The organism is Actinomyces respiraculi, assembly GCF_014595995.2.
In the GTDB taxonomy this organism is placed as follows: Bacteria; Actinomycetota; Actinomycetes; order Actinomycetales; family Actinomycetaceae; genus Actinomyces; species Actinomyces respiraculi.
Genome location: NZ_CP063989.1, coordinates 2,761,909 through 2,817,681, shown reverse-complemented (window position 1 = coordinate 2,817,681; position 55,773 = coordinate 2,761,909). Strand labels below are relative to the sequence as shown.

General features: G+C 70.8%; 56 protein-coding genes, 2 tRNA genes, 1 other RNA gene and 1 riboswitch (2 of these 60 cut by a window edge). Of the genes, 27 read left to right on the top strand and 32 right to left on the bottom strand.

What is annotated here, in order from left to right:
* Both ID810_RS11820 and ID810_RS11815 read right to left on the bottom strand, forming a co-directional pair.
* Positions 1-683 carry the 5' portion of a methionine ABC transporter permease gene (locus tag ID810_RS11820; RefSeq protein WP_166858163.1) on the bottom strand. The gene continues 73 nt to the left of window position 1, outside the view, so the window shows 683 of its 756 coding nt (coding positions 1-683); its start codon is at positions 681-683; the stop codon falls past the left edge of the window.
* Entirely contained in the window at positions 680-1,669 is a 990-nt protein-coding gene (locus ID810_RS11815; protein WP_166858238.1) for a methionine ABC transporter ATP-binding protein, read from the bottom strand. Before ID810_RS11815 ends, ID810_RS11820 begins: the two co-directional genes overlap by 4 nt.
* A gap of 55 nt (positions 1,670-1,724) precedes the next feature.
* A riboswitch (SAM riboswitch) is annotated at positions 1,725-1,816 on the bottom strand.
* 92 nt (positions 1,817-1,908) lie between these two features.
* On the opposite strand from ID810_RS11815, the gene ID810_RS11810 reads away from it, so the two are divergent.
* Positions 1,909-2,994 carry an alpha/beta hydrolase gene (locus ID810_RS11810; RefSeq protein WP_413227874.1) on the top strand — a complete coding sequence of 362 codons (1,086 nt, stop codon included), beginning with the start codon at positions 1,909-1,911 and terminating at the stop codon, positions 2,992-2,994.
* Here the strand turns inward: ID810_RS11810 and ID810_RS11805 are convergent.
* Positions 2,963-3,511 carry a low molecular weight protein-tyrosine-phosphatase gene (locus tag ID810_RS11805; protein WP_166858241.1) on the bottom strand — a complete coding sequence of 183 codons (549 nt, stop codon included), beginning with the start codon at positions 3,509-3,511 and terminating at the stop codon, positions 2,963-2,965. The two genes, ID810_RS11810 and ID810_RS11805, sit on opposite strands and share 32 nt — an antisense overlap.
* A 283-nt stretch (positions 3,512-3,794) precedes the next feature.
* On the opposite strand from ID810_RS11805, the gene ID810_RS11800 reads away from it, so the two are divergent.
* Together ID810_RS11800 and ID810_RS11795 are read left to right on the top strand one after the other, a co-directional pair.
* Complete coding sequence (locus ID810_RS11800; protein ID WP_166858165.1) at positions 3,795-4,037, top strand: transcriptional regulator; 243 nt, start codon at positions 3,795-3,797, stop codon at positions 4,035-4,037.
* A 46-nt stretch (positions 4,038-4,083) separates the two neighbouring features.
* Positions 4,084-5,817, top strand: a complete 1,734-nt coding sequence (locus ID810_RS11795) for a DUF885 domain-containing protein (RefSeq protein ID WP_166858167.1) — start codon at positions 4,084-4,086, stop codon at positions 5,815-5,817.
* A gap of 154 nt (positions 5,818-5,971) precedes the next feature.
* On the opposite strand, the gene ID810_RS11790 is transcribed toward ID810_RS11795, so the two are convergent.
* On the bottom strand, positions 5,972-6,349 hold the full coding sequence (locus ID810_RS11790; protein WP_166858169.1) for a hypothetical protein: 378 nt from the start codon (positions 6,347-6,349) through the stop codon (positions 5,972-5,974).
* 310 nt (positions 6,350-6,659) lie between these two features.
* On the opposite strand from ID810_RS11790, the gene ID810_RS11785 reads away from it, so the two are divergent.
* The gene (locus tag ID810_RS11785; protein WP_166858171.1) at positions 6,660-7,469 is read left to right on the top strand and encodes a purine-nucleoside phosphorylase; all 810 of its coding nucleotides are present in this window, start codon (positions 6,660-6,662) and stop codon (positions 7,467-7,469) included.
* A gap of 82 nt (positions 7,470-7,551) precedes the next feature.
* On the opposite strand, the gene ID810_RS11780 is transcribed toward ID810_RS11785, so the two are convergent.
* Positions 7,552-8,292 (bottom strand): glutamine amidotransferase-related protein, encoded by a 741-nt coding sequence (locus tag ID810_RS11780; protein WP_166858173.1) that lies wholly within the window; start codon positions 8,290-8,292, stop codon positions 7,552-7,554.
* Between the two features lie 51 nt (positions 8,293-8,343).
* Complete coding sequence (locus tag ID810_RS11775) at positions 8,344-8,721, bottom strand: DUF4190 domain-containing protein (RefSeq protein WP_188232629.1); 378 nt, start codon at positions 8,719-8,721, stop codon at positions 8,344-8,346.
* Between the two features lie 181 nt (positions 8,722-8,902).
* Between ID810_RS11775 and ID810_RS11770 the strand changes: the two genes are divergently transcribed.
* The gene (locus ID810_RS11770) at positions 8,903-10,297 is read left to right on the top strand and encodes a uracil-xanthine permease family protein (protein WP_166858175.1); all 1,395 of its coding nucleotides are present in this window, start codon (positions 8,903-8,905) and stop codon (positions 10,295-10,297) included.
* A gap of 136 nt (positions 10,298-10,433) precedes the next feature.
* Here the strand turns inward: ID810_RS11770 and ID810_RS11765 are convergent, their stop codons facing one another.
* The 4 genes from ID810_RS11765 to ID810_RS11750 all read right to left on the bottom strand — a co-directional run bounded on the left by ID810_RS11765 (position 10,434) and on the right by ID810_RS11750 (position 12,626).
* On the bottom strand, positions 10,434-11,063 hold the full coding sequence (locus ID810_RS11765; RefSeq protein ID WP_235931527.1) for a LytR C-terminal domain-containing protein: 630 nt from the start codon (positions 11,061-11,063) through the stop codon (positions 10,434-10,436).
* Between the two features lie 42 nt (positions 11,064-11,105).
* Positions 11,106-11,444 carry a type II toxin-antitoxin system VapB family antitoxin gene (locus ID810_RS11760; RefSeq protein ID WP_166858177.1) on the bottom strand — a complete coding sequence of 113 codons (339 nt, stop codon included), beginning with the start codon at positions 11,442-11,444 and terminating at the stop codon, positions 11,106-11,108.
* A gap of 180 nt (positions 11,445-11,624) precedes the next feature.
* Positions 11,625-12,131: a septum formation family protein gene (locus ID810_RS11755; protein ID WP_166858179.1), complete on the bottom strand. Its 507-nt coding sequence runs from the start codon at positions 12,129-12,131 to the stop codon at positions 11,625-11,627.
* A 407-nt stretch (positions 12,132-12,538) separates the two neighbouring features.
* Positions 12,539-12,626, bottom strand: a tRNA-Ser gene (locus tag ID810_RS11750).
* A gap of 167 nt (positions 12,627-12,793) precedes the next feature.
* Between ID810_RS11750 and ffs the strand changes: the two genes are divergently transcribed.
* From ffs to ID810_RS11710, 8 genes are all read left to right on the top strand, one after another.
* Positions 12,794-12,889: signal recognition particle sRNA small type (ffs, locus tag ID810_RS11745), an RNA gene on the top strand.
* Positions 12,890-13,002: 113 nt separating this feature from the next.
* Positions 13,003-15,807 carry a DNA polymerase III subunit gamma and tau gene (locus ID810_RS11740; RefSeq protein ID WP_166858181.1) on the top strand — a complete coding sequence of 935 codons (2,805 nt, stop codon included), beginning with the start codon at positions 13,003-13,005 and terminating at the stop codon, positions 15,805-15,807.
* A gap of 3 nt (positions 15,808-15,810) precedes the next feature.
* Positions 15,811-16,416, top strand: coding sequence for a recombination mediator RecR (gene recR / locus ID810_RS11735; RefSeq protein ID WP_166858183.1), 606 nt, complete (start codon positions 15,811-15,813; stop codon positions 16,414-16,416).
* A gap of 279 nt (positions 16,417-16,695) precedes the next feature.
* Positions 16,696-17,388 carry an NAD(P)H-binding protein gene (locus ID810_RS11730; protein ID WP_166858185.1) on the top strand — a complete coding sequence of 231 codons (693 nt, stop codon included), beginning with the start codon at positions 16,696-16,698 and terminating at the stop codon, positions 17,386-17,388.
* A 212-nt stretch (positions 17,389-17,600) separates the two neighbouring features.
* Positions 17,601-19,127 (top strand): aspartate kinase, encoded by a 1,527-nt coding sequence (locus ID810_RS11725; protein WP_166858187.1) that lies wholly within the window; start codon positions 17,601-17,603, stop codon positions 19,125-19,127.
* A gap of 45 nt (positions 19,128-19,172) precedes the next feature.
* Positions 19,173-20,255, top strand: a complete 1,083-nt coding sequence (locus ID810_RS11720) for an aspartate-semialdehyde dehydrogenase (protein ID WP_166858190.1) — start codon at positions 19,173-19,175, stop codon at positions 20,253-20,255.
* Between the two features lie 113 nt (positions 20,256-20,368).
* Positions 20,369-20,740, top strand: a complete 372-nt coding sequence (gene trxA, locus ID810_RS11715; RefSeq protein ID WP_166858192.1) for a thioredoxin — start codon at positions 20,369-20,371, stop codon at positions 20,738-20,740.
* A gap of 58 nt (positions 20,741-20,798) precedes the next feature.
* Positions 20,799-21,284: a Dps family protein gene (locus ID810_RS11710; RefSeq protein ID WP_413227873.1), complete on the top strand. Its 486-nt coding sequence runs from the start codon at positions 20,799-20,801 to the stop codon at positions 21,282-21,284.
* A 98-nt stretch (positions 21,285-21,382) separates the two neighbouring features.
* On the opposite strand, the gene ID810_RS11705 is transcribed toward ID810_RS11710, so the two are convergent.
* The 7 genes from ID810_RS11705 to ID810_RS11675 all read right to left on the bottom strand — a co-directional run bounded on the left by ID810_RS11705 (position 21,383) and on the right by ID810_RS11675 (position 30,126).
* Positions 21,383-21,913, bottom strand: coding sequence for a hypothetical protein (locus ID810_RS11705; protein WP_166858194.1), 531 nt, complete (start codon positions 21,911-21,913; stop codon positions 21,383-21,385).
* A gap of 61 nt (positions 21,914-21,974) precedes the next feature.
* Positions 21,975-26,024: a type VII secretion protein EccCa gene (gene eccCa, locus ID810_RS11700; protein WP_166858196.1), complete on the bottom strand. Its 4,050-nt coding sequence runs from the start codon at positions 26,022-26,024 to the stop codon at positions 21,975-21,977.
* Positions 26,021-26,884, bottom strand: coding sequence for a hypothetical protein (locus tag ID810_RS11695; RefSeq protein WP_166858198.1), 864 nt, complete (start codon positions 26,882-26,884; stop codon positions 26,021-26,023). The genes eccCa and ID810_RS11695 overlap by 4 nt, the downstream gene beginning before the upstream one ends.
* The gene (locus ID810_RS11690) at positions 26,881-28,194 is read right to left on the bottom strand and encodes an EsaB/YukD family protein (RefSeq protein WP_166858199.1); all 1,314 of its coding nucleotides are present in this window, start codon (positions 28,192-28,194) and stop codon (positions 26,881-26,883) included. The genes ID810_RS11695 and ID810_RS11690 overlap by 4 nt, the downstream gene beginning before the upstream one ends.
* Complete coding sequence (locus ID810_RS11685; protein ID WP_166858201.1) at positions 28,191-28,466, bottom strand: hypothetical protein; 276 nt, start codon at positions 28,464-28,466, stop codon at positions 28,191-28,193. Before ID810_RS11685 ends, ID810_RS11690 begins: the two co-directional genes overlap by 4 nt.
* Positions 28,467-28,468: 2 nt before the next feature.
* Positions 28,469-29,533, bottom strand: coding sequence for a DUF6177 family protein (locus ID810_RS11680; protein WP_166858203.1), 1,065 nt, complete (start codon positions 29,531-29,533; stop codon positions 28,469-28,471).
* A 26-nt stretch (positions 29,534-29,559) separates the two neighbouring features.
* Positions 29,560-30,126 carry a hypothetical protein gene (locus ID810_RS11675; protein ID WP_166858205.1) on the bottom strand — a complete coding sequence of 189 codons (567 nt, stop codon included), beginning with the start codon at positions 30,124-30,126 and terminating at the stop codon, positions 29,560-29,562.
* A 282-nt stretch (positions 30,127-30,408) separates the two neighbouring features.
* On the opposite strand from ID810_RS11675, the gene ID810_RS11670 reads away from it, so the two are divergent.
* The 9 genes from ID810_RS11670 (at position 30,409) to ID810_RS11630 (ending at position 38,879) form a co-directional block, all read left to right on the top strand.
* A complete protein-coding gene (locus ID810_RS11670) occupies positions 30,409-30,744 on the top strand; it encodes a hypothetical protein (protein ID WP_166858207.1) in 336 nt (111 codons plus the stop codon).
* Between the two features lie 38 nt (positions 30,745-30,782).
* Positions 30,783-31,094, top strand: a complete 312-nt coding sequence (locus ID810_RS11665; protein ID WP_166858209.1) for a pore-forming ESAT-6 family protein — start codon at positions 30,783-30,785, stop codon at positions 31,092-31,094.
* Positions 31,095-31,096: 2 nt separating this feature from the next.
* Positions 31,097-31,408, top strand: coding sequence for a DUF6507 family protein (locus ID810_RS11660; protein WP_268916224.1), 312 nt, complete (start codon positions 31,097-31,099; stop codon positions 31,406-31,408).
* Positions 31,409-31,437: 29 nt separating this feature from the next.
* Positions 31,438-33,810: a DNA/RNA non-specific endonuclease gene (locus tag ID810_RS11655; RefSeq protein WP_166858213.1), complete on the top strand. Its 2,373-nt coding sequence runs from the start codon at positions 31,438-31,440 to the stop codon at positions 33,808-33,810.
* Positions 33,810-34,808 carry a hypothetical protein gene (locus ID810_RS11650; RefSeq protein WP_166858215.1) on the top strand — a complete coding sequence of 333 codons (999 nt, stop codon included), beginning with the start codon at positions 33,810-33,812 and terminating at the stop codon, positions 34,806-34,808. Before ID810_RS11655 ends, ID810_RS11650 begins: the two co-directional genes overlap by 1 nt.
* 24 nt (positions 34,809-34,832) lie before the next feature.
* On the top strand, positions 34,833-35,240 hold the full coding sequence (locus ID810_RS11645) for a hypothetical protein (RefSeq protein WP_166858218.1): 408 nt from the start codon (positions 34,833-34,835) through the stop codon (positions 35,238-35,240).
* A 95-nt stretch (positions 35,241-35,335) separates the two neighbouring features.
* Positions 35,336-36,862, top strand: coding sequence for a DUF805 domain-containing protein (locus ID810_RS11640; RefSeq protein ID WP_195858789.1), 1,527 nt, complete (start codon positions 35,336-35,338; stop codon positions 36,860-36,862).
* A gap of 80 nt (positions 36,863-36,942) precedes the next feature.
* Positions 36,943-37,206, top strand: a complete 264-nt coding sequence (locus ID810_RS11635; RefSeq protein ID WP_166858249.1) for a DUF805 domain-containing protein — start codon at positions 36,943-36,945, stop codon at positions 37,204-37,206.
* Positions 37,203-38,879, top strand: a complete 1,677-nt coding sequence (locus tag ID810_RS11630; RefSeq protein WP_166858251.1) for a DUF805 domain-containing protein — start codon at positions 37,203-37,205, stop codon at positions 38,877-38,879. Before ID810_RS11635 ends, ID810_RS11630 begins: the two co-directional genes overlap by 4 nt.
* A gap of 161 nt (positions 38,880-39,040) precedes the next feature.
* Here the strand turns inward: ID810_RS11630 and ID810_RS11625 are convergent, their stop codons facing one another.
* A complete protein-coding gene (locus tag ID810_RS11625; protein WP_166858253.1) occupies positions 39,041-39,277 on the bottom strand; it encodes a PspC domain-containing protein in 237 nt (78 codons plus the stop codon).
* 163 nt (positions 39,278-39,440) lie between these two features.
* Between ID810_RS11625 and ID810_RS11620 the strand changes: the two genes are divergently transcribed.
* Positions 39,441-39,995: a chlorite dismutase family protein gene (locus ID810_RS11620; protein WP_196781507.1), complete on the top strand. Its 555-nt coding sequence runs from the start codon at positions 39,441-39,443 to the stop codon at positions 39,993-39,995.
* 30 nt (positions 39,996-40,025) lie between these two features.
* On the opposite strand, the gene ID810_RS11610 is transcribed toward ID810_RS11620, so the two are convergent.
* The 7 genes from ID810_RS11610 to ID810_RS11580 form a co-directional block, all read right to left on the bottom strand.
* A complete protein-coding gene (locus tag ID810_RS11610; protein WP_166858257.1) occupies positions 40,026-40,520 on the bottom strand; it encodes an NUDIX hydrolase in 495 nt (164 codons plus the stop codon).
* A gap of 24 nt (positions 40,521-40,544) precedes the next feature.
* Positions 40,545-41,309, bottom strand: a complete 765-nt coding sequence (locus ID810_RS11605; protein ID WP_166858259.1) for a type 1 glutamine amidotransferase — start codon at positions 41,307-41,309, stop codon at positions 40,545-40,547.
* The gene (locus tag ID810_RS11600; RefSeq protein WP_166858261.1) at positions 41,306-42,667 is read right to left on the bottom strand and encodes a Mur ligase family protein; all 1,362 of its coding nucleotides are present in this window, start codon (positions 42,665-42,667) and stop codon (positions 41,306-41,308) included. Before ID810_RS11600 ends, ID810_RS11605 begins: the two co-directional genes overlap by 4 nt.
* 91 nt (positions 42,668-42,758) lie before the next feature.
* A complete protein-coding gene (locus ID810_RS11595; RefSeq protein WP_166858263.1) occupies positions 42,759-44,348 on the bottom strand; it encodes a bifunctional phosphatase PAP2/diacylglycerol kinase family protein in 1,590 nt (529 codons plus the stop codon).
* Between the two features lie 68 nt (positions 44,349-44,416).
* Positions 44,417-44,490 (bottom strand) — tRNA-Pro (locus ID810_RS11590).
* 98 nt (positions 44,491-44,588) lie between these two features.
* Positions 44,589-45,596: a metallophosphoesterase gene (locus ID810_RS11585; protein ID WP_425321770.1), complete on the bottom strand. Its 1,008-nt coding sequence runs from the start codon at positions 45,594-45,596 to the stop codon at positions 44,589-44,591.
* A 12-nt stretch (positions 45,597-45,608) separates the two neighbouring features.
* Complete coding sequence (locus ID810_RS11580) at positions 45,609-47,840, bottom strand: transglycosylase domain-containing protein (protein ID WP_235931703.1); 2,232 nt, start codon at positions 47,838-47,840, stop codon at positions 45,609-45,611.
* Between the two features lie 244 nt (positions 47,841-48,084).
* Between ID810_RS11580 and ID810_RS11575 the strand changes: the two genes are divergently transcribed.
* Together ID810_RS11575 and sp36 are read left to right on the top strand one after the other, a co-directional pair.
* Positions 48,085-48,408 (top strand): WhiB family transcriptional regulator, encoded by a 324-nt coding sequence (locus tag ID810_RS11575; protein ID WP_166858265.1) that lies wholly within the window; start codon positions 48,085-48,087, stop codon positions 48,406-48,408.
* A gap of 55 nt (positions 48,409-48,463) precedes the next feature.
* Positions 48,464-48,625 carry a Sp36 family protein gene (gene sp36 / locus ID810_RS11570; protein WP_166858267.1) on the top strand — a complete coding sequence of 54 codons (162 nt, stop codon included), beginning with the start codon at positions 48,464-48,466 and terminating at the stop codon, positions 48,623-48,625.
* Positions 48,626-48,714: 89 nt separating this feature from the next.
* Here the strand turns inward: sp36 and ID810_RS11565 are convergent, their stop codons facing one another.
* On the bottom strand, positions 48,715-49,392 hold the full coding sequence (locus ID810_RS11565) for a Crp/Fnr family transcriptional regulator (protein WP_166858269.1): 678 nt from the start codon (positions 49,390-49,392) through the stop codon (positions 48,715-48,717).
* Positions 49,393-49,609: 217 nt separating this feature from the next.
* Here ID810_RS11565 and nth point away from each other — a divergent pair, with 217 nt between their 5' ends.
* Positions 49,610-50,275: an endonuclease III gene (gene nth, locus ID810_RS11560; RefSeq protein ID WP_166858271.1), complete on the top strand. Its 666-nt coding sequence runs from the start codon at positions 49,610-49,612 to the stop codon at positions 50,273-50,275.
* Positions 50,276-50,324: 49 nt separating this feature from the next.
* On the opposite strand, the gene ID810_RS11555 is transcribed toward nth, so the two are convergent.
* The 5 genes from ID810_RS11555 to ID810_RS11535 form a co-directional block, all read right to left on the bottom strand.
* On the bottom strand, positions 50,325-51,227 hold the full coding sequence (locus tag ID810_RS11555) for an alpha/beta fold hydrolase (protein ID WP_166858273.1): 903 nt from the start codon (positions 51,225-51,227) through the stop codon (positions 50,325-50,327).
* 49 nt (positions 51,228-51,276) lie between these two features.
* Complete coding sequence (locus ID810_RS11550) at positions 51,277-51,597, bottom strand: branched-chain amino acid transporter permease (protein ID WP_166858275.1); 321 nt, start codon at positions 51,595-51,597, stop codon at positions 51,277-51,279.
* On the bottom strand, positions 51,597-52,346 hold the full coding sequence (locus ID810_RS11545; protein WP_235931701.1) for an AzlC family ABC transporter permease: 750 nt from the start codon (positions 52,344-52,346) through the stop codon (positions 51,597-51,599). The genes ID810_RS11550 and ID810_RS11545 overlap by 1 nt, the downstream gene beginning before the upstream one ends.
* Before the next feature lie 91 nt (positions 52,347-52,437).
* Complete coding sequence (locus ID810_RS11540; protein WP_166858279.1) at positions 52,438-53,418, bottom strand: hypothetical protein; 981 nt, start codon at positions 53,416-53,418, stop codon at positions 52,438-52,440.
* A 97-nt stretch (positions 53,419-53,515) separates the two neighbouring features.
* Positions 53,516-54,484, bottom strand: coding sequence for a hypothetical protein (locus ID810_RS11535; protein WP_166858281.1), 969 nt, complete (start codon positions 54,482-54,484; stop codon positions 53,516-53,518).
* 104 nt (positions 54,485-54,588) lie between these two features.
* Between ID810_RS11535 and ID810_RS11530 the strand changes: the two genes are divergently transcribed.
* Positions 54,589-55,488 carry a Fic family protein gene (locus ID810_RS11530; RefSeq protein ID WP_166858283.1) on the top strand — a complete coding sequence of 300 codons (900 nt, stop codon included), beginning with the start codon at positions 54,589-54,591 and terminating at the stop codon, positions 55,486-55,488.
* Here ID810_RS11530 and ID810_RS11525 read toward each other — a convergent pair.
* Positions 55,457-55,773, bottom strand: the final stretch of a protein-coding gene (locus ID810_RS11525) for an HAD family hydrolase (protein WP_235931699.1). 517 nt of this gene lie beyond the right edge of the window; the window shows 317 of its 834 coding nt (coding positions 518-834); its start codon lies beyond the right edge, outside the window; the stop codon is at positions 55,457-55,459. The two genes, ID810_RS11530 and ID810_RS11525, sit on opposite strands and share 32 nt — an antisense overlap.

Genomic DNA, 55,773 nt, shown 5'->3' with positions numbered 1-55,773 from the left:
ATGATGACGACGGTGAGGATGATGACGTCCGTCCAGTTGCGGTTGTGCCCGTACTGGATGGCCAGGTCGCCCAACCCGCCGCCGCCGACGGTGCCGGCCATCGCGGAGTAGCCGAGGAGGGTGATGAAGGTGACCGTCCCGGCGCTGATGAGTCCGGGCAGGGCCTCACGCACAAGTACGCCCCAGGTGATCTGGGTGGGGGTCGCGCCCATCATGAGGGCCGCCTCGACCTTGCCCTCGTCAACCTCCGCGATCGCGTTCTCCACCAGGCGCGCGTAGAAGGGGATCGCGCCGACCGTCAGCGGCACGCAGGCCGCCTCCCAGCCGATGGAGGTGCCCACGATGAGGCGCGTGAAGGCGATGATGGCGACGAGCAGGATGATGAAGGGCATCGAGCGGCCGAAGTTGACGAGCTGCGACAGGGTCTCGTAGAGCAGGCGGTTGCGGTGCTGTCCGCGCGCGCCCGTGGTGACCAGTGCGAGACCGAGCAGCAGACCGAAGGTGATGGCGAGCGCGCCGGAGATGAAGGTCATCCCCAGGGTCTCGAGGATCGCGGTGACGAGTTTCTGCTTGATGACGTTGCGCTCGAACCAGGTGCCGTCGCCCGCGGCGGCAGCCGTCAGGGCGCTGAGAGCCGGGTGGGCGGGGTGGGCCGACAGGGCCGGAGTGGGCAGGGTGCTCATGCGCGGACCTCCGCGTGGACGCCGGCGTCGCGCAGGACGGCCAGGGCCGCCTCGGTGCGCTCGGCCGGAAGGGTGAGGGCAAGGCGTCCCACCTGCGCCTGACCGAGGGTCTCGAAGATACCGCCGGCGACATCGGCGCCCTGGGCGGCCACGAGGGCCAGGATCTGGGCGGCGGCGGGCTGTCCGGGGTGGGCGGTCAGGGCGACGTCGATGACGGCCTCACCCGGGTGGACGGCGTCGTCGGGCACCGCCGGCACGGGCACCAGCTCGCGCGACAGGCGGGAGGTGACTGTGGAGACGACGTCCTCGATGGGGCCGGACTCAACGATCCGGCCCGCCTCAAGGAGGCTGACGGAGTCGCACACCGAGCGCACGACGCTCATCTCGTGGGTGATGATGATGACGGTGACACCGAGGCGGTCGCGCACGTCCCGGATGAGCTCGAGGATCGAGCGGGTGGTCTCCGGGTCCAGGGCGCTGGTGGGCTCGTCACACAGGAGCACCGCCGGCTGGTCCGCGAGCGCGCGGGCGATGCCCACGCGCTGCTGCTGGCCACCGGAGAGCTGGGCCGGGTAGGAGGAGCCGCGGTCCGCCAGGTCAACGAGCTCAAGCATGCGGGCCACGGTCTCGTGACGCTCGCCCTTGCGCACGCCCGCCAGGTAGAGCGGGTAGGCGACGTTCTGGGCGGTGGTGCGCTGCTCGAGGAGGTTGGCGTGCTGGAAGACCATGCCGATCTGGCGGCGGGCCTCGCGCAGCTCACGGGAGGACAACTGGGAGATGTCCCGGCCGGAGACGAGCACCTGTCCGCTGGTGACGGGCTCGAGCCCGGTGAGACAGCGGATGAGGGTGGACTTGCCGGCACCGGAGGTCCCGACGACGCCGTGGATGGAGCCGGGGGCGACGTCGAGGCTCAGGCCGTCGAGGGCACGGACCTCGGTGCCGTCGCGCAGCGTGTAGACCTTGTGGACGTCGCGCAGCGAGATCATGGGGTCCGTCCCGGCCGCGCCGGAAACGGTAGGGGTGTGCAGATCGCTCACGTATCCTCCATCGGTCCTGGCGGAAGCACCCTCACCGCGAAGCGGGGGTTGCTGCAACGTCGTCGAGCCAGGTCTCTCGGTTGCTCTGGATGGTTGTGTACACGATAGGTGCCCGGCGCGGGAGCGTGTCAAGCCGAGCCCACTGTGAGGGATGAAGGTCACTCGCCGCTCGGTCGCAGTGCCAGGATGTGGCTATGACTACCGAGCCCTTCCTCGAGACGGACCTCCTGGGCGAGCCGTGGGTCGCCCGACGCCTGCCCGTGACGGTGAGCGAGGACGCCCCCGGCGCCGACCACGCCGTCCTGGTCCACCAGCGCCAGGCCATGCCCGCGCCGGGCCAGGGGCCGCGCCACACGCGCGCCGTCCTGTACCTGCACGGCCGCAACGACTACTTCTTCCAGACCTGGCTCGCTGACGCGCTTGCGGGCGCCGGCTACGAGTTCTACGCCCTGGACCTGCGCGCCTGCGGGCGCTCCGGCGTCGGCTACCGCTCCCCGCACGACGTGCGCGACCTGCGTGTGTACGACGAGGAGATCACCGAGGCGGCGAGGATCATCCGCGAGGAGCACGGCCACACGGTCCTCGTCCTCAATGGCCACTCCACGGGCGGCCTCCAGGCAGCCCTGTGGGCGGGCGACCACCCGGGGGCCGTGGAGGCGGTGACGCTCAACTCCCCGTGGCTGGATCTTCAGGCGGGGGGCCTCATGCGCTCCTACGGTTCAGCCTTCGTCGACCTGCTCTCTCGCCGGGACCCGGACCGCATCGTCGTCAGCGATCCACTGGCGCAGGGGGTGCCCGGGTGGGCGGGCGACGGCGACGAGCCCGCCGACTGGGCTTTTGGCGCCACGCTGGGGGATGTCTCCGACGACCTGTACGGGCGCACTCTGCACCGTCGGTGGGGCGGCGAGTGGGACTGGGACCTGTCGCTCAAGCCCACGCCGTCCTTCCCCGTGAGGGCGGGCTTCATGGCGGCCGTGCGGCGGGCGCACCGTGATGTCCACCACGGTCTGGGTATCGAGGTGCCGGTGCTCCTGTGCTGCTCGACCGCCTCGGCGACGGGTGCCGCCGGGGAGGGGCTGACGCCGCAGGAGGCGCTGCGCCAGGACCTTGTGCTCGATGTGAGCCAGATGGTGGCGCGCGCCCCCTTCCTGGGCTCTGACGTCACGGTCCGTCAGATCCCCGGGGGCGTGCACGACCTGGTGCTCTCGCCCGAGCCGGCGCGCAGCGACTACCTGTCAGCGCTTACCGGCTGGCTGGCGACGCGGGTCGGTTGAGCCTGAGCTGGGCGAGGACCGGCACCAGGGCGTCGCAGACCCGCTCGACCACGTCGAGGGTGTCGACGAAGTCCGCCATCGTGCCGTACCACGGGTCCGGCACGTCCAGCTCCCGGCCGTCGGCCCCCGCCGGGGCCTCGGGGTCCCAGGCGCGGAACATGCGCACGCGCCCGTCGTCGGCACCGGTAAGTTGCGCGCGGCGCACGAGCTCGCGCCGGTGGGCGTCGGTCATGGCGAGCAGGAGATCGTGGTCGACGATCTCTGCGTCGGTGATGCGATGCGCCCGGTGGCCGGACATGACCCTGTCGGCCGCGCGGGCCGCGTCGTCGTCGCCCTGGCCGTAGCCGCGCTCGCGCAGCAGTCGCAGGGCCCGCGGGTCGATGGGCCTGCCGTGCTCCTCGTCGCTGATCCCGGAGGAGGTGACGATGACGTCGGAGCCCAGTTCTGCGGCGGCCAGCCGGTCGGCCAGGACCACCTGCGCCATGGCGGAGCGGCAGATGTTGCCGGTGCACACCATGGCGACGCGGTAGGGCCCGGTGGTGTTGAGCGGTGCTGGGAGGGCGGTCACCGGGACAGGTTCTCCCGTTGCTCGCCTGCAGGCAACCCGGTGTGGACCACTTGCGTCGCTTTGGACCACTTGCGTCGTTTTGGACCACCTGGCTACGCCACATAGGTGGTCCAAACGGCACGAGCGTGGTCCAAACCGGGCGAGGTGGTCCAAACGGCACGAGCGTGGTCCAAACCGGGAGAGGTGGACCGGCATCCTGCTGGCCGTCTTCATCCACCGCACCCGCGCGACGATGCACGGCTTCAGCAGGCGCCTGACGCAGACGATGGTCGCCTGGGGTCTGCTGTGGGCGGCGGCCGTTGCTGGCGGCACCACCGTGTGGGCGGGGGAGGCCTGGTTCGCCGTCGTGAGCGTCATCGCCCTCACCAAGGGCTACGTGGGCAAGCGTCCGCGCACCCGGATGTTGCTGACGCCGGAGGGCCGCCAGCAGTGGGGCGCGCACCTGGAGGCCCTGCGCACCATCGCCGGTGACTGACGGCCGGGGTGAGGCGGCGCGCCTCGCCCCGGCCTACGCTCGGCCCATGACCGAACCTCTCGACGTCGCACCCCAGCCCGCCACCACCGCCCCCAAACGCACCCCCACCGCCGTCGACGCGGTTGCCGAGCACTACGTCGCCCGCCTGGCGGAGCTGTCGCCCCAGTTCGCCGTGAACGTCGGCCTGCCGGGCCGGCGCGGCGCCCTCGATGACGTCTCCCCCGACGGGTACGAGGCCCTCGCCGACCTGCGGACCGCCACCCTGTGCGAGCTCGACGGTGTCGAGCCGGGCGACGACGTCGACCGCGTCACCGTCGCGGCGATGCGAGAGCGCCTGGGGATCGAGCAGGAGCTCGCCGACGCCGGCGAGGACCTGCGCGTGCTCAACAACATCGACTCGCCCGTGCAGTGGGTGCGCGACCTGTTCGACATCATGCCGACCGCCACCGTCGGCGACTGGGAGGACGTCGCCTCGGCGCTGCGCGACGTCCCGCGCGCCCTGGACGGCTACCTCGTCTCGCTCGGTCTGGCCCGTGACCGCGGCCTGCTGCCCGCGGCCAGGCAGGTGCGCGCCGTCATCGGCCAGTGTCGGGACCAGGCCGAGGCCTCCACCTCCTCCTTCGAGGCGCTCATCGCCGCGGCTGCGACAGCGGACGGGGTGCCCGTGGGGGACCGCCTGGCCGCCGACCTGCGCGACGCCGGCGCCACAGCGCGCGAGGCCTACGCCCACACCGCCACCGCCCTTGAGCGCGACGCCCTGCCGGGAGCCCTGGAGGATGACGCCGTCGGGGCTGAGCGCTACGAGAGGTTCTCACGCCTGTTCCTCGGCGCCCGGGTCGACCTCGATGAGACCTACGAGTGGGGGCGCGCCCTGCTGGCCGACGTCGACGCGCAGCAGCGGCGCACCGCGCAAGAGCTGTACGGGCCCGGCACGAGCGTGCGCGAGGCCCTCGAGCGCCTGAGCGCGGACCCGGCGCGCACCGTCCACGGCACGCGGGCGCTGCAGGAGTGGATGCAGGCGACCTCCGACGAGGCCGTCGCGGCGCTTGACGGCGTGCACTTCGACCTGCCGGCCGAGCTGCGCCGCCTGGAGTGCCGCATCGCGCCCTCCCAGACCGGCGGCATCTACTACACGGGTCCCAGCGACGACTTCAGTCGGCCGGGGCGCATGTGGTGGTCGGTGCCCGCGGGCACCGAGGACTTCGCCACCTGGCAGGAGCGCACGACTGTCTTCCACGAAGGTGTGCCGGGCCACCACCTCCAGATCGGGCTGCAGACGTGGCTGCGCGGCGAGCTCAACTCCTGGCGCCGTCTGGCTTGCTGGGTGAGCGGGCACGGTGAGGGCTGGGCCCTGTACGCCGAGCGTCTCATGGCCGACCTCGGCTTCCAGGACGACCCGGCTGACCGTATGGGCATGCTCGACTCCCAGCGGCTGCGGGCCGCGCGCGTCGTCCTCGACATCGGCGTTCACTTGGGCAAGGAGCGGCCCGTCGAGCTCGCCGACCTGCCCGGGGTCGGACCCGGTCGGTGGGACGCGGCGTCGGCATGGGTCTTCCTGCGCCACCAGGTGGCGATGGAGGAGTCCTTCCTGCGCTTCGAGCTCGACCGCTACCTCGGCTGGCCGGGGCAGGCGCCGTCGTATTCGATCGGCCAGCGCCTGTGGGAGGAGGCCCGTGACGAGGCGCGTGCACGGGGTGAGGGGCTCAAGGACTTCCACATGCGCGCGCTGCGGCTCGGCTCGGTGGGCCTGGACGTCATGCGCGAGGCGCTCGCGGGCTGAGCCTGCCCGTCCCACTCGCCCCCTGCCTGACCGCCTCATCCGCCGCCCACCGCCCGTCGGCTCACAAGGTTGCGCCGGTGCAACCTTGGGAGACCGGTGAAACCTTGTGAGGACGCGGGGTGAGGTGTCGCACGTGCGCCGCGAGCCGGGCGGCTCAGGCGTGGCCGACGGCGATGCCGGCCTCGCGCAGGGCGGTGATGATCCGCTGGGAGTACTCGTCATGCACGCGCATCTCGCGGTCGGCGCCGTAGGGACCGCCGCGGGTGATGACGGCGCTGGAGGTGGGGTAGGTGATGGCGGTGGTGGGTGCGCCCTCGTACTCGCCGGGCTCCAGGGTGAGCGTCTGGTGCAGGTAGAAGTCCTCCCCGGCGGCGGCGCCGAACAGGAGGGTCTTGCCCCGTGAGCCGCGCTCGACGACGAGGGTGTCGACGTCGTCGGTCACGCGCCAGCCGCCCTCGGTGAAGACGCGGGCCAGGAGGGCGCGGACCTGAGGCTCGGGGGCGTGGGCGATGAGGGCGGTGATGGTGGGCACGGGTCGAGGCTACGTGGCTGTGGTCGGTGTGCGGCTGGTGTGCGGTCGTGATGCGGAAGGACCTGATATGGAAAGGACGAAAGGACGCTTGACACGAGAAGGGCACGTATGACCCTTCGCTCCCGCTCTACGACCCTTCGCTCCCGCTCGCCGCCGGTCATCTCGGTGCTCATGACCGTCACCCTCCTCGGCACCAGGGTCTCCTACGACCGCGCGATCTGACACCGGTCGGTGAGTCTCGGGCGCGTTAGGTAGGCTCGGCCCAGTGGGCCTCACAGGGCCGACGACGAGTTGCCAGTGAGGAGGAGCCGTGGCCGCGCAGTCCGCAGACACCTGGGACGAGGACCCCGATGGTGTCTCCATCCTCCTGTCCACCGGCCGGGCCCACCACGACCTTCTCGTCGTCGCCGAGCCGGCCCTCCTGACCGAGATCGACCAGGCCTGGGGTGCGCCCGACGTGCGCGTGCGCCTGTCCTACCTCCCCGGCGTCAGCGCCCCCGGCGGCACCGGGCAGGAGGACGCCCTGGACTCCTATGACCGCGGGGGACTCGGCGTCCTCGTCGCCCGTGGCCGCACCGCCGCCTACGAGGGTGGGCCGGCGCACCGCACGACCGCCCTCGCGAGGATCGCTGCAGGCACCGGGGTACGCGCCGCCCTCCTCGTCACCCGCGCCTGCGCTCTTACCGAGGCAGGTGACCTTCTCGCCGTCGGCGACCACCTCAACCTCACCGGTGCGCCCCTGTTCCCCGCCACCGACCCGCTCGACGCGGCCTGGGACCCGAACCTCTTCGTCCGCCTCACTCAGCTGGACGGCGTGAGTGCTGCGGGCGTCGTCGCCCTCGTTCCCGGACCCATCCGGCCCACCCCGGCCGAGTCCTTCATCATGCGCGGTCTTGGTGTGGATGCCGTCGTCATGGACAGCGTCGCCGAGGCCATGGCCCTGGCCTCGCGCGGGGTGCACGTGGCCTGCCTCGCCTGCGTGGACCACACCGGCGCCGGCGCCGCGCCCGGGTCGACGGGCCGTCGCGCCGTCGGCCGGGTGAGTAGCGCCGAGCCGTCCCGCCCCGCCGCGCAGGTCGTGCACGAGGCCGTTGAGGCCCTCCTGGACGAGATCGGCTGAGGTCGGTTCGGCCCGGTGGCCAGGCGCGGCAGCCCGGTGGCCGGGCGCGGCGGGTTTGACCCGCGGGCGCGTCGGCCCCCGGTCAGTCCTGGGAGAAGTGTTCGACGAAGGAGCGGATGAGGCGTCCCGCCTCGTGACCGGACGTGCTTGTGCGCGCCTGGTTCAGGAGGTCGTCGATGAGGCCCGGGTCCCCGTAGCCGGCGTCCTTGTAGATCGACAGGCGCGACAGGAACAGGTCCACGTCGAGCTCGGGGTTGAACTGCGTGCCGTAGACGCTCGCACCCACCCGAACCATCTGCACCGGGCAGTCCGCGGAGGTCGCCAGCAGGGTCGCCCCCGCAGGAACCTGGCCAACGCCCGCGTGGTGGCCAACGAAGGCCGTGAAGACCTCCGGCATGCCCTGCAGGAGCGGGTCCTGGCGACCATCGGCCGTCAGGTAGATCTCCGCGGATCCCAGCGACTCGGCGAAGCGCGTCGAGGTCTCGGTGCCCAGGTATCGGGCCAGCACCTCCAGGCCGAAGCCGGTCGCAAGCACCGGCACGCCCTCCTTGAGGGCGACCGACAGCAGCTCGCGCACCTGCTCCTCCACGCGCAGCTGGGTGCGCGTCTTGGCGGCCTCGGGGCTCGAGACGTCATAGGGGCTGCCGCCGATGAAGACGCCGGAGACGTCCCCCGCCTGGAAGCCGCTGAGGAAGTCGACCTCCTCCAGGCGCACATGGTGCAGGTCCCCGGTCGCCAGGCCGCCGTCAATGCGGAAGGACTCGTACTCCTGCTCGGCGGCCTCGATCTCGGGGCGCGTCGACACCATGATGAAGGGCTTCACGTCTGGCAGTCTAACGACGACTCGGCTTGAACGAGGGCAGAGGGCAGGTGCTCATCGGCTCTCGAGCGCGTTGTAGAGCCACCACGCCCACAGCCACACCACCGAGGTCGTGCAGCCGACGACGACGGCGAACCAGGCCATGCCCAGGGCGCTCGCCCACCGGCCGCGTTGGCGGCGCAGTGCCCAGGTTCCCGTGGCCGCCGCCAGCAGGCCCACGCCCGGCACCACGGAGAAGACCCCCAGCACGAGGGCGACGACGGCGACCGGGTCCGTGGTCGAGCGCGGCGCCTGGTAACCGGGCCCGGAGAAGACCTCCGCCGCGTTCAGGTGCTCGGTGCCGGGGAAGGGCGGACGCTGCGCGGTCCAGGGCTCCTGGTCCTCCCAGGAGGGCGTCGTCGGGCGTGAGGGCGGGGTCGGCTGGGAGGTCACGGTCCCATGATGGCGGCGTATGTGGTGGACGGCATCCTGCGCCAGGAGGATCCCATCCCGACACACGGGGTGGGGTCTCGTAGACTGGAGTTCCGGCAGGGCTCTGCCGGGCCCTGTCATTCCGGTGCCATGCTGACTCGTTCACGGTGCCGGTCTCCGTTCCCACGCGACAGGAGCCCACGTGCCCTCCTCCACCAGTAGCCGCGGCCTGCGCGGCTGGACCCTCCACGGCGACGGCCGCTCGATCGCCCCCGGTGAGGTCGTCGCTCCCCAGGAGCGCCTCACCTGGCCCCGCACCATCGGCATCGGCGTGCAGCACGTCGTCGCCATGTTCGGGGCGACCTTCCTCGTGCCGCTGCTCACCGGCTTCGATCCCTCGACGACCCTGTTCTTCACCGGCTTCGGCACTCTGCTGTTCCTCGCTGTCACGAGCGGGCGCCTGCCCTCCTACCTGGGCTCGTCCTTCGCCCTCATCGCCCCCATCGGCGCCGTCACCGGCTACGTGGCCGACGGCGGCGGTCCCATCGACCAGGCCAAGGCCTCCCTGGCGCAGGGCGGCATCATCGCTGCGGGTGTGTCCCTGGCCCTCATCGGCGTCATCGTCCACTTCGCCGGCACCGCCTGGATCGACCGGCTCATGCCGCCGATCGTCACCGGTGCCATCGTCTCCCTCATCGGTTTCAACCTCGCCCCGAGCGCCTGGAACAACGTCAAGACGGCGCCCGTGACGGCACTGGTCACCATCGTGTCGATCCTGCTCATCACCGTCCTGTTCAAGGGCATCATCGGCCGCCTGAGCATCCTCATCGGCGTTCTCATCGGCTACGCCACCGCCTGCGTGCGCGGCGAGGTCAACTTCGACGCCATCGCCGGCGCGGACTGGGTGGGCGTGCCCGTCTTCCGGGCCCCCTCCTTCGACCTCAGCCTCCTGGGCCTGTTCGTCCCCGTGGTCCTCGTGCTCGTGGCCGAGAACATCGGCCACGTGAAGTCCGTGGCCGCTATGACCGGGGAGAACCTCGACGGCGTGACTGGCCGCGCCCTCTTCGCCGACGGCGTCTCGACGGCGCTGGCCGGCGCCGGCGGCGGCTCCGGCACCACCACCTATGCCGAAAACATCGGCGTCATGGCGGCTACGCGCGTGTACTCCACTGCCGCCTACGTCGTCGCGGCCCTGACAGCCCTGGGCCTGTCCATGCTGCCGAAGTTCGGCGAGATCATCGCAACGATCCCCCCGGGGGTCCTCGGCGGTGCCGCTACGATCCTCTACGGCATGATCGGCATGCTCGGCGTGCGCATCTGGGTGCAGAACCGTGTCGACTTCGCCGATCCCGTCAACCTCAACACGGCGGCTGTCGCCATGGTCGTGGCCATCGCCGACTACACCTGGCACTGGGGCGACATGACCTTCACCGGTATCGCCCTGGGCTCGATGGCGGCCATCGTCGTCTACCACGTCATGCGCTGGATCTCGAAGGCGCGCGGCACCAACTTGGAGCAGGCCTCCCCGGCCTCTGCCCCGGCCGGGGCGGACCTGGAGGGGCCGGCGTACGCCAGTCGCGCACGTCAGCAGCACTGAGGCTCAGCGCCACTCAGGTCCTAGCGAGCCGGCACGCGCTCTCCCGCACACAGCAGGCGGCCCGCACCCAGCTTGGGTGCGGGCCGTCCGCCTGCTATGCGTGCTCCGCGCGGGCGAGACCTTGTGCTCGAGGCCCTTACGTCGATGGCGTGCTTCCGGCTCCTGCCGAGGCCTCGTCGGGGGCCACGCACCCGTCGGGCGCGGTGATGGGCTGGTCCGCCTGGAGCTGGGCGATCTCCGCAGCGGACAGGACTCCCTGCTGGTATGCGTTGCCCAGGATGACGTTGACGGTGGTGTCGGCCGGGTCCTGAGTCTTATCCAGCGTGATGGACACGTCTCCGGTGAAGGCCCGCGCGAGGGTGTAGGCGTTGGCCAGGCCGGCCTCGGAGGTGGTGAGCAGGACGTTGCCGCTGTAGGAGCCCATGTGCCAGTCCTCCACCGCAGTGACCCCTATGCCGGCCTCCGCCAGGGTGTCCGCGACGCCCTTGGCCAGGCCCGGCGTATCGGTACCGTTGAAGACGTTCGTCGTCAGCGCCCCGACCGTCGTCGTGACGGCATCGGCGGGCGGGCACACCCGGACCAGGGGAGAGATCTCCTCGGAGGGCGAGGAGAAGCCGGGCTCGAAAGGGGCCGGGACCATCCCGGTCCAGATCGCCAGGCACGCCGCCGTCGTGAGGACCATGGTGACGATAAGGCCGCCGATGATGGTGGTCTGCCTGTGCTGCAGGCGACGACGGTACTCGGACAGGGGGCTCGCGGGGCTCACCCGCTCACAGTAATGGACTTGCCGCCGGGCGGATAGGAGAGCTCAGGCGCCGGGAGGTGGCGGAGCGATCTGCGGGCGGCCGGCAGGGTCGAGCGTGAGCACGCGGGCATGGATGAGCGTGCGGCCCTGGAGCGCCGCACGCAGGGCCCGGTGCAGGCCGGTCTCGAGGTACAGCTCGCCGTTCCAGGACACGACGTGCGCGAACAGGTCCCCGAAGAAGGTGGAGTCGTCGTCGAGGAGGTTGCGCAGGTCGAGGGTGGCCCGGGTCGTCGTCAGGAGGTCCAGGCGGACCTGCCGGGGAGCGATCGTTGACCATACGCGCTGCTGCGTCACCCCGTGGTCGGGGTATGGCGCACGGTCGCCAACGGCCTTGAAGATCACCCGCCCATCGTAACGGCAGGTGGCGTGCGACAGGACCCGTGTGTCGTCATCAGGGTGGCGCACCGCCCACCCGCCGCCCGGGCAGATAGTGCCTCGGGCGCACGAACGCCGTCGGCCCACCCCCTGTCGAGGGGGTGGGCCGACGGCGTTCGCGGTATCAGTCGTGGGTTGCTGACGCGGTCACTTCTTGGTGTCGCGGGCGGAACCGACCAGGTCCGAGCCGTCCGCGCTGGCGATCAGGCAGTTGATGGTGCGGTCACCGCGCGACCAGGAGGCTTGGGTCGGCTGGAGGGACTGGACCGCGTAGGAGGACTCGTCGTAGGAGATGCCGACGTACATCTTGAAGGCGTCGTAGCAGGCGTTGTAGATCTCCTCGTCCAGGGCGTCACCGACGGGGAGGGAGGCGGCGGTGATGTCGGAGTTGTTGTAGACCTCGAACTGGTGCGGGTCGTCGCAGGAGATGAAGTCGACCTTGGAGACGGTGCTCTCGGAGTCGTCGTAGTTGAAGCAGTCGCCGACCTGGAGCTTCATGACGGAGTCGGTCTCCGACTCCACCTCGCGGTTCTGCTCGTTAGAGGTGGCGGTCGTGGTGGTGTCGTCCGAGGAAGTGACAGGAACCCGGTCGCCACAGGCGCCGAGGCCGGCAGCGAGAAGGAGGGCGAAGGGAACAGCGAAGATACGGGTCATAGTGCGCATGGTCCAAGAATCTCAAGGGATGGCCAGACGCGCTATGGGTCGCAGTACCCGTCTGCTGTGCGGTGCGCCACGATCAGGGGTGGGCGTGCAGGGCGAGGTCGACGGCGGAGTCCACCTCCGCGTCGTCGGCTCACCCGCCTCGATGCGTACTCCGACGTCGAGCACGAGCGGCTGCGCGCAGAGATCCACGCCGCCCGCACCTGACCGCCCGCCCCCCCGGCTACGAGACAGGCCCCCTCCCACCCCGCACGGGATGGGAGGGGGCCTGCCCTGCGTGTCAGGTCCTACCGGGGCGAGGTTGGTGTGACTGACCTCTCATCTGAGGTGCGTTGTTGACCTGTGTGTTGACATCAGGTCCGGACCGTCTCGCGAATCGTTGCGATTCCGGGGGAAGGTGGTGGCGGAGGATGGGGGATTCGAACCCCCGAGGGCTTGCACCCAACACGCTTTCCAAGCGTGCGCCATAGGCCACTAGGCGAATCCTCCAGGCGCTGACGTGACCGCGAAGGATCCCGTGCAACGGGAATGGACTATATGCGACCCGCGCCTCGTGGTGCCAGCCGGTGGGAAACCGGGGCCGGTGGCATCGGTCACGGACCGGTTGACCCGCTGGACCGGGCGCCGGGGCGGGCGCGACGTCGGGTACACTCGCTTGCGGCCCCTCGTGCGGCGTCATCCAGTGAATCCCCCCAGGACCGGAAGGTAGCAAGGGTAAGCGGGCTCTGGCGGGTGCACGGGGGGTCCTCACGTGACCGGGGTGCTGGGGCGGCGCCGTCGGTTCTGATGCGGGACTGGATCGGGTTCCGACGCGGAATCGGTTCGTTCGTCGCATCGTGTCGGTGCTCGCGTTTAGAGTCGGACTGTGACCACCGCTCTGTACCGCCGCTACCGCCCGGACACCTTTCAGGACGTCATCGGGCAGGAGCACGTGACCGCCCCCCTCATGGCGGCACTGTGCGGTGACCGCGTCACCCACGCCTACCTCTTCTCCGGCCCGCGCGGCTGCGGCAAGACGACGAGCGCCCGCATCCTCGCCCGCTGTCTCAACTGCGAGCAGTTCCCCACGGACACCCCCTGCGGGGTGTGCCCCTCCTGCCGGGACCTGGCCACCGGCGGCCCCGGCAGCCTCGACGTCGTCGAGATCGACGCCGCCAGCCACAACGGAGTGGACGATGCCCGCGACCTGCGCGAGCGCGCCGTCTTCGCCCCCGCCCGTGACCGCTTCAAGATCTTCATCCTCGATGAGGCCCACATGGTCACGCCACAGGGCTTCAACGCCCTGCTCAAGCTCGTCGAGGAGCCCCCGGCGCACGTGAAGTTCATCTTCGCCACCACCGAGCCGGAGAAGGTCATCGGCACGATCCGCTCACGTACCCACCACTACCCCTTCCGCCTTGTCCCACCCGAGACCCTGGAGACGTACCTCGGCCAGCTCTGCCACTCGGAGGGCGTCGCGGTGGGGCCGGGGGTGTTCCCCCTTGTCACCCGGGCCGGTGGTGGGAGCGTGCGGGACACGCTGTCCGTCATGGACCAGCTCATTGGCGGCGCCGTCGACGGCGAGGTCGACTACCAGCGGGCCGTCGCCCTGCTCGGCTACACGGACACGACGATGCTCGACCAGTGCGTGGACTCCATCGCCGCCGCTTCCGGCGCGGGGGTCTTTAGAGTGGTGGATCGTGTCATCGCCTCCGGGCACGACCCTCGGCGCTTCGTTGAGGACCTGCTCCAGCGGTTGCGGGACCTGCTGGTCATCGCGCTCGCGGGGGCGGAGGCCGGGCCCGCTCTCGGCTCCCTGCCCGCGGACGAGCTCGAGCGCATGGAGGTCCAGGCCCGCACCATCGGTTCCGCCACGCTCTCGCGCTACGCGGACCTTACCGCCCAGGCCCTGAGCAACATGGTGGGTGCCACCTCCCCGCGCCTGCAGCTTGAGCTGCTCATGGCGCGCCTGCTGGTGCCCCAGCACTCACAGGTTGGGCCCGTCCCTCAGAGGACCGCCGGCGCTCCGGCGGTGTCGCAGCCCGGGACGGCGCGGCAGCCGGCCGGTATGGCTCAGCAGCAGGCCGCGCCAGCGGGGCAGGACCCGCGTGCCCTGGCCGCCGCCATCGCGCGTCGGGCCTCCGGCGGAGATGAGGATGTGGCGACGGACTCGACGGGCCTTGGCCACCCCGTGGCGGCGACGCCGTCGGCATCGTCCTCAGGCCCGGCCGCGCCCGAGGCGCCCCTGTCCCGCCCGGCAGACACGTCCTCCGCCCCCGTGGCTCCGTCCGCCGCAGCGCCGCAGCCCACAGCCGATGCTGAGAAGGACATCCAGCCGGGGACGGCACAGCAGGCCTCCGGCACTGCCGGCGCCGACGGGGAGATGATCCGCACCCGGTGGGGCGAGGTTCTTGAGGCCATCAAGCGCGAGCGGCGCGCCACCTGGGCGCTCGTTGAGCCGCACGCGCAGCCCGGTGACATCGAGGCGGGCGTCTTCCACGTCCTGTTCAGGTCGCCAGGGCTCGTCAACGCCTTTAGCCACGGGCATGCCCCTGTTGTCGCTCAGGCGCTCCATCAGGCGCTTGGTCTCCAGGTCCAGGTCGAGGCCGTCCTTCTCGGAGGCCCGGGAGGCCCCAGCGGGTCAGGCGGGACTGGGCCCGCAGGAGGCCCGGGTGCCCCCGCCGCTGACGGAGGTCGTGAAGGAGTCGGCGCCTCTGGCTGGGGTGAGCCCACCCATGTTGGGCCCGCAGGACCAGCGTCGCGGGCCGTCGCACCGGATTCGGCGGCGGCAGGGCCGACCGCCTCCGCGCCGTCTTCGACAACCGGGCCGATCCCCGAGTTCGTACCTCCCGACCTTGAAGAGGTCGCGCCGTCCTCGACAGCCGGGCCGATCCCATTGCCTGCACCCACCCCGACGGCGGCCCCCGATGCTTCCCGCACCTCCCCGGGGCGGGCACCCGCCCCGGAGGCGGCACCTGAGCCTGTCGGCTGGGGCGAGGTCGCACCCATCGGCCAGGCCCGCAGGCCACACCCCTCACCGATCCCCGACGAGCCGGCCCAGGACACGGGTGCGTCTGCCGAGGTGTCGCCCGTGGCCGTCCCTTCGCGGCCACCATCCAGGGTCGAGGCGCCCGCCGAGGTGGACGATCCACCCCTGGCCACCGTCCATCGCCTCCACGCCCTGCCGGAGATCCCCGGCAGGGCCTCGTCGTCCGCTCCTCAGCACCAGTCGGCCCCGGCGCCCGTCACTCCCTCCTCGCCCTCGGCCACCGGCACGGTCCTTGCGGACCGCAGCCACAGTCCCGCCGCCGCTGGGCCCGACGAGCCGTCGGCCTACAACCCGGCCGGCACCGGCCCTGCCCACGGCGGCTCAGACACCACCGCTAGCCGGGTCCCCGGTCCTGCCACCCCCGGTCCTGAGCACCCCGGTTCTGCCACCCCCGGTCCTGAGCACCCCGGCGCCTCACCCGCCGCCATGGCCGCTGCCCGCGCCGCCGCCCGGGGTGAGGCGCCACCGCCCGGTGCCGTCCAGGTGCGGCCGGTTGTGAGGCTCGAGGACGACGTCATCAGCGACGACGACGAGGACGCCGAGGAGGCCGGCGTCGTCGGCCTCGAGGTCGTCAAGCGCCTGCTCGGCGCCACCGTCCTGGAGGAGGTCGTCATCACCGACCACGGACCGGTAGGATCCTGACCCATGCCCGCCGTCTACGAAGGCGCTGTCCAGGACCTTATCGACGAGCTCGGGGAACTGCCCGGCATCGGCCCCAAGTCCGCCCAGCGGATGGCTTTCCACATCCTGTCTTCCGATACCGCCAGCGTCGAGCGCCTCATCGACGCCCTGCGCGCCGTCAAGGCCCGCGTGCGCTTCTGCACTACCTGCGGCAATATCGCCGAGGCCGAGCAGTGCACTATCTGCGCCGACCCGCGCCGCGACCAGAGCGTCATCTGCGTGGTCGAGGAGCCCAAGGACGTCGTCGCCATCGAACGCACCCGCGAGTACCGGGGTCTGTACCACGTCCTTGGTGGGGCCATCGACCCCATCAACGGCGTCGGCCCCGACGACCTGCGCGTGCGTGAGCTCTTCGCCCGCCTGGGTGGGGAGGTCGGCGAGGTCATCCTGGCCACGGACCCCGACGTCGTCGGGGAGGCCACCGCCGCCTACCTCACCCGCATGTTGCGCACCATGGACGTGCCCGTCTCCCGCCTCGCCTCCGGTCTGCCGGTCGGCAGCGACCTGGAGTACGCCGACGAGGTCACGCTCGGACGCGCCTTCGAGGGCCGCCGCCGCGTCGACGCCTGAGGGCCCCGGCGCTGGAGGTTGATCTCGTTCCCCCGGTGTTGATCTCGTTGCCTGGGTGTTGATCTCGTTCGGTCAAGGAACGAGGTCAACGCGCAACCTACGAGGTCAACGCGCGGCCTGCGAGGTCAACGCTTAACCAACGAGATCGACCGCCAGCCAACCCGCCACCTCCCATCCGCTCCCACATCTGTCGAGTGGGGAAGAGCGAAGGTGGGGGCGGTGCGCCGGGGAGGGCCCGAGCGTAGGGTGGGCGGAGAAGCGCTGATGGAAGGAGCTCCCATGTCCCGCATCGTCATCGTCGGCGGCCACGGCAAGGTCGCCCTGTTGCTCGCGCCCCTGCTCGTGGAGCGCGGCGACGACGTCATCTCCCTCATCCGCGACGCCGCCCAGGCCGACGATGTCGCGGCCACCGGCGCGCAGCCGCTGGTCCTGAGCGTCGAGGAGGCCGGCGTTGACGAGCTGGCCGCGGCCTTCGCCGGGGCCGACGCGATCGTCTGGTCCGCCGGTGCCGCGGGCAAGGGTGGGCCGCAGCGCACCGATGCCGTCGACCGCCAAGCCGCCATCCGCACCATGGAGGCCGCCGAGCGGGCCGGGGCGCGCCGCTATGTCATGGTCTCCTTCATCGGATCGCACGGGCGCATCCCCGATGACCACCCGCTGCGCGCCTATGCCGTGGCCAAGCTCGCCGCTGACCGCCACTTGCAGGCCACGGGCCTGGACTGGACGATCCTCGGCCCCGGCGTGCTCACCGCCGAGGAGTCGAGCGGCCGGATCACCGTTTCCCGGATGGGATCCGACGACGGCGTGGGGGCGCGCCTCCTCACCTCGCGCGCGAATGTGGCCGCGGTGGCCGCTGCCGTGCTCGCGGATGACCGGACGATCCACCGGGTCATCCCCTTCTTCGACGGCGGCACCCCCATCGCCGAGGCGGTCGCGGACGTGCCCGTCGAGCTCGCCGATCTCGACACCTGAGACTGCCCGCCCGTCGTGGATGGCGACGACGGCAGCGCCGGAGATACGGCCTCTTCCCACGCGGGTCCCACCATGGGGGACGTGGCCGGCCGGTCGTCGGGCTGGCCGTATGCTGGGCTCACGCCACGTCGTCGTGGGCCGAGCCGAAGGGCCCCGCGGGCCCTGGCCGCGCCCCAGCCCTAGCGGCGCGGCCCCGAGGTGAGGAGAACCCGATGGCCCTGGTCGTGCAGAAGTACGGCGGCTCGTCCGTGAGCGACGTCGAGGCGATGCGTCGCGTCGCCAAGCGCGTCGTCGCCACCCGCAACGCCGGCAACACCGTCGTCGTGGTCGTCTCCGCCATGGGTGACACCACCGACGAGCTGCTCGACATGGCCGACGCCCTGACCGCCCAGGCTCCCGGGCGCGAGATGGACATCCTCCTGTCCGCAGGCGAGCGCATCTCCATGAGCCTGCTCGCCATGGCCATCAACGAGCTCGGCGTGCCCGCCCGCGCCTACACCGGCGCCCAGGCCGGCGTCCTCACCGACTCCAAGTACGGCAAGGCCTCCATCGTCGGCGTCCTGCCCGAGCGCGTGGCCCGCGCCATCCAGGTCGGCGCCGTCGCCGTCGTCGCCGGCTTCCAGGGCATCAACGAGGTCGAGGACGTCACCACGCTCGGCCGCGGCGGCTCCGACACCACCGCCGTCGCCCTGGCCGCCGCCCTCAAGGCCGACGTCTGCGAGATCTACACCGACGTCGACGGCCTGTTCTCCGCCGACCCGCGCATCGTGCCCAGCGCCCACCGCATCGAGTCCCTCACCAGCGAGGAGACCCTGGAGATGGCGGCCAACGGCGCCAAGATCCTGCACCTGCGGGCCGTGGAGTACGCCCGACGCTTCGGCGTGCCGATCCACGTGCGCTCCTCCTTCTCGGACAAGACCGGCACCTGGATCGTCGATGGCTCCCGCGAGGACCGCCCGGCCATCCCCGCCGTTGCGGCCCACCTTGACAAGGTCCTCGACGACGACCCCGAGGCCCACCCGGCCGAGCGCAGGGGCCCCAGGCCGGCACGCAGCCTCTCCGCCCTGGGCGTGGCGAGCGTCGACGCCGTCACTGGCACCGTCGTCGCCCCCGAAGGTGCCGAGCAGCCCAACGCCACGCTCGTGGACGAGGCCCATCAGACCGCCATCGCCACGCGCGCCCAGGCGCGCACCCGCACGTCAGCCAAGGAGAACAACGTGGAAGCCCCTGTCATCTCCGGCATCGCCCACGACCGCAGCCAGGACAAGATCACCCTGGTCGGGGTCCCGGACGTCCCCGGTGCCGCCGCCCGCATCTTTGCCATCGTCGCGGGCACCGAGACCAACATCGACATGATCGTCCAGGACGTCTCCGCCTCCGGCAGCAACCTGACGAACATCTCCTTCACCTGTCCCGACGGCGACTCCGCCGCCGCCCGTGAGGCCCTGGAGGCGGCACAGGACGAGCTGGGCTTCGCCGCCCTCGAGTTCAACCCGAACATCGGCAAGCTCTCCCTCGTGGGCGCGGGTATGCGCTCCCACCCCGGCGTCTCGGCCCGGCTCTTCTCCGCCCTGTGTGAGGCGGGGGTCAACATCCAGATGATCTCGACCTCGGAGATCCGCATCTCCGTCGTCGTCGACGACGCCGTCCTGGACGAGGCCGTGCGCGCCGTCCACACGGCCTTCGGGCTGGACGCCTCCACCGCCGAGGCGGTCGTCTACGGCGGCACGGGCCGCTGACCGCCCGCCGTCGGTCCCTTCCACCCCACCATCTAGGAGTCCCACATGAGTGTCAACGAGTACGTCGGCCCCGCCGACGGCGTGAGCGTCGCCGTCGTCGGTGCGACCGGGCAGGTCGGCCGTGTCATGCGTGCCATGCTCGACGAGCGCGACTTCCCCGCCGCCCGCGTGCGCTTCTTCTCCTCAGCCCGCTCCGCCGGGCAGGTCGTCGAGTTCCGCGGCGCCAAGGTGGAGGTCGAGGACGTCGCCACCGCGGACCTGTCGGGCATCGACGTCGCCATCTTCTCCGCCGGGGGCACCGCCTCCCGGGAGCACGCCCCCCGCTTCGCCGCCGCGGGCGCCGTCGTGGTGGACAACTCCTCCGCCTGGCGCAAGGACCCGGAGGTCCCGCTGGTGGTCTCCGAGGTCAACCCGCAGGCCATCGCCGAGCGCTCCAAGGGCATCATCGCCAACCCCAACTGCACGACCATGGCGATCATGTCGGCGCTCAAGGTCCTGCACGAGGAGGCCGGGCTCGTGCGCTTCATCGCCTCCACCTACCAGGCGGTCTCCGGCTCCGGGCGCGCCGGCGTGGCCGAGCTCGCCGGTCAGGTGCGCGCCGTCGCCGAGAAGGACATCGAGGCCCTGGCCCTGGACGGGCGCGCCGTGGACTTCCCCGAGCCGGGCGTCTACGTCGACACCATCGCCTTCAACGCGGTCGCGTGGGCGGGCGGCGACGCCGGCGACGGCTCGGGCGAGACGGATGAGGAGCAGAAGCTGCGCAACGAGTCGCGCAGGATCCTGTCGATCCCGGACCTCAAGGTCTCCGGCACCTGCGTGCGCATCCCGGTCTTCTCCGGCCACGGCGTGAGCGTGTCCGCCGAGTTCGAGCGGGCGATCAGCGCTGAGCGGGCGATCGAGCTGCTGCGCGCCGCGCCCGGGATCACCTACGACGACGTGCCCAGCCCTCTCAAGAGTGCCGGCCGTGACGGCACCTTCGTGGGTCGGGTGCGTGCGGACCAGGCGTGGGAGCCCGGCCACGGTATTGCCTTCTTCGCCGTCGGCGACAACCTGCGCAAGGGTGCGGCGCTCAACGCGGTGGAGATTGCCGAGCTGGTGGCTGCCGAGCTGCGGGCCGCGCGCGCCTGACGGGTGCCACCGGGACGAAGGTCTCTTGTTGGCGGGTGCGGGCGGGCTGGAATAGGTAGCCCGCCCGCACCGTTGCACCTCGCGTCCACCCAACGCCCGAGAAGGGAAACCCCATGGCCACCGTCAACATCACCGGCGAGCAGTTCAACGAGACCGTCCGAGGCGAGGGCATCACCCTCGTGGACTTCTGGGCGTCCTGGTGCGGTCCGTGCCGGCGCTTCGCCCCGATCTTCGAGAAGGCCTCCGAGGACAACCCGGACCTGACCTTCGCGAAGGTGGACACTGAGGCCGAGCAGGGCCTGGCCGCCGCCCTGGGCATCTCCTCCATCCCGACCCTCATGGTCTTCCGTGACGACGTGCTCATCTACCGCGAGGCGGGCGCCCTGCCGGCGAAGGCCCTCGACGCGCTCATCGTCCAGGCGCGTGAGCTGGACATGGACGAGGTGCGCAAGCAGATCGCCGAGATGCAGGAGGAGCAGGCCTGACGGGTCTCACCCCGAATCGTCGGTGATTCTAATGAGTGGTCCTGGTATCATAAGGAACATGATGAACACAGTTTCTGCTCCGTCCACTCTGCCCACCTTCACCGCCACCCCTGAGCTCACCGACGCCCTCCAGCGCGCCCTCGTTGACGTGACCGCGCTTTCCCTCGTCACCAAGCAGATCCACTGGAACGTCGTCGGCCCCAACTTCCGCGACATCCACCTGGGCCTCGACGAGGTCGTCGCGATTGCCCGCGACGCCTCCGACACCATCGCCGAGCGCATGCGCGCCGTCAACGCCGTCCCCGACGCCCGCCCCGACACCGTCTCCGACTCCACTCTGCCGACGGCGCCCGCCGAGCTCACGATCGTCGCCGACGCCGTCACCTACGAGGTCGCGGCCATCAACGCCGTCGTCACCACTCTGCGTGGTATCCACAAGGTCGTCGACGAGACCGATGCCATGTCCTCCGGCATCATCGAGGACGTCACCCTGAAGCTCGAGCAGCAGGCCTGGTTCCTCTCCGCCCAGAACTACACCGCCTGAGCGGCAGAGCCCACCACGCGTCGGCGCCCGCCTCGCCCACCGTGGGCAGGGCGGGCGCCGCTGGCCGACGTGGCCGTCCGGGCCGACTGCCGGTCCGGCTACTGAGTTGTGGGGGCTGAAGAGCCGTCCCCCAGCCCGGCCGCGTCCTTGTCGGGACGCTCCTGACCGGTGCGCGCGTAGTAGGCGTCGACCTGCGCGTCGTGCCACGCCGGGTCCGGGCGCCACGCGCCCTCCTCGTCCCGCGACCACGGCCACGGCTGGACGGTCCTCACGATCTCTCCCCGCTCGACGGCGTAACCGTTCGACATCCCAGCGGCGTCGGCCACAACCTGTGCCCACATGTCGGAGGCGTGCCAGATGGGCAGCATGCAGCGGGTGAGGACGACCGGCTGCCACGTCGTCGGTGGCAGCACGCCGACGACCCGCTCGACCTCGCGCTGATCGGTCACGGTGAAGGGGTGCGGCACGTCGAGCGCGGCCACCTGCCGGTCCTGGCCGTCGATGTACCGCACGAGCGACTCATCCGGCGTGCGGTAGACGGTGAAGTCCGGGGTGCGTGCGAGCGCCGCCGCCGTGAACAGGGAGATGTGCGGGACCTCAGGGGAGACAATGGTGACGATGCGCGGCATGAGAGCTCCTCACGTACGGGCGGGGTGGTGGTCTGGTGGTGCGGGGTGCGAGGGCGGCGCCTCACGTACGGGCGGGGGCGGTGGGGTCGGAGAAGTCGGCGACTTGGCACAGGCGGGGCCTGCGCCCGCGCCGGATCCACCAGCCGCGCCCGGGTGCCAGGTGCTCGGGACGCATCCCGAAGATCTGCCCCTCGGAGCGGTCGCCGTCCATGAGCAGGCAGGTGGCGCCCGTGTCGCGCAGCGCCTGGAGGGCCTGCTCGAACATCGCCGAGCCGATGCCGGCGACGGGGCGGGCCAGGACGATGGTGAGGTGCAGGTCGCGCGCGGAGGGCAGGTACGGCAGGACGGGGGCCAGGACCGTCTGCCCGCCGGCGGCGAGGATCTCGTAGTCGTCGACGACGAGGACGATACGCGGGCCCTCGACGTGGCTGCCGGAGGCCAACGCCTCGGAGCGCTGGGCGAGCTCGGAGGCGATGGCGTTGGACAGGCCGATCGCCGTCGCCGAGGAGGTGGCGTGCCCGCCGAGGTAGTCCTCCGGGCAGGCTGACAGCACGCCGCGTCGCACGTCGTAGAGGCCGACGACGAGCTCGGCGGGCGTGTGCCGTTCCACAAGTGTCTCTACGACGCCACGCAGGACGGTCGTCTTGCCGCAACCGGAGTCGCCGAGCACCACGAGGTGCGGGTCGAGCGACGTCGGGTCGAGGCAGGCCGGCTCCATCGTGTCCTGCATGAGGCCCAGCGGCAGCAGGTCGGGCAGCTCCTCGGCGTCGGGCAGGCTGAGCGGGTCGATGACCTCCGGCAGCAGGCGCACCTGGGCGGGCCGGGCGCCGGGCCACGAGTCGACGGTCCGGCGGGCCAGCGCCTCCAGGCCGGCGCCCACGTTCGTGTGCTCGCCCTCGAGCAGGGGCAGCGCGATGTGGGCGAAGAGCTTGTCCTGTCGCAGCACCCGCCCGGGCGCGTCCGCTCTCAGGGTCTGGGAGAGCTTACGGGCGATCGCCGAGTCCTGCGGGTCGTTGAGCCGCAGCTCCAGCTTCGTGCCGACGAGGGGCTGCTGGGCCATGCGCAGGTCGTTGGCGCGCGAGAGGGTGGCCACGACGTGGACGCCGAGCCCGCCGCCGCGCCGCAGGACGTCGTCGACGAGGTCCTCCAGCTCGGAGAAGTCAGCGCGTAGCGCCCCGAGGCCGTCGAGGAGGAGCACGACGTCAGCGCTGGGCAGCTCGGGCAGCCTGCCGGCGGCGTGCTCGTGACGCAGGGCCTCGAGGGAGTCGAGGCGGTGGCGGGACATAACGGCCTCGCGGTCGTTGAGCATCGAGACCATCTCCTCCAGGACCCGGCGCATGCGCTCGCGGTCGCCCCGGGTGGCGATGCCCCCGACGTTGGGCAGGCCGACGAGGCGGGACAGGCCGCCCCCGGTGGCGTCGAGGCCGTAGAAGGCCAGGCGCCGGGGAGACAGGCACAAGGCGGCGGAGGCGGCGAGCGTCCACAGGAAGGTGGTGCGTCCCGACTGGGGTGCGCCAAGGACCGAGACGTGCCCGCCACCGACGGTGAGATCGAGCCGCCACTCGTCTTGGCGCTGCTGGGCGGGGTCGTCGAGAAGACCGATCGGCACGCTCAGCGTCCCCTCGCCGTCGGCGGTGAGCGCCGCCGCCCCGTCGCCGGGGGTACCGCCGGGTGCGGCGGCGCGCGCTCCCGCCTCGGTGGCCGTGAGCGACGTCGGCCCGCCGGTCAGGCGGTGGTTCAGGAGCGCTCCCAGGCTCAGGCGCCGAGGCAGGGGCTCAAGCCACACGGGCGTAAGGCGCTCGGTGGCCGCCGTGAGCTGCTCGACGACGACGTCGACGACGGTGCGTTGCACGGAGTGACCCTCGGGCACATCCTCCTCGCCCGACGGGACGGCCGGGCTGTGCGCGAGCCCATTGTGTACGGGCAGGAGCAGGGGCTCCTTGTCAGCCACCTCCTCCGGCGTCTCCTGCACCTCGAGCTCGTCGGCGGGGCCGGAGACAAAGCCGGAACGGAAGCGGGTGAAGATCGTCGTGTCCACCTTGAGGTAGCCGTAGCCGGGGGAGGAGGGCAGGTGGAAGGCGTCGTTCGTGCCGATGACGGTGGAGGACTCGGACTCAGTGAAGGTGCGCAGGCAGATCCGGTAGGACAGGTAGGTGTCGAGGCCGCGGAGCTTGCCGCCCTCGATGCGCTGGCTGGACAGGAGCAGGTGGACGCCGATGGAGCGGCCGATCCGCCCGATGGTCAGCAGCAGGTCGACGAAGTCGGGGTTGGCGGTCAGCAGCTCACCGAACTCGTCGATGATGAGGAACAGGTGCGGCATCGGCGCCATCTCGGGGTGCTGGGCGCGCAGCCTGCGGTAGTGGCCGATGTCCGGCGAGCTGCCGGCGTCGCGCAACTGGCGCTGGCGGCGCACGACCTCGCCCTGGATGGAGGCGTGGGCCCGCTCGGTGAGACCGGGGTCGTCGGCCAGGTTGTCCATGAGGCCGACGACGTGGGGCAGGGTCTCGAAGGGGGCGAAGGCGGCCCCGCCCTTGTAGTCGACGAGGATCATGGCCAGGTCCTCGGGGCTGTGGGTGGTGGCGAGGGCGGTGACGAGGGTGCGCAGGAGCTCGGACTTGCCCGAGCCGGTGGCCCCGACGCACAGGCCGTGGGGCCCCTGGCCGAGCTGGGCGGACTCCTTGAGGTCGAGCAGGAGGGGCCGGCCGGAGTCGTCGGAGCCAATGGGCACGCGCAGGAAGTCGCGTGCGGAGCGCGGTGCCCAGGCGCGGGCGATGTCGATCGCCCGGGGGTCCTCGACGCCGAGCAGATCCTCCAGAGAAGTGGACTCGGCGGAGGCGTCCTCTCTCTCAGCGACCCGCCCGAGGCTCAGTGGGGTGAGCGTGCGCACGATGCCCTCGGCGATCGCGGGGCCCAGAGGCTCCGGGGTGCACACAAGACTCGCTGCGGTGAGGGCCCGGGCGTCCTCGTGCTCGCGGAGGTCTTCGATGAGGACGGTGCCGTCGGGGCGTGCGGTCAGGCGCACCGACGGGTCGCTGGGCTCGTTGAGGCGGTCGGTGACGAGATGGAGCTCGGTGATGCCAAGGTCGGCGCTGCGCACGCCCGAGTCCGGCAGGGTGAGCTCGTGAGCAGCCCCGTCGTCCTCGATGACGGCGAGGGTCCGTGGGCCGGTGGTGTGGCCGGCGCTTGCGATGCTCGGGTACTGGGTGACCTGCTGGGAGATGGCGGCCAGCTCGGGCTTGAGCAGGACACTGAGCTGCTCGACGTCGGGGGCGGTGCGCCGCATCGCCACCGGCCCGTCGAAGACGCCGTGCATCCTCAGGTGCGGCAGCCGCGACACGCTGTCCCACGCGTCGGCGTCAGCGGTGTCGTAGGCGAGGGCGATGCGCAGGTCCTCCGGGGCGTGCAGGACGGCCGCCTGGACGACGAGGCTGCGGGCGAGCGTCCGGGTGACGTCGACCGGGCCGACGACGGAGACGATCCCGGCACTGTCGAGATCGACGACGGCGGGGGCGGTGCGCAGCAGGCAGTGCGCGTCAACGATGGCCCGCGCCTGGTCTTTCAGGACCGGGTCGGTCTCGGTGGGCGTGGTGGACGGGGAGGCGGTGGCGAGGGTGACGGGGATGTCGCCGACGCCTACGCGCAGGCTGAGGAAGTCAGGGTGGTAGCGCCGCCGTTCCCAGCGTCGCTCGGGCGCGGTGGCGAGGCGGGCGAGCGCCTGGGGGCCGGGATGGGAGACGGTGAGGGCCCGGCGCAGCTCGTTGGCGAGCGCGGTGGCCTCTTCGTTGGCTGTGAGGAGCTTGTCGAGGTACTGCTCGCGCTTGGCGGATCGGGTTCGGGCGGCGCTGAAGCGGCGTGAGAGCAGGGCCGAGATCATGGCGACGGCGGTGATGACCATCATGACGGCGCCCAGGAGTGCGAACACGGGGTTCGCACGCATGACGGTCATCATGAGCATCGAGGAGCCGGCGCCGAGCAGCGGGACGAGCATCTGGAAGGGGAAGCCCTGTCCGGACCCGGTGTCGGTGAGCTGCGGGGGGTCGGGGACGACCACGGGCTCGGGAGGCAGAGCCGGGGGGACAATCCTGCCCGGCCTGTGGATGACATCGATCATGAGTTCCCCTGCGGACGTGCGGCGTCGACGGCTTCCACGACGTCGACAGCGTCGACGATGTCGGCGGCCAGGCGCGTCAGGGCCAGACCGGTGGGCCGCTCGATGAAACCGGGGGCGGGGGTCCGCGTCGCCGTCGTCCGGGCGAGAACCGAGTCGAAGGGGATGAGGGTCTCGTGCTTGCGCAGTCGGGGAATGAGGACGGAGCCGGGCTCGGTGGCGACGACGGCGTGCAGGAGTCGGGGTCGTCGCGGCACCTGTGCGAGCGGTGCGGCGAGGGCCGCGATGCGCCTGCGCGTGGCCTCGACGTCGGCGCGTGTGGCCCGCGAGACGAGGACGACGGAGTGGACGTGGTGGGCGGAGGCGAGCAGGTGGGCGTCGTGCATGAGCGCCGCCTCGGTCAGGACGGTGTCGTGGAAGCGGAACAGGTGGGTGCGCACGTCGTCCCACTGTGGTGGGCGCTCGTCCCGCCAGGCGGGCAGACGCAGGCGCCCCAGCAGGTTGTCGTCGGTGATACCAACGAGTGCATGCGCCTGGGCGGCGGTGGTGGGCGGCCGGGCGCCCGGGCGCGCCGACCAGGTTGGCGTGCTCGGGTCGTAGGGGTTCTCGGAGGCGTCGAGCAGGAGCCCGGGCAGACCGCGGGTGCGGGTGAGCAGAGCGGCGAGCTGGATGGACAGCGTACTTGTGCCCACCCGAGGGACGGAGGGGATGATGAGGCTGCGGCAGGCCAGGGGGAGGACGCGTCGTAGGCGCAGGCCGAGGTCCTGCGTCTGGGCGCGGCTCGTGGCAGCTCCGGTGAGGAGGAGACACGTCGCGTCGAGCAGACGACGGGTGGGGCGGTGGCGCAGGGCGTGTCGACTCATGAGAAGACGGTGAGCAGGTGGGTGTAGAGCCCCTGCATCCCGCACAGGAGCGGGAGCGTGGCGATGACGGTGAGGGTCTCGAGACGGTTGCCGAGTTGGCGCAGGCGGACCCGGTTGTGCGCGGCCGGGCGGTACAGGCTCAGGCCCGCGGCGGCCAGGGCTGCGCCTGCGACGACGAGCACCTTGACCGTGCTGTCGGGCAGGGCGGCGAAGGCGGGGAGGGCCGACGCCCACAAAGCGAGGACCTCCAGGCGCAGGGGGAAGGCCCGTGAGCGCAGTAGGACCCCGATGACGAGCACGACGGCCAGCGTCATCGGCCAGAGCCCGGCGCCCTGGATAAGGAGGTGGGTCGACCAGGCGGTGGCAGCGGCGCAGGCGAGGACGGCTGCGGCCATGGCGTCGTGCGAGCGCCGTACGGCGAGGTCGACGCGCGAGCGCCGGGGAAGACGCCCGGCCAGGGCTTCGTCGTCGAGGTGGGAGGTACCCGAGACGAGGAGCGCGGCCCAGGGGACGATGCCGAGGATGACGAGAGCGCTCGTCCCCAGGAGCCCCGCGCTCATGAGCGGGCGCAAGGAGAGGTCCTCCAGCAGCAACCATGCCGCGGTGAAGCCGACGGCGAGCACCGCCCCGGCGATCCACCCCTCGTGCCGGAGGCCAGTGGCGATGAGGGCGAGGGCGACGGCGACGGCGAGGACGGCGGCCACCGGGTTGTCGGTGGTGTACCAGGCGAGGACGGGCCGGGTAAGCAGGCCGACGCCGACGCACTGGACGAGGACTCCGGCGCCCGGCAGCGTCAGGGCGCGCTCGTGCGGCAGGCCGTTCATGCGGGTGACGGCGGCGCCGATGGCGAGGACGACGAGGCCGAGCGTGCCGATGGCGACCATGCTCCTGCTGTCGGCTCCCGGCGTGGTGCCGAGGAGCACGTGGGCGAGGTAGGCGCTGACGATGAGGGTGAGGGCGCCGGTGCCCAGGAGTCGGTCGGTCTCCTTCCACCGCCACGGATGGTGGTCGGTGACGGAGGTGAGGATCCCGGTGACGTCGGAGACCTCGGCGGGCGGGGGGACGTCGTCGTCGGGCATGAGTCGCAGGATCTCGCCGTCGCGCACGTGCTGGGTGGCGAGGTCCTGCTCGGGGTCGAGGACGCTGGCGTCGGCTCTGACGAGTTGTAGGGCGGGCAGGTCGGTCCCGCTGGTCGTGCCGAGCAGGTGGAGCAAGGCGGGCAGGTGGAGGCCGACGGGCTCGTCGGAGGGCAGGACCATCTCGGCTCGGCGGTCCGGGGCGATGACGGTCACGCGCGTGTACGGGATCATGGCAGCCTCTCCAGCTCGGGGGCGGGCGAGTCCGAGGGCGCGCTCGTCGTGCCGGTCGTACCGGTGGTGGCGAGGGAATCGAGGTGGGTGGTGATGAAGGAGTAGCCGACGCACCCGGCGCAGGCGAGGGCGGCGACGATAAGCGAGGCGATGAGCCGTGGCAGGACGGGGCGGGGCCGGCCGGGCGCAGAGCCGCGCTCGAGGGCGGAGGCCAGGCGCCGGTGCCTGACGCGGGCACTGTCGAGGACGGCGGCGTCGGTGTCACGTGCCATGCTCAGGCCTGCTCAGTGGAGCCGAGGACGCGGGCGAGGTTGCCGCCGGTGCCGTCGAGGGTGGTGAGCAGGCGGGCCAGGGCGTTCCAGTCGGCCTCGGTGCCGGTCTCGAGGGGCACGAGGATGCCGTGGCGCCGCCCGGTCCCAGTGAGGGACCCGTGGTGCTGGGTGGCGACGGCGGCGGCGTCGACACCCAGCTGCTTGATGCCGGGGGCCCCGATGAGGACGGCGAGGGGGGTGGGGACGGGGCGCGGGCCCGCTGGCAGGCAGCCGTCCGCGTATCCGAGGGTGCGGTGCGCGAGGGCGAACTGCGGCTTGAGGACGGTGCCGATGGCGGACAGGGCGGCCATGTAGTGGGAGGACCACTGGGGGAGCGTGAGCCACCGCGGGTTGATAACGAGCTCGAGGTACTCCTCGAGACCGGTGGAGGTGCGCGAGACGCTCAGGGTGCCGGACAGGACAGAGCCGTCAGTGCCGTCAGTGCCGTTAGGGCCGTGGGCGGCGAGCATGAAGGTGATACTGGGCATGCCGCGGCGGGCCAGCGTAGTCATGTCCTTCGGGTTCCAGGGGGCCCCGGCGGGCTCGTAGCGCCCCCAGCTCAGTGTGGTGTCCGGTGGCATGAGGTGCTCGACGACGAGCTCGGCGCAGCGTCCGAGGACGGTGCTGCGCCTGGCCGGGTGGAAGAGGGAGACCGACAGGCCGAGCACCGGAATGCGGGTGTCGAGCTGCCAGTGCGGGGGGACGGTGGAGGCGGCCGGGGCGGGCCCGTCCGTGGCGAAGGCGTCGATGCTCGGCGCCCAGCGACCGGAGCGCAGGGTGCGGTAGCCGTCGTACGGGTCCTTGACGAGGACGGCGCAGCCGGCGACGTCGACGAAGCGGTCGAAGGCGGGGGTGAGGTGCGCGCCGTGGGAGAGAACGAGGATGAGCCGGGTGGGGGAGGTGCGCGCGCGCATGGCATGCAGGTAGGCGGACAGGCCCTCGTCCATGGAGACGACGGGCTCGTCGAGGAAGGTGAGGGCGGTGTCGCTGCCGATGCCATCGTCGAGGTAGGGGATGGGGTGGGCCATGGTCGGGACCTCGTTCTCTGGAGTGCTCAGGGCAGCTGGGGGCGGCGTGTGGCCGGCGCGAAGGACAGAGGTGGTGGCGGTGGTGGCGGTGCGGGGACGGGCGTTCGAACTGGGTCGACGGCATTGAGGGGCGCGACGTACGGGGTGGGTGCGTACTCGGGTGCGGCGGGCGGGACTGGAGCAGTGGGAGGGGCTGCGTGCCGGGCGGGGGCAGACAGCTCGCGCAGTGTGCCTCGACTCGGGTCCGCCCCGTGGCGCACGTCGTACACGGTGGCGCTGCGGTAATGGCCGGCGTGTACGACGGCGAGCAGGGCGATAGGGGACGCCGGTGGCAGCCCGGCCGCGTCATCGACGCACCTCAGCCCGAGGGCCAGCCCTCCCAGTCCGCGCCCTGCGACGCAGTGGGCGGTGAGCAGGCCGACGAGCAGGATGAGTGAGGCGATGGCTTCGGCGAGCCGGATGGCGGGTGCGCTGCGCACGGTGACGGCGAGGATCGCCGGGGAGAGGACGGCGGCGGTGTCGATGAGCGCAGAACGCACGACGGCGGGAGCCTCCGCCGTACGGCATGCCGGCCATGAGGAGGCGCGTGGCACTGGGGCACTCCTTCGCGGTGAGACGCCAGAGACAGGCGCCAGTCTGGCTGAGATGACTGCCGCCTGCACGTCATGCTCTCACGTCACGGACGCGTGACGACCGTGACCTTCTCGGCATCCGTCTCGCGTTTCGGGACGGGGTCGGTTGCATGATGGCTCGCTCCCGATGAGGTGAGTACTGTGATCGACGTTGCCGTGTGCGGCGCCCGGACAGTGCATGGTGTGTTGCTGTTCTCTGCCCTGTTTGGTGCGTGATGTGCCTGGAATCCTGAGGAGGCTTGTATGAAGTTCGATATGGGTGCGACGACGCTCCTGACGCTGACCAAGAAGACCTCGACGTCGAGTGATGACCTGGGGGCCTTGGTGCGTCGGCTGTCTACGGCGGCTGAGCCGTTGGAGGGCAAGTTCAACGGCCATGGGCGTCAGACTTTTGATGACTTCAAGGCGCACACGGATGAGATCGCTGCGGAGATCAACTCGGCGCTGGCGGGCGTGCTGGCGGGTATCGCCGGTATGGACAGGGCGTTCACCGAGGGCGAGCAGGAGATGGTAGAGGTCACGCAGGCGGCGAAGAGCTCCAGCGACTTTGAGTCCGCCCGGTTCTCATCCGGGCGCTGATGTGGCTCGTGTGGGAATCTGACTGAGGAGAGGTAGTTATGGCCAACAACATGGAGCTTCGTTCATACGACATCGGTGCGTCGGAGGCTGCGCAGGCGAATTTCAATGATGTGGCGTCACAGCTGGAGGCGCTGATCTCGCAGCGTGACGCGGACGTGCGTGATGCGATGGCGCAGTACCAGGCCGACGGGGTCTCGGAGGACTACCGGGCGAAGGAGGCCCGGTGGAACCGGGCGGCGTCGGAGGTGCGCACGATCATCAGCAACTTGCGCGCCTCGATGCAGAGGACTGATGAGTCGGCGTCGACTGCGCTGTCGAAGGCGGGTGCGGCGGTCGAGGGGATGGGCTGAGCGTGTCTGGCTGGAGCATCAACCCGGAGGCCGTCTCCGCTGTGCTCATGACGGAGCAGGATGAGGTGGACACGGTTTTGAGCCCTGCGTTGGAGGGTCTTGGGACGGCTCAGACGGGTGCAGTCTCCGCGACCGAGACTCAGGCGCCGCTGGTGGCATCCGCGATCGTGGAGTGGTTCAATCTTCATGAGACTGATTTCACGAGCATGTCAAACACGATTAACAACGTGCTGACGAATACGGTCTATGCCGTCGACTGCTATCTCGCTCAGGACGAGGAGGCAGCGCTGGAGTATCAACGCCAGGCCGTGTAGGCCCCGTGTCGGAGTAGTGAGGGTTTCTGGTGACGATTATCCCCAGTGAGATTCCCGGTCTTGACATTGATGTCGAGTCGATCCGGACGAATGCGACCGACTTGTCCTCACACGCGGGGACCATGCGCACGTCGGGCTCGACGTTGAAAATGACCTGGGCAGGTATGACCTCGTGCTACCAAGCCCCGGAGCAGGAGACGCTCTACGCGGCGATGAGTCCGGTGGAGACAACGAGTGGCGCCCTGGCCGATGACCTGGAGTCGATGGCCTCGGCGCTGGGCACCTTCGCGGACACGGCCGAGGTCATCAAGACTGACGCACAGAATTTGCGGCTGAGGGCTCAGGGCTTCCTTGACACGACGGGTAAGGACCCTGAGTGGATGTATGACCAGGGCAACGTCGACGCGCACAACAGCCTGGTTGCCGAGGCCAACGCCTTGCAGGTGCGGCTGTGGGACGCGGAGCGTGAGTGTGCCAACACGATCCGGGCGCTGGACGGGATGGCGGGCTACCACGCCGACCAGCAAAGCCGGGACGATCAGTTGTTCTACGGGCTGTCCGAGATCCCGGTGCAGGCGACAGGGCTGGACTGGGGTGACCCTGTGGACCGGCGTGACCACTGCTTCAAAGGGGTAGGAGTCTCAGTCTGGCGTGGTGTGTACAACGACTCCCTGTTGGGGATGGTCAACGGACTGGCTGGACTGTTTGGTGTCGAGTTCGATGGCCCGAAAGGAGGCGTTCACGCTTCGTGGGATACGGCTGCGGTGACCTGGCGGGGGATCGGCAACCTCATGGGCCTGACGTGGGACGAGTTCGGCGATTTCGATGGCTTGAGCTTTGGGACCGCGTCGCGTGCCCGGGCGGAGATGCTTGCGGGATTCATCGCCTGGGACATGTGGAAGGAGGACCCGGTTAGGGCGGGCACCGTGACCGTCGTGAACATCGGGGTGACAGTTGCAACGGTGGGTGTCGGTGTTGCTGCGTCGGGAGCGGCTCGAGGCGGAACGGTGGCGGCCCGACTCGGGCCTTTGGGTCGGGCGGCCCAGATCGCCAATACCATCATGAGGTTCACCGACCCTGTGGGAATGGCCCTTGACGCCGGTGTGGCCAGGCTGGGCTCCTGGGCGGCGCGGATAACAGGTATCCGCGCACACGCGCACGACCTGATGGATGCCTGGCACAACTGGAGGCGTGCTGACGTTCCCGACGTCGACGTGCCGACCACTCACTCCGGCTCCCATCCGGACGTCGGCTCGGTTGACCGCGCCCACGCACCTGAGGTGGATGGCGGGGATCCGTCGATGTCACCTGACGCAGCGTCGGCTCGTCGTCCGGCCGCCGATGTGGACAGTGCCGACGCTCATGCGCCGGCGCCTCGTCCGCATGCCGATGCGGAGGGTTCTGGTACGCCGGCTCGTCGTGTGGATGGTGACGCTGATGTGCCCGGTGCGTCGCGTGGCCGTGCGGACGCTGGTGCTGATGGTGATGCGCCGGAGGCCCGTCCGGGTGTGGATGCGGACGGTTCTGGTGTGCGGGCTCATCGTGTGGATGGTGAGGCTGACGTGCCTGGCACGTCGCATGGTCGTCCGGGTACTGGTGTGGATGCTGATGCGCCGGGGTCCCGTCCGGATGCGGAGGCGGACGGCTCTGGCACAGGAGCTCACCGTGCGGACGACGGTTACTCGGCCGATAGGGATCCCTTCAATGTGGAGCACCGCCCCAGTGTGGCGAACTCCGTGGATATCGGCGTCGATCACCCGCTGTCACCGACACCTCGTAAGCCATTCGGTCGGGGCGCCGAGTTGGAGCCGGACACGGTGTACCACGTGGAGGGTCGTGGCGACTTCTACACGAACTCTGAAGGCGTGGTCGTCCACGTGGAGGCGGGCTCGGCGGCGACGAATGGTGGCCGGATCAACCCCGATCTCAATGATCCGTTGCCGAATGCGACGTACACGGTGGATGACCGGTTCCACTACACGACGGATGAGCACGGCCGAACGGTGCGCTGTGAGGTTGACAGGCTTGATGCCCCTGAGAATGGTGGGGTCCGAAAGCCGCACATTCAGCGCAAGATCGGCCATTATGGTGATGACCTGCCTGGTGTGTATGAGGGTGGGCACCTCATTGCGACGCAGTACGGCGGACCGCCTGAGAGCATCAACATTGTGCCGGAGCTTCGTGAGGTGAACAGGGGCTCGGCGGCCTCCAATGGCGGCCAGGGGAGCTTCCACACCTTCGAGACGGAGAACCGAGACCTGTCGTACTCAAATATTGAGATCGACATCGATTATGATGTGAATTATACTGGAACTTCATTGGACGAAGTCCCAGAGACCTTGTATCTGAAGGCGGAGATGCAAGATGGTTCATCTGTTGAAAGACTGTATAGGAACAGATAGTGAGTGACGTTCGTTTTATCCATGGACCTGTCCTTCGCGAGGGCGTTGGTGAGGAGCTTTTGCGTGCTGTTGAGGAGGGGCTTGCGCAGTGGGTGTTGGATGACGGTTGTCAGCGTTTTGACTACACGTTTCAGACTCTGGGGATCTTGGGGGAGCCTTCTGCGTATCGTGTGTCCTCGGGCGGCGTGAAGGAGTCAATATTTTCACCACATCTTGTCGTCAAGTACATGGTCCGGCTGCGTAAGGCGTTGGCTGATGCTGAGCGTGGTGCGTGGACGTGGTGTCATCTGTGGATGGATGCGAGTGACCTGGAGTTGCACGCGGAGTTTGACTGGATGCGTGAGCCGTTGTTTGACGATGGCAGGCGTCCGCCGTCGGATGACTCCTGTGCTAAGGAGCTTGAGTGGCATCCGCGCTCAGTCGAATACATCCCAGGGTGGATGGCTGCGGGGTTGGCTCGTCATCGGCGGGTTCCTGCGGCGGTGGATGTGGATGTGCTGGAGCTGTTTGAACGGTTGTTTCCGGACCCTGAGGACGTCGATGGTGATCGCCTGTTCGTGTGGCCGGACACCCGCCAGGGTGTGGAGGAGCGTATGGGCAGGGTGCTGGGGGACTGGTTGCCTGGTACGGGTGCTCAGCGTGTGGACATTGTCTCTGACGTGGTGGACACCTATGAGGTGACGGACACGCGGTTGAGGATGCGTGATGGTGCGTCGGTGGTGGTGACACTGACAGAGCCGGAGGCGTGGTTCTGGGCTGAGAAGGCGCGCGAGGCGATGGTGGATCCTGTGCGTGGTGCGTGGACGCACGCTCACCTGTGGATGGACGTTGATGAGTTGGTGCTGCACAGTGAGTACGACTGGAACACCCGCCCGCCATTCCTTGATAGCGTGAGTGAGACCGTGCGCTCCTCATGGCTGGCCAACGAGCTCAGACGCTTCCCCCGCACCCCAGAGAACACCCCCACCTGGCTCACCAACGACGCGACGATAGACTGAAGACCAACAAAAGGAGACAGTCTCATGGGCTTCATGGAGCAGATGCAGGCGACGGAGATCGCGTCGGCACATTATGCGGACTGGATGCAGCAGACGGGTGTGACGCGGATGGACGTGCAGGTCGACGCCCTGGGTGCGCGCGTGCGGTTCCAGACGCGCGCCTTCAAGGATGGCGTCTGGTACAACAACGAGGTCCCCGCGATGCTCGTACGCGAGGCCATCGACCTGCGAGCGGCCATGGCGACGCCACAGGGTGGGACCTGGACTCGCGCCGTCGTGTCGATGAGTGCGCCCGAGTACAGGCTCATCACTGATGTCGACTACGACGCCAAGCCGGTCCTCGATCCTCCCGTCAATGCTGAGGACTGTGCAGAGGAGCTCAGGCTCTTCCCGCGCGACCCCGACGCGACGCCTGACTGGATGCGCGCCTGACCAGATCGGGGGCGCGCTTGCGCGTCGCCTCTCCGCCCAGACCTGACGGCGCGGACGCAAGACGGGTCTGAAATTCGCAGAGCTTACGAGAACCAATGATGAACACAATTCACCTTCTTAACGGTCCTGTTGACCTCAATGATCGTGGCTCGGCAGTCCTGTGCGCCATGGAAAAGGAGCTTGCTCAGTGGATGCTGGATGACGGCTGCCAGTATTTTGACTACGATTACCAAGTTCTGGGGGTTGCGGGAGAGTTTGATTCCTACCGTGTGTCTCCGGATGGTGTGCGGGAGTCAATACTCGCACCCAATCTTGTCGTCAAGTACATGGTCCGGCTGCGTAAGGCGTTGGCTGATGCTGAGCGTGGTGCGTGGACGTGGTGTCATCTGTGGATGGATGCGAGTGACCTGGAGTTGCACGCGGAGTTTGACTGGATGCGTGAGCCGTTGTTTGACGATGGCAGGCGTCCGCCGTCGGATGACTCCTGTGCTAAGGAGCTTGAGTGGCATCCGCGCTCAGTCGAATACATCCCAGGGTGGATGGCTGCGGGGTTGGCTCGTCATCGGCGGGTTCCTGCGGCGGTGGACGTGGATGTGCTGGAGCTGTTTGAACGGTTGTTTCCGGACCCTGAGGACGTCGATGGTGATCGCCTGTTCGTGTGGCCGGACACCCGCCAGGGTGTGGAGGAGCGTATGGGCAGGGTGCTGGGGGACTGGTTGCCTGGTACGGGTGCTCAGCGTGTGGACATTGTCTCTGACGTGGTGGACACCTATGAGGTGACGGACACGCGGTTGAGGATGCGTGATGGTGCGTCGGTGGTGGTGACACTGACAGAGCCGGAGGCGTGGTTCTGGGCTGAGAAGGCGCGCGAGGCGATGGTGGATCCTGTGCGTGGTGCGTGGACGCACGCTCACCTGTGGATGGACGTTGATGAGTTGGTGCTGCACAGTGAGTACGACTGGAACACCCGCCCGCCATTCCTTGATAGCGTGAGTGAGACCGTGCGCTCCTCATGGCTGGCCAACGAGCTCAGACGCTTCCCCCGCACCCCAGAGAACACCCCCACCTGGCTCACCCCGGCCACCAGGTCCACCGAGTCCGGTGACGGGCCCGACTCGTCGCCGGATGTGTACGATCCGGGCGTGATCTCGATGCCCGCCCCGTCCCCGTATGGGTTTTCCCCCGTTCCGCAGGTGGCTGAGCGCCTGGCTCCGGACTACTCTGCGGGTTTTGTGACCGCGGTCAGGCGCGCTCTTGCGCGTCCCTTGCGGTTCCGTGGGATCGCCTCGCGACGGGAGTTCTGGTTCGCCTACCTCGCCTGGATGCTGTTCTACGCCGTCATCGCCCCGTTCATCATCGCAGCGGTGGTCGTAGCGGATAAGTTGCTGGATGACCCGAACGCTCCCGCCATCGTCGGCGTTACCGGGTTCGGCGTGTTCCTCGTGGTCGGCGCGGTCTACATCCTGCCGGCAGCGGTGCGGCGCCTCCACGATGGAGGTCGGTCGGGGTGGTGGATGCTGCTGCCTCTCATCCCGTACGCCGGAATCGTCCTCATCGTGTTCCTTGCCCTGGAGCCGCGCCCCTGGCTATGGCGCCCACAGTGGGTGACGGACAGGCGGTAGGACTTCCTCTCACACGCGAGCTACCGTGGGCGGTCCGCCTGACCCTGGCAGACCGCCGTTGATACCCCGGGGGAACGCACATGCAGACCATGAATGATGCTGGCTACGGCTACGCTCCGAGCTGGCCGCCCGCCGTGCCGGGAGGCCAGCTCGGCGGTTTCCTGTGCCTCCTGTCCTGCGCTGTGCGTCGCCTCCACGACGGGGGACGGTCAGGCTGGTGGGCGCTCATTGCCCTCATCCCCCCGCTCGGCGGGATCATCCTTCCCGTGCTCCTCGCCTTGGAGCCCCGTCCGTGGCTGTGGCGCCCGGAGTGGGTCGGCGAGAACGTAAGGAGCGCATCGTGACGGTAACCGACGAGACGGGAGAGGGCGCGGACCCCCGCGCCAGGGTCGAGGCGCTCCAGCGGGCGCACCGCGCCGCACACGCACGCGTCGCCCCACTGTTCGACCGCGACCGCGACGGCAACCGTCCCCCGCTGGACGCCGGATTCGACGCGTGGCGCGCCGAGCTCTCCCGGCTCGACGCCCTCTACTGCGAGGGTGACGTCCTCGTCGCAGGCGGGAGCGAGTTCTCCTCGCCGTCGGCGCTCGACCCCGACGTCGTTGCAACAGGCGAGGTCGAGGTCCACGGCAGCAGCGCCCGCGTCAGCCTCGTTCCCCTCACGTCCCGCGGCGGCCACAAGGAGGTGAACCTGGTGCGCACAGGCGGGGAATGGAGGATCACGAGCATCGCCACGTTCCACGGCGACCCCGCCTCGCCCATCGTCACCGAGCAGGTCAGGCGCGAGCACCTCGAACAGGCCCGTTCGGCACAGGGACTGCACGAGCTCGGCGAGAACGACAACCCCGCCATTGGCGACCTGTTCCTCACCGGCTACGCACGGGTCCCGCGAGACGATGAGGACGACGACGAGTATGACGAGGAGACCGCGCCCGCCGACCACACGGACGCCGAGGTGGTCGCCACCGAGCTGCGGGACCTGGGCTCCTTCCCGCACGGTGACCTGCTCGCCGTCGGCGACGCCGGATATATCGACCACATGGTCTATGTGTGCGCGATGCCCGTCGAGCCGGGGCACGCCCGGGCACAGGCACTCCTCGCCCACTTCACCGCATCCACCCGCGTCGCCGCCGTCCGTGCGGTGCTCAGCAGCGCGCCCGCCGTGACATGGAAGCAGGCGCTGTCCGTCCCCGGAAGCGGCTACGCCGTCGGCGTCGACTCCGGCAGTGCCGCCATCCTCGACGCCGCCGCCTACCTGGGCCAGACCTACCGACAGTGGCACCACGGCTGGGACTCCTGGCTCGAGCACGACGCCGCCCTCTTCGACGCCGGGGCTGGTCCCATTGGCGTCATCACCCGTTCCGGCTGGGGCGACGGCACGTACGGCGTGTACTGGGGGCTGGACCAGGACGAGCGGCCCGTCCAGCTCGTCATCGACTACGGGGTCCTCGCCGCCCCCGCCGAGGCACCCGTAGAGGCGCGCGCCGATGGGGCGGCCGGGGAGCCGGCGGAGGTGTCCGCCGACGCGGGGCAGGACGCGGTCGGCTACCTCCGACCCTTGCACCGGCTCCCGGAGGTGCCCGAGCACCTCGCCGCCGACTATTCCGCAGGTTTTGTCTCCGCGGTCAGGCGCGCTCTCGCGCGTCCCTTGCGGTTCCGTGGGATCGCCTCGCGACGGGAGTTCTGGTTCGCCTATCTCGCCTGGGTGGGGATCAGCATCGTAGTCATGACGGCCCTCGGGCTCCTCGCCGACTGGGTGGCCACGAGGGTGGAGGACCCGGCCTGGCCCACAACCGCCATCGGGCTGTCCGGCATCACCGTCCTGGCTGTCGTCGCCCTCATCTACCTTTTGCCGCTGACGGTGCGTCGCCTCCACGACGGGGGACGGTCGGGATGGTGGATCCTTATCGCCCTCGTGCCCTCACCGGGTGGGATCATTCTGATCGTGCTCCTCGCCCTGGAACCCCGCCCCTGGCTGTGGCGCCCCCAGTGGATCGGGGCAGCGCGCGGCCAGTGAGGGGCCGGGCGGCGCGCGGCCAGTGACGGGCCGGGTGGACCCCGGGGCGGCTCGGGCTGCCTGGGCCGGGCGGGCCCCGGGGCGGCTCGGGCTGCCTGGGCCGGGCGGGCCCCGGTGAGGCTCGGTCCGCCTGGGCCTGCGGGCGACGGGACCCGGTCAGGTCACTGGGGGTCGGGCATGAGGATCCAGGCCGCGACGTAGACGACCCACATCGGGCCGGGCAGGAGCGCGGCCGCCAGGGTCGCCAGGCGCACAAGCGTCGGAGACACGCCCCAGTACTCCGCCAGGCCGCCGCACACGCCGGCGATGAGTCGTCGGCGGGAACGGCGGGGGAGCTGGGATCGGAAGGACTCGGTGCGCTGAGAGTAGGAGCCGGACGGGTACTGCTGCTGTGTCATGGCTCCAGTGTGTTCGGACCTCGCGACCGCAGGGATCCGGTGAGACCCTGATCGGCCCCTGAAGCCTCACGGACCCCGGCCCCTCACGGGCCCCGCCGACCGCCGCGCATCGGGGCGGGTAGTCTCAGGGCCACGACGCTGCCGCCCATCCCGGGAGGACTCCATGAGTTACGCCCTGCTCGCCACCTACACCCTCACCGGCCCGCTGCCCCCGCTGGAGGATACGTGCCGTCGGCTCGTGGGCGAGTCGCAGCACTTCGTCGACCAGTCCGGGGCCACCACCCGCGGCTGGTACGACGTCTCCGGCTTCAGCGCCGGTGCCGACCTCCTCGTCTGGTGGACCGACGACGACCCCGAGCGCCTCCAGGACGCCGCCCACCGCCTGCGCGCCTCCGCGCTCGGACGCTACCTTGCCCCTGAGTGGTCCGTCATCAGCCGCGGAGACCTGCCGACGACCCCCGCCGGCGACTGGCTCGCCGTCCTGCCCGACACGCCCGCCCCCAAGCGCGTCACGGACGTCACGGTCACCGAGCTGACCGGGCGAGGCCTCGGTGCCCCGCAGGTGACCTCCCTTGTCGAGGGCCCCGTCCTTGACGACGTCATCGTCGCCGCCTCCAAACCCGCCCAGAGCGGGCTCGCGCGCGCCGTCGTCGGCGCCGGCTACACGGGCGTGCGCGTGAGCCCCGCGGAGTGGGCCGAGCGCCAGCCGCGCGCCTGACCCCGGGCGCAGCCGACCCGTACGCCGCTCTCAGAGACGGAAGCGGGCCCCCGACGTCGGCTCCGCCAGCCAGGCCAGCGCCGCCTCAATGCGCCTGAGAGACGAGGGAGCCATGGGCGAGGGCAGGCGGTCCGGGGCGAACCAGCCCACCTCGGTGGACTCGTCGTCGGCCACTCGCGCCCGCTGGGCCTCAGCGGGGCCCACTCGGCCCACGAAGCTGATGTCCATGAAGGTGCAGACGTCACCGTTGGGGAAGGTGATGGGCTCGCCCGCCGCCACATCCACGACGGCCAGGACCTTCGGGCTCACCCCCGTCTCCTCCATGCACTCGCGCATGACGGCCGCCGCGGGCTGCTCGCCCGGCTCCGGGATGCCCGAGATCACAGCCCACCTGCCGTTGTCACTGCGCCGCCCGAGCAGCAGACGGCCGTCGCCGTCGACGACGACGATGCTCACCCCCGGCAGCCATAGCGGGTCGTGGCCGATCCTCTCGCGCAGACGGAGGATGAAATCGGGAGTCGCCATATCGTGAGGCTACCCGGCACCGGCTCAGCGGGGCCGGGACAGGGCCACCTCGCGGGCCCGCTCGGCCCAGGCCTCGACCGGGTCATCCACCGGCACCGGCTCCCACTGGCCCCCCGAGCGCTCGACCGCGCGCGCCAGCAGCCAGTCCGCCACCGCCGGGTTCTTCGGCAGCAGCGAGCCGTGCAGATAGGTGCCGATGACGTGGTGGCTGCGCGCGCCCTCCGTGCCGTCCTGACCGTTGTTGCCCTCACCGGGACGCACGCGCCCCAGTGGCCGGGTACCCGGGCCCAGCCGGGTGAGCCCCGAGTGGTTCTCGTAGCCGACGACGGTCCCGAAGTCCTCCGACTCCACGGCGATGTTGCCGATGAGCCGCTGGTTGCCCGCGACGGTGTGGGCGTCGAGCACCCCGATGCCGGGCATCTCCACCCCACCGGAGGTGACGAAGTGGTGACCGAAGAGCTGGTAGAGCCCGCAGATGACGAGCATCGGCGTGCCGGCCTCCGCCAGGTCGCGCAGGGCCGGGCCGCGGGCCAGCAGGTCCTCCTTGATGCGCTCCTGCCCCGAGTCCTGGCCGCCCCCGCCGACGATGAGGTGCACGTCCCCCTTCAGCTCCTCGCCCCGGTCGTAGGAGAGCATCTCGACGTCATAGCCCTGCCACTGCGCGCGGCGGGCCAGGACCAGGGCATTGCCCCAGTCGCCGTAGATGTTCATGTCTCCGGGGTAGAGCTGGAGCAGGCGGATGCGGCCCCGGGCGGGACCGTCGGTCGTGTGCTCGTACAGGTCGCTCACTTCATGACCTCCTCGACATCGGTGAGCTCGGCCAGGCGGGCACGCAGGGCGAGCATCGCCGTGTAGCTGGTGAACACGCGCATCCGGTACCCCTCATCCTGGCCCGGGGCCCGGCGCAGCAGGTCGAGGGCCCGGGACAGGTCCGGCTCCACCGTGCCCACCTCGACGCCGTCGTAACGCAGGCGCAGCGCCATGTCCCAGGCGCGCACCCCCGTGACGACGGCGACCCCGCCATCACGCAGCGAGGAGAAGTCCACGTCCCACAGCCAGGACATGTCGCGGCCATCCGCGTGCTCGTCGTTGATCGCCACCATGACCGTCTCCGGGCCCCGCGTGCGCACCGCCTGCTCAGCGGTGAGCAGGCTCATGCGGAAGCCGGCCGGGTTCTTCACCAGCGACAGCTCGAGCTGGCGCCCGTCGAGGTCGAGGACCTCCCCGCGCCCGAAGGCCGCCCCGACGCGCGAGAGCGTGCCCAGCAGGGAGGGCAGGTCCAGGCGCCTGCCCATGACCTCGACCGCCATTGCCAGCGCCGCAACGGCATTGAGCTGGTTGTGAACCCCCGGGATGGTGAAGGTGATCGGGTGGTCCTCGCCGTCGACACGGATGACGGCCTGCTGGCCGTCAAGAGACTTCAGGATCACGCGCGCCGGCGGGCACAGCCGCTCGGGGCCCCCATGCGAGGCCGTCGACGGCGCCGCCCCACTCGGTCCGCCGCGCAACTCGTCGTCGGACAAGAAAACGTCGCGCAGGCCCTCGCCGACACCGAAGGCGCTCACCCGCGCCTCAATCCCCTGAAGGAAGTCGTCGTCGGACAGGCGCGGGTCGTCGGCGTTGGTCACGACGACGCCGGTGGTCGCCTGGGCGACCTGGCGCAGCAGAGTGGCGGTGTAGTCGATCTCCCCGAAGCGGTCGAGCTGGTCGCGCATGACGTTGAGCAGAAGGGCGCCGCGCGGGCGCACCTTGTTCACGAAGCGCACCGCATGAGCCTCATCCAGCTCGAGGACGGCCACGTGGGCGTCCGTGCGCCCGCTCCAGGAGACCTCAGTGAGCAGCGAGGAGAGCACCCCGCGCACGAAGTTCGAGCCGGTGCGGTTGGTCAAGACCTTCAGGCCCCGCTCCTCAAGGAGCTGGACGAGCATCTTCGTCGTCGTCGTCTTGCCATTCGTCCCGGACACGACGACGACGCCCAGCGGCAGCTGGTCGAGCGTGCGGCGCAGGAAGGCGGGGTCGGTCCTCTCGACAACGAGCCCCGGCAGGGCCGTGCCGCCAGTACCCCCCGCCCGCAGTCGTGCCACCGTGCGGGCGGTGCGCCCGAGGGCCACCGTGGCCGTGGAGCGCAGGGAGGTCAGCAGGCTCATCGTGTGCGGCTCCTCGGGGGGTGTGGTGCGTGAGAGTGCGACGCAAGTCTAGATGGCCCCGCCCGCCCCGTCTCAGGACGGGCCGGCAGGCTCAGCGCGGCACGACGACGGTCAGCGCCCCCGGCTCCACCACGGCCTCCACCCGGCGCGTGGAGCCCACCGGGTCCCCGTCGAGCTCGAAGGGGACCGGCTTGTCGGTCTCGATGAGCACCCGCCCGGCCGAGGTCGTGCGGAAGCCCTCGGCGTCCCGGCCGGTGAGGATCTGCGTGCCCAGACGGGCCCAGTCGATGACCCGGTCGGGCGAGGCGATCATGAGGTCGAGGGCACCGTCGTCGGGCTGCGCGTCGGGGAAGATCGTCATCCCGCCGGTGATGGTGCCGACGTTGCCCATGAGCGCCATGACGGTCGAGCGTTCCTCGGCCTCGCCGTCGTCCAGCGTCACGGCCACGGGGAAGGGGTCCGGCACGGCGTTCTGCATGGCGGCCACGGCGTAGGCACCGGAGCGGATGACCTTCTTGAGGTCGTCGTTCGTGTCCTCCATGATCTGGGCGTCCAGGCCCAGGCCCGCCATGACGACGAAGCGCTCGGTGCGCTCGGCCTGCTCCTGCGGGTCCAGCCAGGTGACGCCCACGACGTCGATGGCGCGCTCGCGGCCCGCGAAAGCCAGGTCGAGGGCGGAGTCGACGTCGAGGGGAACCCCGAGGTTGCGGGCCAGGAGGTTGCCGGTGCCCGATGGCAGCAGCGCCATGGGCACGCCGGTGCCGACGAGCTCAGCGCTCACCGCGCGCACGGTGCCGTCGCCCCCGGCGACGAGCACGAGGTCGGCGCCGTCGGCCAGCGCCCGGCGGGCGGCCTCATGCCCGGGGTCGTCCGCGCTCGTCTCCAGCCAGGTCGTGGGCCTCCAGCCGCGCTCAAGGACCGTGGCCTCGACGCGGCGGCGCAGAAGGGACAGGTCGTCGAACTTCGTGGGGTTGAGGACGACGGCGGCGTGGGCGTTGACCTGTTCGGTCGGCAGGCCCTGGTGCGCCCAGTCCACGAGGATGGGGCGCACCCCGCCGACCATGAGGGCGACGTTGGCGACGGCGACGCCGAACAGGGAACCGCCGATGATGTCGGACACGTGCGCCAGTCCCGTGGCCCACTGCGCCACCGCCGTGAGCAGGGTGAGGCAGCCGGCCAGGAGCGACCAGGTGAGCACGGAGGAACCCGGGCGGCGGTGGGCGCGCACGAGGGTGACCATCACCCAGGAGCCGATGGTGATGGCGGCGATGTGGCTGGAGGGGTAGGCGCCGCCCAGGCGCGAGACGGAGTCCGCGAAGGCGGTGGGCGGGAGCCCCACACCGAGCCAGGCGCTCAGCGCCAGGGCGGCCGGCACCCCGGCGGCGGCCACTGCCAGCGCGATCGCCAGGCGTCGCATGCGCTTCTTGTAGGAGAAGACGGCGACGGCGAGGACGGCCAGGAGCACGAGGAGCGGGTGGGTGAGCAGGGAGAAGGCCTCGGAGAGCTGGCCGCGCACCGAGCGCAGGGGCAGCGCGGGGGCGTCGAGTCGGGTGTCGAGGCTGGTGGTGCGGCCGGTGAGGACGAGCCAGGTCCAGGCGGCGAAGGCCAGCAGGGACAGGGCTGCGGTGCTGAGCTCGAGGGTGAGCAGGCGCGGGCGGGGCGGGGAGGTACGGCGGGCCATGGGCTCTCCTCGGGGTCCGTGCTGGGACAACAAGAAGGACGCCCGCGAACCTGCGGGCGTCCTCGTCGTCGGGGTGGCGGGATTTGAACCCACGACCTCTTCGTCCCGAACGAAGCGCGCTACCAAACTGCGCCACACCCCGTGTGCAGAGGGAACTATAACCACTCGCGCAGGACCGTGGGAAATCACCGGCCTGAGTGCTCAGTCACGTGCGCGCCCAGCGGCAGCCAGGTCACCGCCTCACTCGGCGGGCAGCAGCGTGAGCAGCGTGGCCTCCGGGCGGCACGCCAGGCGCACCGGCGTGAAGGGGCTCGTGCCCAGGCCGGCCGACACGTGCAGGTACATGTGGTCGGCCGCCTGAGGCTGACCGATCTGTCCCGGGTACTGCGACAGCCGTCGTGTGACGCGCTCGCGGTCCAGGTCGCAGTTGGTCACCAGTGCCCCAAAGCCCGGCAGGCACAGCTGCCCGCCGTGCGTGTGGCCGGCCAGGGCGAGGTCGACGTCGTCGGCACTCATGGCGGACAGGACCCGCCGGTAGGGGGCGTGCACCAACCCCAGGTGCAGCGGGTGGCCTTCGCGGCCGCGCACCCAGGTGTTCTCCGACGGCGACGGCCCGGCCGCCTCAGACACTTCGGACGGCTGCGGGTACACGTCCCGGTCCGCGTGAGGGTCATCCACCCCCACGAGCCGCACCCGGCGCCCGCGCACGCGCAGCTCGCCGCGCGTGTTCGTCAGGTCCACCCAGCCGCCCGAGCGCTGCAGATCGCGCACCTCGTGCCAGGGCAGGGCCTCGACCTCCCGCTGCGGGTCGTCCGCGTCACGCGGATCGCGGCGCAGGTAGCGTGTGGGCAGGCTGAAAGTGGTGGAGCGGTAGTCGTGGTCACCCATGACGAAGGCGCCCGGCAGCTGAAGGAAAGGCTCCAGCGCATCGCTCAACGGTGCCAGGCCGCTGGCGAAGGACAGGTTGTCACCGGTGTTGATGACGATGTCAGGCTGCAGGCGCGACAGCGAGCGCACCCAGGCCACACGAGCCGCGGTGCGGTCCGTCAGGTGCAGGTCGGACAGGTGCAGGAGCGTGAGGGGCTCCTCGCCCGGGGCGAGTACCGGCACGTCCAGGCGCCGCAGCACCGGCATCGTGGCCTCCAGCAGGGCGTAGCCCAGCACCCCGGCGCCGACGGCGGTCACCGTCCCCGCGGCGCGCACCGCCGCACGAGCGGCCGCCCGTACTCCCGAGTCCGTGACGCCCACGCTTCCCATGGTTCAGCCCCCGCTCACGGTGGTCGTCGGTGGCTGAGCCGACTGCTCCGTCGTGGAGGTGCCCGCCTCCCCGTCCTCCTCGTGGGACGCGGGAGTCGGCTTGGGTGTGCGCGCGGGGGTGGGCGTCGGCTGAACACCGAGACTCACCTGGGGGAAGTGCTCGTGGGGCGTGCCCGCCAGGGCGCCGTCCATGTACATCTTCCACAGGGGTGCGGGCGCATCCGAACCGTACATCGTCGAGTACCAGCGCCCGCCGATGACCTGGTTGTTCATGGGCGAGTAGCTCTCGGAGTGACCAAGCCAGACGGCGGCGGACAGGCTCGGCGTGAAGCCCGCGAACCAGGCGTTGTCCATCAGCTCGGTCGTCCCCGTCTTGCCGGCTGAGGGACGCCCACCCGCCAGGGCCGCGGTCATACCCGTGCCCGGGGAGCGCATGACATAGGTGAGGGTGAGAGCGGTCTGGTCCGCGGCCTCGGCCTCCATCACCTGCGTGCACTCCGCGGAGGGCACCGACAGCGCATTGCCGTCGGAGTCGGTGATGGCGTCGATGGCGATGGGCTTGCAGTACACACCGTGCGCGGCGAAGGTGGCGTAGGCGTTGGCCATCTGCAGGGGCGTGACCTCCTGCGAGCCCAGGGCGATGGAGGGCTTCGGCGCCAAAGGCTCCCCGGCATTCGTCGTCACGCCCATCTTGGCTGCCAGGTCCGTGATGGAGCAGATGTCCATCGCCGCGGTCATGCGGGCGTAGCCGACGTTGATGGACAGCTGGGTCGAGCGGATGACGTTGTTCGTGCCGCCCTCGAAGGCGTTGGCGTTGCCCACGTTCCAGTCGTCGGCGTTCTCCGGGGCGCAGGAGATCTTCCACGTCGCGGCCGGGAACCTGGTGGGCGTGGTGTTCATGGGCGTGTAACCCGAGCGCCCCTCCTGGTACCACTGGGCCAGGACGAAGGTCTTGAAGGTCGATCCGGGCTGGAACCCGGAGGTCCCGTCCTCGTTCTCCAGGCCGCCGTGCAGGGCGTCCACTCCCAGGGAGATCTGGGTCGCCGTCGGGTTGTCCTCGGTGGCGTCCCCGTAGTTCGTGTTCTGGGCGATGGCGAGGATGCGGCCCGTGCCCGGCTGCACCGACACCAGTGCGGCCTTGACATTGGACGGGTCCCCCGTGGGCACGTACTCCTGGATCGCGGCGTCCGCCGCGGCCTGCTTGGCCGGGTCGAGGGTCGTCGTGATCGTCAGACCGCCGCGCAGCAGCAGCTGGCGGCGCTCGGCCTCGGTCTCGCCGAACAGCGGAGAGTTCTCGATCTCGCCGACGACGTACTCGCAGAAGTAGGCGGCGCTGCCCGCCGCGGCACAGCCGCCGACCGTGTTGGTCACGTGCAGCATGTCCTCGATCTGGGTGGTGACCGCCTCGTCGTACTGCTCCTGGGTGATGAACTCCTCCTCGTACATCTTGAGCAGCACCCAGTCCATGCGGTCCTTGGCCGCCTCCGGGAAGGCGATGGGGTCGTAGGCGCCGGGCGCGTTCGTCATCCCTGCCAGCAGTGCGGCCTCCGCCACCGTCAGCTCGGCCGCGGAGTGGGAGAAGTAGTGCTGCGCCGAGGCCTCGACGCCGTAGGTCGAGGGGCCGAAGGCCGCGATGTTGAGGTAGCCCTCGAGGATCTGCTGCTTGGTGTAGGTCTGCTCGAGAGTGAGGGCGTACTTGATCTCCCGCAGCTTGCGTGCGGTGCTCCGCTCCGTCGCGGCGGCGATCTGGGCCGGGTCGTCCGACTGCACGCCCGCCTCGACGAGGACGTTGCGCACGTACTGCTGGGTCAGCGTTGACGCGCCCTGCGAGCCTCCCGAGGCGTTCGACACGAGCGCGCGCACCATGCCCGTGGGGTCGACGCCCTTGTGCTGGTAGAAGCGCCGGTCCTCCACCGCGACGATGGCGTTCTGCATGTTGACGGAGATCTGGTCCAGGGGGACCACGATGCGGTTCTCCGCGTAGAACTGGGCGATCTCCGTGCCATCTGCGGCGAGGATGACCGAGACCTCGCTGGGTTCGAGGGCGTTGAAGTCCGTGGGCAGCTCGTTGAAGAGCTGGGCTCCCGCGTTGGTCACCGCTGAGGTCGCACCGACGAGGGGCATCGCGAAGCCGGCCGCGAGGACTCCACCGAAGCCGGAGAGCATGACAAGGGCGAGGAGCATCGAGACGGCCTTGATCGGCGAGGGGGCCCGGCCGCGAGATGAGGACGACATGGCCCCAGACTACGTGCCTGCGCTGCTAAGACGTAGTGTGGGTCTCCCTGTGCGTGCCTGGGAGCCGCCTGGGCCCGCATGGAAGCCATGCTGGCAGGTGGACACACCTACACCCTGGTGGATCGATCTGTCCGGGGAATCGAGTCTCGGGCTCGGGGTGATTTGGTGGAACTGCTCACTATGGCCTACGGTGATGTGACGACGGCGACACAGTGGTCGCTCGTCGCGTAGACGGGAGCGTGACATGACCTTCGATCAGACCTGGGCGGTCCGCGCTTCCTGCGCCAACGTGGAACCGGACCAGCTCTTCGGCAAGGGCGCTGAGCAGCGCGACGCCCGCTCCTTGTGCTTCTCCTGCCCCGTGCGCATGGAGTGCCTGGCCGAGGCTCTGGACTCCGAGTCCTCCTTCGGTGTCTGGGGTGGCCTCACCGAGCGTGAGCGCCGTGCCCTCCTGCGGCGCTTTCCCGAGGTGGAGGACTGGAGCGCCTGGCTGCGCCAGGAGGACGACGAGCTCGTCGCTGAGATCCACGCCCACCGGGCCCCGCGCATTCTCGCCCGCGTCCGCTGACACGGCCCTGCGGCTGAGGTCCCTGCTGCACCGGTCGGCACCGTAGGCTTGACCCATGACCACATGGGAGTACGCCACCATTCCACTTCTCACCCACGCCACCAAGCAGATCCTCGATCAGTGGGGTGCCGACGGCTGGGAGCTCGTCCAGGTCGTCCCCGGCCCGACCGGCTCGGACAACCTCGTCGCCTACCTCAAGCGCCCCCGCCAGGACTGAGCGGTCGGCTCACACGCAGCACGGTGGCCCGCCTCCCAGCCGGGAGGCGGGCCACCGGTGTTTTTGTGTCGTAGTGCGGCGCCAGGTGCTCAGCGGGCCCTGCGGCGCAGCCGGTCGACGTCGAGCAGCGTCACCGCACGGCCCTCAAGACGGATCCAGCCGCGGGAGACGAACTCAGCCAGCGACTTGTTGACGGTCTCGCGCGAGGCACCCACCAGCTGGGCGAGCTCCTCCTGAGTGAGGTCGTGCGGCACGTGCACGCCGTCCTCCGTCGTCGAACCGAAGCGGTCCGCCAGGTCCAGCAGGGCCTTGGCCACGCGCCCGGGGACGTCGGAGAAGACGAGGTCGGCCAGCGCCGTGTTCGTGCGGCGCAGACGCTGGGCCAGCGCACGCAGCATGTCCTTGGCGAGCTGCGGGTGCGTCTCGATGAAGGTCATGAGCTGGCTGTGCTCGAGGGTGAGCAGGTCCGTGGGGGCCACGGCGGTCGCCGTCGTCGAGCGCGGGCCCGGATCGAAGAGGGTGAGCTCACCGACCAGCTCGCCGGGACCCAGGACCGCGAGCAGGTTCTCACGACCGTCCGCGGAGGCATGGCCGAGCTTGATCTTGCCGGACAGGAGGACGTAGAAGCGGTCGCCGGGGTCTCCCTCGTTGAAGAGTGTCTCGCCACGGCGCAGAGTCGTCTGCGACATCATGGCGCGCAGCTCCTCCTGCTCCTCGGGTCCCATCCCCTCGAAGAGTGGGATCCTGGAGATGATGCTGTCGTCCACGAAGGTCCTCCTACTGGTCCTTTGAGCCCGAGCCGAGCTCTCACGCGTCTATCCTGCCATGGGTCTGTGACCTATGGCACGCCGTCGAGCATTTTAGTCATGCTGCGCCACCTTTCAAGTCGGCCACAGCGGCCCTACGCCCCCCTTGGAGCAGCGAGCCGCCCCGCCGACTGACACCGGTGCGCCGCAGGACCCGAGAGCGGCAGGATGGGTACCGATGGCACGCACACCCTCACCGGTCCCGGCCCCCTCCCTCGTGGAGCGGGCCGCCGCCGTCGACGACGAGCTCCGCCTGCTCTACCCCGACGCCCGCTGCGCCCTCGACCATTCCGGCCCCTTCCAGCTGCTCGTCGCCACCGTCCTGTCCGCCCAGACCACGGACGCGCGGGTCAACACCGTCACCCCCGGGCTCTTCGACCGTTGGCCCGACGCCGCCGCGCTGGCCCAGGCCGAGCCCGCCCTCCTCGAGGGGATTCTGCGGCCCCTGGGCATGCAACGCACCCGCGCTGAGCGGCTCATCGGCCTGGGGCAGGGCCTGGTTGAGCGGCACGACGGCGAGGTTCCGGCCGAGCGCGATGCCCTCACCGCCCTGCCCGGCGTCGGGCGCAAGACCGCCAACGTCGTCCTCGGCAACGCCTTCGGCGTGCCCGCCATCACCGTGGACACGCATGTCGGGCGCCTGAGCCGCCGGCTCGGCTGGACCACTCACACCGACCCCCTCAAGGCCGAGCAGGACATCGCGGCGCTGTGGGCCCCGGAGCGCTGGACGGACGGCTGCCACCGGCTCATCGCGCATGGACGCTCGGTGTGCCGGGCGCGTTCACCGCGCTGCGGGGACTGCGTCCTGCTCGAGGCCGGCCTGTGCCCCCGGGTGGGCCTCTGACCCGGCCCCCGCCCCCGCTCCGACGACGACGCCGCCCCCGCCGTCGGGTTTAGGACATCTCCTCCAGGAAGGGCAGGACGGCCTCCAGCAGCCGCTCGGGCGCCTCGCGGTGGGGAAAGTGGCCCACCCCGTGCACCGTCACCTGCTGCAGCCTGCCCGCCACATGGTGTGTGTCACGCGCGTAGGCCTGCGCGGGCTGCACCGGGTCCAGCTGGCCCTGCACGCTCAGCACCGGCACCCGCACCGGATGCTCCAGCGTCGACAGCTCGCGGCGGCTGAGCAGAGAGTTGCGCATCGTCGCCATCGCTGAGCGGGCCGCTCCCGGGCGCGCCAGCAGCGCGGCGTAGTACGGTGCCGGCCTCGCCGCCGCCTCCCGCGTGCCCGGCGCCGCCCACGAGCGCAGCAGCCGCTCCATGCCCGCCGTCGTCGACAGGCTCCGCTCCGGCAGCACCGGCGTCTTGAAGGCGAGGTACTGCAGGGAGGCCCCGGACAGCCGCCGACCGCGCAGCGAGCGCACGGCCACCGGGTGCGGGGCGCCTACCGGCACGATGGCGCGCACCGTACCCGGGTCCCGAGCGGCCAGCAGCCACGCCACCTGACCCCCGAGCCCCGCGCCGACGACGAGTGCCGACTCGTGCCCCAGGCTGCGGATGACCCCCTGCACGTCGTCGGCCAGGGTCATGAGTGAGTAGCCCGACGGCGGACGGTCCGAACCGCCGAAGCCCCGCAGGTCCAGGGCCGCGACCCGGTGACCCGCCTCAGCGAGGGACGGCATGACCTCCGACCACGCCCACCAGCACTCCGGGAAACCGTGCAGCAGCAGCACCAGCGGGGGCATCGGGCCCTCGCCCGGCATCGGGTCCGGGCCGGCGAGGGCGACATGGAAGCGCGTGCCCCCGGCCGTGAGACTGCGGTGGGCCCAGGGGCCGGGGAGAGTAACGGAGACGGGCACGTCGGGAAGGTTACCGGCGCCGCGCCGGCGTCGGCACCGCTGTTCCACCTCAGCCGAGCAGAAGGGACAGGACGATGTACACCCCCGTGCCCCCGACGAGCGACAGCCCGATCTGGCGGCGCCACAGGTGCAAGCCCGCCGTCGCCACGATGCCCGCCAGCGCCGGCACCCACCGCGCCGGGTCCGCGACCACGCCGTCGAGCGTGTAGGCGATGAGAACGATCATGACGCCCAGCGGCATGGTCGTCGACAAGAACTCCACCAGGTCGCTGTGCCGGCCCCGCAGGAGCACGAAAGGCGTGAGCCGGCAGGCGAAGGTGAGGGCCGCGACCACGATGACGGCCAGGATCATCTGAGTGGTGGACAGCATCAGGCGCCCACCTCCTCGGAGGCGGCCACGCCGTCGGACGAGCTGGTCGTACGCCGCCACAGGAACAGGGCGGTCAGTCCGACGGCGAGCACCCCCAGGGCGCTGAGCAGCGCGGCCCGCCCGCCGACGGCGAGCCCCACCGCGCCGGCGACGGCTCCCAGTGTCAGCACCGCGAGGTCCGGCTGCGTGCGCCAGTTCTCGATGGCCAGGACGACGAACAGGGAGGTGAGCACGAATCCCAGGAGCTGGATGTCCTGGCCGACCACCGCCGCGAGCCATGTACCCGCGAGTGCCCCCGCCGTCGTGCCCAGGATCCAGGAGAGCTGGCTCAGGACCTCCACGCCCAGCAGGTAGGTGCCGCTCATGCGCGTGCGGTCCTTGGAGGCGAGCAGGGCGTAGACCTCGTCCGTGATGGCGTGCACCGCGTAGAGGCGTCGCAGCACACCGCCGCGGAGCCGCTCCAGCGGGAAGCCGAGCCCGTAGAACACGTGGCGGCCGGAGACGAAGACCGTGGATGCGGCGATGACCGTCAGGGGCTCGCCGGCGGCCGCGAGCGGTACGAGCAGCATCTGCATCGTGCCCGAGTAGATGACCAGCGACCACAGCGGTGCCCACCACCAGGACAGCCCGGCGGCGGCCAGCAGTGTCCCGGCGGCCATTCCCAGGGTGAGGTAGCCGATGACGACGGGCACGGCGTCGCGCGCGGCGTCGCGAAGCGTCTGAGTTGGGAGGTCGTCGGGGAAGGGCACCGCCTCAGGGTAGGAGTGCCGGTGGCGACAGCGGCACCCCGACCTCATGGTGAGACCGGGGTGCCTGTGGGAGCGGAAGGTGCGGGTGGGGTCAGTCGACGTTCTTGCGCACCTGGTCGACGACCTCCTGCTCGCGTCGTCCCGCCCGGCGGGCCGAGTGGGAGACGACGCCGACCATGATGAGCAGCAGACCGGCCCAGGCCAGGCGCCCGGTGGCGGCGTCAGACCACACGTAGGAGGCGAGGTTCGCGCCCGGGGTCGACTGCTGGGCCAGGCGGTCGAGCACCGGTGACAGGTGCAGGTTCATGACGCCGGGCGCGGCGAGACCCACGATCCCGATGAGGAGGGCAAGGACGCCCACGAGGATGGAGCCGAGTGAGGAGCGACGGGCCGTCCACAGGGCCAGGACGAGGGCCAGGGCGCCGACGGCGAGCTCCACGAGTCCCGGGACATTGAGGACGAACCGGTGGGGCTCGGTCGCCGTCAGCACCTGCGCGGCAGAGTCGTGCAGGAAGAACCAGGCGAAGGGCAGCAGGACGACGGAAAGCAGGATGCCCGCCCAGTGAGCGGTGGTACGCGGGGCCGGCTTGCCGACGACGGTCGAGCCCTTGAGGAGGATGTCGTCCTCCGTGCGCGGGGCCGCGTGCCGAGGTCGGTGCTCCGTCCAGGCCAGGGTGAAGGCCTCGTCCTGCCTGTTGGGCTCCGCTGTGGGTTTGTCCTCGCGCGCGCCTGCCCGCTCTGTGCTCTCTGTGCTCTCTGTGCTCTCTGTGGTCTCGAGGGGCCCGGCCCGGGTCTCCTCCTCGGGGGCGGAGACGGTCACCGGGTCCGGGATGGCGTCGGTCTGCTCCTTCTCGGAGGTGACGGTCTCGTCGGCAGCGGCCTCGGCGTCGGCGAAGATCGAGCGGCGGCGCACGGTCAGGGAGTCGGCGGAATTCGCGGCCTCGGCGGCGGGCTCGTCATCCAGGACCGGCGCCGGGACCGGGACCTCAAGATCGTCGCCGAGCACCACGGCCTCAGCTGTGGCGGGGTCGGACGACTCGTCCTCGAAACGGGTGGGGTTCTCGGTGCTCACAGGACCTCCTTCGTACCTGGCCACCGTAACGGCCCCACAACCCGGCGCACGGGAGGCGTGCCGCGTGCGCCCCTGACGGGTGCGGCGCACAGCCGCCTCAGGCCTCCGACGTCCCGCCCCGCAGCAGACGAGCCTGGCTCAGGCGCCCCTCACGGCGAGCCAGGTGCACGCCCCAGCCGATGGTCGCCAGGATCACGCCCGCGCCCACAAGGCTGATCCCCGCCGCGTCCGCTGGCGCCAGCACCCCCGCCAGGCCACGGCCCGGCAGATGGCCCAGCCCCGACAGCAGCGGCGGTAACCCCGCCACCGCCAGCAGCGGCCCCACCACGCGCGCCCCGAGCGTCGAGCGCCCCGCCCAGGTGGCACCCGACACCAGCAGCGCCAGGGCGCACAGCAGAACCCCAAGGCCCTGGGCGGTGGGCAGAGTGGAGGTGTCGGTGACGATACGGCCGTACTCCTCGCGCAGCAGGTACAGGCCGCCGACGACGCCCGCCGCCACCGCCGGGAAGGACAGGACGTGGTCACGACGCCGGTCCGGCGGCGGTGCCGGCCTCACCCCGAGCGCACGGTCCGCCTGGGCCTGGGTATGGGCATGGCGCGCCTGCTCGCGGCCCGCCCGGCGCGCCACGTGCATCGCCCACGCCCCGCCCAGGGTCAGGCCCGCCAGGATGAGCACCATGCCGGTGGGGATGAGGGCGCGCGCCCACGCCACGGGCGCGTCAGCAGCGCCGCCCGGGCCGACGAGGATGATGCCCTGGGTCGCCAGGGCGACGAGGCCCGTGACGAGGCCGCCCAGTGAGGAGCGGACGGCGAAGAGCGCCTGCGCGGCGCCCGAGACCATGAAGAGCACGACGATGGCCCCCAGGGCCGCCGCCCAGCGCCCCTCCAGGGACCACGAGGCCGCCAGGCCCGCCACCGCCAGCAGCACGGGAGCCAGAAGCGCACCGACGACTGCGACCAGCGCGTGATCACGTCTGCGACCGCGCGGGACGAGGGGGACGCCGCCACCGGGCGCCGGGACCGCGCCGACGGGGGAGCCTGGCTCACGGGGCTGTGTCGTGCTCACGGCGCAGAGAATAGCGGCGGGCCAGTGGGGCGGGACGTCGGATCGGATACCGGATCGGAGGACGGGTGGCCGGCGTCCCACTTGCTGGCGCCTAAGGTGGCCCGGTGAGCACCGACCCCGCCGTCGCCGCGCTGCGTGCCGTCGCCGCCCACCCGCGCGTGCGCGAGGCCGAGGCCGCTGTGCGCGAGGCCTCCACCGCGCTGAGGTGGAGCGAGGCACTGCGCCGCCGCTGGCGCGAGGCCCGTGTCGAGGCCGCCGTGCGCGGGGCCGTCGCCTCCGCCGGCGTCGAGGGCGCCGTCGTGCCCGCCCGCCTGCTGCGCGAGGCCGTGGCCGAGCGCACCCTGACCGAGGCCCTGACTGGAGACCCCGCCCTCGACGCGGCCGCCGGGTTGTGGCGCGCCGGCGTGCGCCTGACCCGCTGGTGGCCGGACCTGCGCGGCCCCCTGCGCCCCGCCCAGCCCACTCCCCGCGAGCTGCTGGCCGCCCTGCACCGCGACGTCGTCGGACCGCTCGCTGCCGCCGGGACGATCCCCGTGGCCGACGTCGCCGTCCCCCGCCCGGCCGGGACCGCACCGCTCGAGGGCGGACCCGGGCCCACACCGGACGGGCCCGCCCTGACCGCACGCCTCGACGGGATCCTCCACCTCGTCGACGTCCCCGGTGCTCCCGCCCTCGTGCGGGCCGCCGTCGTCCACGCCGAGACCGTCGCCGCCAGACCCTTCACCGCGGGCAATGCCGCCGTCGCACGCCTGCTCGCCCGACACCTCGTCACCCGCGACGGCCTGGAGCCCACGGGGGTGGCTGTGGCGGATCTGTGGGCGGCGCGAGACCCGGGCGGTTACGCGCAGGCGCTCGCGGCCTACGCCTCGGGCACGGGCGACGGCGTCGTCGACTGGGTCGTATGGCAGGCGCAGGCGCTGCTCGTCGGCATCGAGGAGGGGCTGAGCCTGTGCCGCGACATCCAGGCCGGCACTACCGCCGCGGGCGCACAGGGCCGCTCGTGACCGCCCAGGCTGCCACAGCGCCGACGGCGAACAGCCCGGCGGCGGCCACCCCCACCTTCCACAGCTGCGGCAGAGCCTCGCGCATCTCCTCCAGGGCGTCGGCCCCCGCATGCCGGGCCACACGCACCGGCGGCTCGAAGTCCCGCACGGGCCAGCCCGCTTCGGCGGCGTGGCGGCGCAGGTCGCGGTCCGGGTTGACGACCACCGGGTGCCCCACGGCCTGAAGCATGGGCAGGTCCGAGACGGAGTCCGAGTAGGCCCAGGAGGAGGACAGGTCAATGCCGT

Bases quoted from the DNA above. Each gene is read 5' to 3' on its own strand.
- ID810_RS11815 (WP_166858238.1), bottom strand. From the start codon at position 1,669: ATGATCTCGCTGCGCGACGTCCACAAGGTCTACACGCTGCGCGACGGC.
- ID810_RS11805 (WP_166858241.1), bottom strand. From the start codon at position 3,511: ATGGTGTGCACCGGCAACATCTGCCGCTCCGCCATGGCGCAGGTGGTC.
- ID810_RS11800 (WP_166858165.1), top strand. From the start codon at position 3,795: ATGCACGGCTTCAGCAGGCGCCTGACGCAGACGATGGTCGCCTGGGGT.
- ID810_RS11795 (WP_166858167.1), top strand. From the start codon at position 4,084: ATGACCGAACCTCTCGACGTCGCACCCCAGCCCGCCACCACCGCCCCC.
- ID810_RS11755 (WP_166858179.1), bottom strand. From the start codon at position 12,131: ATGACCCGTATCTTCGCTGTTCCCTTCGCCCTCCTTCTCGCTGCCGGC.
- recR (WP_166858183.1), top strand. From the start codon at position 15,811: ATGCCCGCCGTCTACGAAGGCGCTGTCCAGGACCTTATCGACGAGCTC.
- ID810_RS11730 (WP_166858185.1), top strand. From the start codon at position 16,696: ATGTCCCGCATCGTCATCGTCGGCGGCCACGGCAAGGTCGCCCTGTTG.
- ID810_RS11725 (WP_166858187.1), top strand. From the start codon at position 17,601: ATGGCCCTGGTCGTGCAGAAGTACGGCGGCTCGTCCGTGAGCGACGTC.
- ID810_RS11720 (WP_166858190.1), top strand. From the start codon at position 19,173: ATGAGTGTCAACGAGTACGTCGGCCCCGCCGACGGCGTGAGCGTCGCC.
- trxA (WP_166858192.1), top strand. From the start codon at position 20,369: ATGGCCACCGTCAACATCACCGGCGAGCAGTTCAACGAGACCGTCCGA.
- ID810_RS11710 (WP_413227873.1), top strand. From the start codon at position 20,799: ATGATGAACACAGTTTCTGCTCCGTCCACTCTGCCCACCTTCACCGCC.
- ID810_RS11705 (WP_166858194.1), bottom strand. From the start codon at position 21,913: ATGCCGCGCATCGTCACCATTGTCTCCCCTGAGGTCCCGCACATCTCC.
- eccCa (WP_166858196.1), bottom strand. From the start codon at position 26,024: ATGATCGATGTCATCCACAGGCCGGGCAGGATTGTCCCCCCGGCTCTG.
- ID810_RS11695 (WP_166858198.1), bottom strand. From the start codon at position 26,884: ATGAGTCGACACGCCCTGCGCCACCGCCCCACCCGTCGTCTGCTCGAC.
- ID810_RS11690 (WP_166858199.1), bottom strand. From the start codon at position 28,194: ATGATCCCGTACACGCGCGTGACCGTCATCGCCCCGGACCGCCGAGCC.
- ID810_RS11685 (WP_166858201.1), bottom strand. From the start codon at position 28,466: ATGGCACGTGACACCGACGCCGCCGTCCTCGACAGTGCCCGCGTCAGG.
- ID810_RS11680 (WP_166858203.1), bottom strand. From the start codon at position 29,533: ATGGCCCACCCCATCCCCTACCTCGACGATGGCATCGGCAGCGACACC.
- ID810_RS11670 (WP_166858207.1), top strand. From the start codon at position 30,409: ATGAAGTTCGATATGGGTGCGACGACGCTCCTGACGCTGACCAAGAAG.
- ID810_RS11665 (WP_166858209.1), top strand. From the start codon at position 30,783: ATGGCCAACAACATGGAGCTTCGTTCATACGACATCGGTGCGTCGGAG.
- ID810_RS11645 (WP_166858218.1), top strand. From the start codon at position 34,833: ATGGGCTTCATGGAGCAGATGCAGGCGACGGAGATCGCGTCGGCACAT.
- ID810_RS11640 (WP_195858789.1), top strand. From the start codon at position 35,336: ATGATGAACACAATTCACCTTCTTAACGGTCCTGTTGACCTCAATGAT.
- ID810_RS11635 (WP_166858249.1), top strand. From the start codon at position 36,943: ATGCAGACCATGAATGATGCTGGCTACGGCTACGCTCCGAGCTGGCCG.
- ID810_RS11625 (WP_166858253.1), bottom strand. From the start codon at position 39,277: ATGACACAGCAGCAGTACCCGTCCGGCTCCTACTCTCAGCGCACCGAG.
- ID810_RS11620 (WP_196781507.1), top strand. From the start codon at position 39,441: ATGAGTTACGCCCTGCTCGCCACCTACACCCTCACCGGCCCGCTGCCC.
- ID810_RS11610 (WP_166858257.1), bottom strand. From the start codon at position 40,520: ATGGCGACTCCCGATTTCATCCTCCGTCTGCGCGAGAGGATCGGCCAC.
- ID810_RS11600 (WP_166858261.1), bottom strand. From the start codon at position 42,667: ATGAGCCTGCTGACCTCCCTGCGCTCCACGGCCACGGTGGCCCTCGGG.
- ID810_RS11595 (WP_166858263.1), bottom strand. From the start codon at position 44,348: ATGGCCCGCCGTACCTCCCCGCCCCGCCCGCGCCTGCTCACCCTCGAG.
- ID810_RS11580 (WP_235931703.1), bottom strand. From the start codon at position 47,840: ATGTCGTCCTCATCTCGCGGCCGGGCCCCCTCGCCGATCAAGGCCGTC.
- ID810_RS11575 (WP_166858265.1), top strand. From the start codon at position 48,085: ATGACCTTCGATCAGACCTGGGCGGTCCGCGCTTCCTGCGCCAACGTG.
- sp36 (WP_166858267.1), top strand. From the start codon at position 48,464: ATGACCACATGGGAGTACGCCACCATTCCACTTCTCACCCACGCCACC.
- nth (WP_166858271.1), top strand. From the start codon at position 49,610: ATGGCACGCACACCCTCACCGGTCCCGGCCCCCTCCCTCGTGGAGCGG.
- ID810_RS11550 (WP_166858275.1), bottom strand. From the start codon at position 51,597: ATGCTGTCCACCACTCAGATGATCCTGGCCGTCATCGTGGTCGCGGCC.